At 70.6% G+C, this 57,671-nt stretch carries 51 protein-coding genes, 1 tRNA gene and 3 pseudogenes (2 of these 55 only partly in view); 18 read left to right on the forward strand and 37 right to left on the reverse strand.

What is annotated here, in order from left to right:
* From LX16_RS08630 to LX16_RS27915, 13 genes are all read right to left on the reverse strand, one after another.
* A protein-coding gene (locus tag LX16_RS08630) for a sugar kinase (RefSeq protein WP_147135713.1) crosses the window boundary here: on the reverse strand, positions 1–530 show its 5' portion. Its footprint begins 409 nt before the window's first position; the window shows 530 of its 939 coding nt (coding positions 1–530); it begins with the start codon at positions 528–530; its stop codon lies beyond the left edge, outside the window.
* Positions 531–620: 90 nt separating this feature from the next.
* The gene (hrpB, locus tag LX16_RS08635) at positions 621–3,119 is read right to left on the reverse strand and encodes an ATP-dependent helicase HrpB (protein WP_147135716.1); all 2,499 of its coding nucleotides are present in this window, start codon (positions 3,117–3,119) and stop codon (positions 621–623) included.
* The gene (locus LX16_RS08640) at positions 3,116–4,093 is read right to left on the reverse strand and encodes a DUF1648 domain-containing protein (RefSeq protein WP_147135719.1); all 978 of its coding nucleotides are present in this window, start codon (positions 4,091–4,093) and stop codon (positions 3,116–3,118) included. Before LX16_RS08640 ends, hrpB begins: the two co-directional genes overlap by 4 nt.
* Complete coding sequence (locus LX16_RS08645) at positions 4,090–4,437, reverse strand: GntR family transcriptional regulator (RefSeq protein ID WP_147137348.1); 348 nt, start codon at positions 4,435–4,437, stop codon at positions 4,090–4,092. Before LX16_RS08645 ends, LX16_RS08640 begins: the two co-directional genes overlap by 4 nt.
* Before the next feature lie 44 nt (positions 4,438–4,481).
* Entirely contained in the window at positions 4,482–5,405 is a 924-nt protein-coding gene (locus LX16_RS08650; RefSeq protein WP_211354349.1) for a glutaminase, read from the reverse strand.
* A 54-nt stretch (positions 5,406–5,459) separates the two neighbouring features.
* A complete protein-coding gene (locus LX16_RS08655; RefSeq protein ID WP_147135725.1) occupies positions 5,460–5,882 on the reverse strand; it encodes a hypothetical protein in 423 nt (140 codons plus the stop codon).
* A gap of 331 nt (positions 5,883–6,213) precedes the next feature.
* Complete coding sequence (locus LX16_RS08660; protein WP_147135728.1) at positions 6,214–8,361, reverse strand: copper-translocating P-type ATPase; 2,148 nt, start codon at positions 8,359–8,361, stop codon at positions 6,214–6,216.
* A 367-nt stretch (positions 8,362–8,728) separates the two neighbouring features.
* The gene (locus LX16_RS08665) at positions 8,729–10,285 is read right to left on the reverse strand and encodes an FAD-dependent monooxygenase (RefSeq protein ID WP_158645532.1); all 1,557 of its coding nucleotides are present in this window, start codon (positions 10,283–10,285) and stop codon (positions 8,729–8,731) included.
* On the reverse strand, positions 10,285–11,280 hold the full coding sequence (locus LX16_RS08670; RefSeq protein WP_147135736.1) for an aspartyl/asparaginyl beta-hydroxylase domain-containing protein: 996 nt from the start codon (positions 11,278–11,280) through the stop codon (positions 10,285–10,287). The genes LX16_RS08665 and LX16_RS08670 overlap by 1 nt, the downstream gene beginning before the upstream one ends.
* 282 nt (positions 11,281–11,562) lie before the next feature.
* Positions 11,563–12,342, reverse strand: coding sequence for an SAM-dependent methyltransferase (locus LX16_RS08675; RefSeq protein WP_147135739.1), 780 nt, complete (start codon positions 12,340–12,342; stop codon positions 11,563–11,565).
* On the reverse strand, positions 12,339–12,989 hold the full coding sequence (locus LX16_RS08680) for a sulfotransferase family protein (RefSeq protein WP_147135742.1): 651 nt from the start codon (positions 12,987–12,989) through the stop codon (positions 12,339–12,341). Before LX16_RS08680 ends, LX16_RS08675 begins: the two co-directional genes overlap by 4 nt.
* 28 nt (positions 12,990–13,017) lie before the next feature.
* Positions 13,018–14,187 carry a cytochrome P450 gene (locus LX16_RS08685; protein WP_147135745.1) on the reverse strand — a complete coding sequence of 390 codons (1,170 nt, stop codon included), beginning with the start codon at positions 14,185–14,187 and terminating at the stop codon, positions 13,018–13,020.
* Between the two features lie 209 nt (positions 14,188–14,396).
* Complete coding sequence (locus tag LX16_RS27915; protein WP_147135748.1) at positions 14,397–15,347, reverse strand: zinc-dependent alcohol dehydrogenase family protein; 951 nt, start codon at positions 15,345–15,347, stop codon at positions 14,397–14,399.
* Between the two features lie 313 nt (positions 15,348–15,660).
* Here LX16_RS27915 and LX16_RS08695 point away from each other — a divergent pair.
* Positions 15,661–15,735: transfer RNA gene (locus LX16_RS08695), tRNA-Val, on the forward strand.
* A 418-nt stretch (positions 15,736–16,153) separates the two neighbouring features.
* Here LX16_RS08695 and LX16_RS08700 read toward each other — a convergent pair.
* Entirely contained in the window at positions 16,154–16,975 is an 822-nt protein-coding gene (locus LX16_RS08700) for an alpha/beta fold hydrolase (RefSeq protein ID WP_147135751.1), read from the reverse strand.
* 402 nt (positions 16,976–17,377) lie between these two features.
* On the opposite strand from LX16_RS08700, the gene LX16_RS08705 reads away from it, so the two are divergent.
* Positions 17,378–18,190, forward strand: a complete 813-nt coding sequence (locus LX16_RS08705; RefSeq protein ID WP_147135754.1) for a GIY-YIG nuclease family protein — start codon at positions 17,378–17,380, stop codon at positions 18,188–18,190.
* Positions 18,191–18,436: 246 nt separating this feature from the next.
* Here LX16_RS08705 and LX16_RS08710 read toward each other — a convergent pair whose 3' ends face one another.
* Both LX16_RS08710 and LX16_RS08715 read right to left on the reverse strand, forming a co-directional pair.
* A complete protein-coding gene (locus LX16_RS08710) occupies positions 18,437–18,721 on the reverse strand; it encodes a hypothetical protein (RefSeq protein WP_147135757.1) in 285 nt (94 codons plus the stop codon).
* Between the two features lie 140 nt (positions 18,722–18,861).
* Positions 18,862–19,494: a DUF7019 family protein gene (locus LX16_RS08715; RefSeq protein WP_147135761.1), complete on the reverse strand. Its 633-nt coding sequence runs from the start codon at positions 19,492–19,494 to the stop codon at positions 18,862–18,864.
* A 529-nt stretch (positions 19,495–20,023) separates the two neighbouring features.
* On the opposite strand from LX16_RS08715, the gene LX16_RS08720 reads away from it, so the two are divergent.
* Positions 20,024–20,563: a GNAT family N-acetyltransferase gene (locus tag LX16_RS08720; protein WP_147135765.1), complete on the forward strand. Its 540-nt coding sequence runs from the start codon at positions 20,024–20,026 to the stop codon at positions 20,561–20,563.
* Positions 20,564–20,572: 9 nt separating this feature from the next.
* On the opposite strand, the gene LX16_RS08725 is transcribed toward LX16_RS08720, so the two are convergent.
* A complete protein-coding gene (locus LX16_RS08725) occupies positions 20,573–21,136 on the reverse strand; it encodes an ArsR/SmtB family transcription factor (RefSeq protein WP_147135768.1) in 564 nt (187 codons plus the stop codon).
* Between the two features lie 65 nt (positions 21,137–21,201).
* Between LX16_RS08725 and LX16_RS08730 the strand changes: the two genes are divergently transcribed.
* Positions 21,202–21,777, forward strand: a complete 576-nt coding sequence (locus tag LX16_RS08730) for a dienelactone hydrolase family protein (RefSeq protein ID WP_147137351.1) — start codon at positions 21,202–21,204, stop codon at positions 21,775–21,777.
* 261 nt (positions 21,778–22,038) lie between these two features.
* Here LX16_RS08730 and LX16_RS08735 read toward each other — a convergent pair whose 3' ends face one another.
* From LX16_RS08735 to LX16_RS08755, 5 genes are all read right to left on the reverse strand, one after another.
* On the reverse strand, positions 22,039–25,110 hold the full coding sequence (locus LX16_RS08735; RefSeq protein WP_158645533.1) for an AfsR/SARP family transcriptional regulator: 3,072 nt from the start codon (positions 25,108–25,110) through the stop codon (positions 22,039–22,041).
* 67 nt (positions 25,111–25,177) lie between these two features.
* Positions 25,178–26,383 (reverse strand): DUF2201 family putative metallopeptidase, encoded by a 1,206-nt coding sequence (locus tag LX16_RS08740; protein ID WP_147137353.1) that lies wholly within the window; start codon positions 26,381–26,383, stop codon positions 25,178–25,180.
* A gap of 71 nt (positions 26,384–26,454) precedes the next feature.
* Positions 26,455–27,681 (reverse strand): AAA family ATPase, encoded by a 1,227-nt coding sequence (locus tag LX16_RS08745; protein WP_147135776.1) that lies wholly within the window; start codon positions 27,679–27,681, stop codon positions 26,455–26,457.
* Between the two features lie 92 nt (positions 27,682–27,773).
* Complete coding sequence (locus tag LX16_RS08750; protein ID WP_147135779.1) at positions 27,774–29,219, reverse strand: hypothetical protein; 1,446 nt, start codon at positions 29,217–29,219, stop codon at positions 27,774–27,776.
* Positions 29,220–29,354: 135 nt separating this feature from the next.
* Positions 29,355–29,738, reverse strand: a complete 384-nt coding sequence (locus LX16_RS08755; protein WP_147135783.1) for a VOC family protein — start codon at positions 29,736–29,738, stop codon at positions 29,355–29,357.
* A 173-nt stretch (positions 29,739–29,911) separates the two neighbouring features.
* On the opposite strand from LX16_RS08755, the pseudogene LX16_RS08760 reads away from it, so the two are divergent.
* Positions 29,912–30,610, forward strand: a pseudogene (locus LX16_RS08760) (TioE family transcriptional regulator); the annotation flags it as partial.
* Positions 30,611–30,697: 87 nt separating this feature from the next.
* On the opposite strand, the gene LX16_RS08765 reads toward LX16_RS08760, so the two are convergent.
* Complete coding sequence (locus LX16_RS08765) at positions 30,698–31,570, reverse strand: alpha/beta fold hydrolase (protein ID WP_147135787.1); 873 nt, start codon at positions 31,568–31,570, stop codon at positions 30,698–30,700.
* 262 nt (positions 31,571–31,832) lie between these two features.
* On the opposite strand from LX16_RS08765, the gene LX16_RS08770 reads away from it, so the two are divergent.
* From LX16_RS08770 to LX16_RS27500, 4 genes and pseudogenes are all read left to right on the forward strand, one after another.
* On the forward strand, positions 31,833–33,041 hold the full coding sequence (locus LX16_RS08770) for a cation:proton antiporter (RefSeq protein ID WP_211354351.1): 1,209 nt from the start codon (positions 31,833–31,835) through the stop codon (positions 33,039–33,041).
* Between the two features lie 84 nt (positions 33,042–33,125).
* Complete coding sequence (locus LX16_RS27920) at positions 33,126–33,779, forward strand: TetR/AcrR family transcriptional regulator (protein ID WP_147135795.1); 654 nt, start codon at positions 33,126–33,128, stop codon at positions 33,777–33,779.
* Between the two features lie 193 nt (positions 33,780–33,972).
* Positions 33,973–34,107, forward strand: a pseudogene (locus LX16_RS28355) (class I SAM-dependent methyltransferase); the annotation flags it as partial.
* A 58-nt stretch (positions 34,108–34,165) separates the two neighbouring features.
* Complete coding sequence (locus tag LX16_RS27500) at positions 34,166–34,618, forward strand: hypothetical protein (RefSeq protein WP_244615731.1); 453 nt, start codon at positions 34,166–34,168, stop codon at positions 34,616–34,618.
* A gap of 42 nt (positions 34,619–34,660) precedes the next feature.
* Here LX16_RS27500 and LX16_RS08785 read toward each other — a convergent pair whose 3' ends face one another.
* Positions 34,661–35,233, reverse strand: a complete 573-nt coding sequence (locus tag LX16_RS08785; RefSeq protein ID WP_147135801.1) for a hypothetical protein — start codon at positions 35,231–35,233, stop codon at positions 34,661–34,663.
* Positions 35,230–35,817, reverse strand: coding sequence for a hypothetical protein (locus tag LX16_RS08790; protein ID WP_147135803.1), 588 nt, complete (start codon positions 35,815–35,817; stop codon positions 35,230–35,232). Before LX16_RS08790 ends, LX16_RS08785 begins: the two co-directional genes overlap by 4 nt.
* A 212-nt stretch (positions 35,818–36,029) precedes the next feature.
* Between LX16_RS08790 and LX16_RS08795 the strand changes: the two genes are divergently transcribed.
* Entirely contained in the window at positions 36,030–36,461 is a 432-nt protein-coding gene (locus LX16_RS08795) for a cytidine deaminase family protein (protein ID WP_147135807.1), read from the forward strand.
* A 76-nt stretch (positions 36,462–36,537) separates the two neighbouring features.
* Positions 36,538–37,212: a hypothetical protein gene (locus tag LX16_RS08800; RefSeq protein ID WP_147135810.1), complete on the forward strand. Its 675-nt coding sequence runs from the start codon at positions 36,538–36,540 to the stop codon at positions 37,210–37,212.
* A gap of 29 nt (positions 37,213–37,241) precedes the next feature.
* Here the strand turns inward: LX16_RS08800 and LX16_RS08805 are convergent, their stop codons facing one another.
* The gene (locus tag LX16_RS08805; protein WP_147135813.1) at positions 37,242–37,526 is read right to left on the reverse strand and encodes a hypothetical protein; all 285 of its coding nucleotides are present in this window, start codon (positions 37,524–37,526) and stop codon (positions 37,242–37,244) included.
* Positions 37,527–37,779: 253 nt separating this feature from the next.
* Here LX16_RS08805 and LX16_RS08810 point away from each other — a divergent pair, with 253 nt between their 5' ends.
* Together LX16_RS08810 and secA2 are read left to right on the forward strand one after the other, a co-directional pair.
* A complete protein-coding gene (locus LX16_RS08810) occupies positions 37,780–38,478 on the forward strand; it encodes a nucleoside/nucleotide kinase family protein (RefSeq protein WP_147135816.1) in 699 nt (232 codons plus the stop codon).
* Positions 38,479–38,545: 67 nt separating this feature from the next.
* Positions 38,546–40,903 (forward strand): accessory Sec system translocase SecA2, encoded by a 2,358-nt coding sequence (secA2, locus tag LX16_RS08815; protein WP_147135819.1) that lies wholly within the window; start codon positions 38,546–38,548, stop codon positions 40,901–40,903.
* A gap of 141 nt (positions 40,904–41,044) precedes the next feature.
* Here the strand turns inward: secA2 and LX16_RS08820 are convergent, their stop codons facing one another.
* The 3 genes from LX16_RS08820 to LX16_RS08830 form a co-directional block, all read right to left on the reverse strand.
* On the reverse strand, positions 41,045–42,025 hold the full coding sequence (locus tag LX16_RS08820) for a D-alanine--D-alanine ligase family protein (RefSeq protein WP_147135822.1): 981 nt from the start codon (positions 42,023–42,025) through the stop codon (positions 41,045–41,047).
* A gap of 14 nt (positions 42,026–42,039) precedes the next feature.
* Positions 42,040–43,656 carry a tyrosine 2,3-aminomutase gene (gene cmdF, locus LX16_RS08825; protein WP_345740689.1) on the reverse strand — a complete coding sequence of 539 codons (1,617 nt, stop codon included), beginning with the start codon at positions 43,654–43,656 and terminating at the stop codon, positions 42,040–42,042.
* A gap of 243 nt (positions 43,657–43,899) precedes the next feature.
* Positions 43,900–46,671: an ATP-binding protein gene (locus tag LX16_RS08830; protein ID WP_211354354.1), complete on the reverse strand. Its 2,772-nt coding sequence runs from the start codon at positions 46,669–46,671 to the stop codon at positions 43,900–43,902.
* A gap of 139 nt (positions 46,672–46,810) precedes the next feature.
* Here LX16_RS08830 and LX16_RS08835 point away from each other — a divergent pair, with 139 nt between their 5' ends.
* The 4 genes and pseudogenes from LX16_RS08835 (at position 46,811) to LX16_RS08850 (ending at position 49,667) form a co-directional block, all read left to right on the forward strand.
* Positions 46,811–47,167, forward strand: a complete 357-nt coding sequence (locus LX16_RS08835) for a VOC family protein (RefSeq protein WP_147135826.1) — start codon at positions 46,811–46,813, stop codon at positions 47,165–47,167.
* A gap of 76 nt (positions 47,168–47,243) precedes the next feature.
* Positions 47,244–47,837: pseudogene (locus LX16_RS08840) on the forward strand (VOC family protein); the annotation flags it as partial.
* A 251-nt stretch (positions 47,838–48,088) separates the two neighbouring features.
* The gene (locus LX16_RS08845; protein ID WP_147135829.1) at positions 48,089–48,874 is read left to right on the forward strand and encodes an SAM-dependent methyltransferase; all 786 of its coding nucleotides are present in this window, start codon (positions 48,089–48,091) and stop codon (positions 48,872–48,874) included.
* Positions 48,875–49,025: 151 nt separating this feature from the next.
* Positions 49,026–49,667 carry a hypothetical protein gene (locus tag LX16_RS08850; protein ID WP_147135832.1) on the forward strand — a complete coding sequence of 214 codons (642 nt, stop codon included), beginning with the start codon at positions 49,026–49,028 and terminating at the stop codon, positions 49,665–49,667.
* Positions 49,668–49,737: 70 nt separating this feature from the next.
* Here the strand turns inward: LX16_RS08850 and LX16_RS08855 are convergent, their stop codons facing one another.
* Entirely contained in the window at positions 49,738–50,949 is a 1,212-nt protein-coding gene (locus LX16_RS08855) for a glycosyltransferase (protein WP_147135835.1), read from the reverse strand.
* 182 nt (positions 50,950–51,131) lie between these two features.
* Between LX16_RS08855 and LX16_RS08860 the strand changes: the two genes are divergently transcribed.
* The gene (locus LX16_RS08860; RefSeq protein ID WP_147135837.1) at positions 51,132–51,704 is read left to right on the forward strand and encodes a YdeI/OmpD-associated family protein; all 573 of its coding nucleotides are present in this window, start codon (positions 51,132–51,134) and stop codon (positions 51,702–51,704) included.
* Positions 51,705–51,735: 31 nt separating this feature from the next.
* On the opposite strand, the gene LX16_RS08865 is transcribed toward LX16_RS08860, so the two are convergent.
* From LX16_RS08865 to LX16_RS08895, 7 genes are all read right to left on the reverse strand, one after another.
* The gene (locus LX16_RS08865; protein ID WP_147135839.1) at positions 51,736–52,341 is read right to left on the reverse strand and encodes an SMI1/KNR4 family protein; all 606 of its coding nucleotides are present in this window, start codon (positions 52,339–52,341) and stop codon (positions 51,736–51,738) included.
* Positions 52,338–52,619: a hypothetical protein gene (locus LX16_RS08870; protein WP_147135842.1), complete on the reverse strand. Its 282-nt coding sequence runs from the start codon at positions 52,617–52,619 to the stop codon at positions 52,338–52,340. Before LX16_RS08870 ends, LX16_RS08865 begins: the two co-directional genes overlap by 4 nt.
* A gap of 62 nt (positions 52,620–52,681) precedes the next feature.
* The gene (locus LX16_RS08875) at positions 52,682–53,188 is read right to left on the reverse strand and encodes a hypothetical protein (protein ID WP_147135845.1); all 507 of its coding nucleotides are present in this window, start codon (positions 53,186–53,188) and stop codon (positions 52,682–52,684) included.
* 105 nt (positions 53,189–53,293) lie between these two features.
* Positions 53,294–53,752 carry a hypothetical protein gene (locus LX16_RS08880; protein WP_147135848.1) on the reverse strand — a complete coding sequence of 153 codons (459 nt, stop codon included), beginning with the start codon at positions 53,750–53,752 and terminating at the stop codon, positions 53,294–53,296.
* Between the two features lie 64 nt (positions 53,753–53,816).
* Positions 53,817–54,872: a Dyp-type peroxidase gene (locus LX16_RS08885; protein WP_158645535.1), complete on the reverse strand. Its 1,056-nt coding sequence runs from the start codon at positions 54,870–54,872 to the stop codon at positions 53,817–53,819.
* 214 nt (positions 54,873–55,086) lie between these two features.
* A complete protein-coding gene (locus tag LX16_RS08890; RefSeq protein ID WP_147135854.1) occupies positions 55,087–55,590 on the reverse strand; it encodes a hypothetical protein in 504 nt (167 codons plus the stop codon).
* 175 nt (positions 55,591–55,765) lie between these two features.
* Positions 55,766–57,671: the end of an RHS repeat-associated core domain-containing protein gene (locus LX16_RS08895; protein WP_147135857.1), read on the reverse strand. Its footprint extends 6,803 nt past the window's final position; 1,906 of the gene's 8,709 nt are visible here — the last part of the coding sequence; its start codon lies beyond the right edge, outside the window; the stop codon is at positions 55,766–55,768.

Raw genomic sequence — 57,671 nt, forward strand, 5'->3', positions numbered from 1 at the left:
TCGTCCGCCGACGGCCACAGTTTCGCGCGGTGGTTGACGTCGAAGCTGAGCAGTCCCGGGTGCGGCCGGTCGGTGACCAGGTGGGAGACGAGGGCGCCGCAGGTCTCCGACAGCGCCGGGGTGATGCCGGACAGGTGGAGGATCCGGCCGTCCGGGAGTCCCGCGGCGAACCCGGGGGTCATCGCGGCGGCGGCGGAACCGCGCCGGTAGTAGTGGACCGTCGCGCCGTGCGGGTCCTTGAAGTAGACGCCGGTGGGCAGCGACCCGTCGACCTGGACACCCGGCACCGACACCCCCGCACCGGTGAGCCGGTCGACGATCATGGTGCCGAACGGGTCGGCACCGACCCTGCCGTGCCATGCGACGCGGGCACCCAGGCCCGCCAGGTTCACCGCCACGTTGGACTCGGCGCCCGCGACGGTCAACCGCAGCGGTGTGCCCTCGCACAACGGACCGGGTACGTCCGGTGACACGAGCGCCATGGACTCACCGAGGCAGACCACGTCGATCGCTGTGGTGGGTGACGCCATCTCGGTTCCATCCTGTCGTGCCCGGGGTGGTCGTCACTGTAGCCGCCCGTTCGGCTCCCGGCCCCGGGCGTCGGGTGTGGGAGGGCGGGATCACCTGGCACGCCGGTTGGTGCGGGCCGTCGCCACGGCGGTCGTGGGGTCCTCGGGCCACGGATGCCGTGGGTAGCGGCCCCGCAGTTCCGCGCGGACCTGGCGGTATGCCCCCCGCCAGAACGACGGGAGGTCCGCGGTCACCGCGACGGGGCGACCCGCCGGGGACAGCAGGTGCAGCACCACGGGGACCCGGCCGTCCGCCACGGTGGGAGTGACCGTGGCGCCGAAGAACTCCTGGAGTTTGGCGCTGACGGTGGGGGCCGCCGGGTCGGAGTAGTCGATGCGCCGGCGGCCGCCGCTGGGTATCTCGACGGTGACCGGCGCGAGCCGGTCGAGGTCGGCGGCCTGCCGCCAGTCGAGTAGCCGGCGCAGCGCCGCGGACACGTCGATGCGGGCGAGATCGCGACGGTTACGGCATCGGGCCAGATCCGGCGCGAGCCACTGTGGGGCGTCGCGGGCGAGCCGATCCGGCGACACGTCGGGCCAGTCGTCGCCGAGGGCGTGCCGGCAGAACGCGATGCGGCGGCGGAGGTCGTCGGCGGCGCCGTCGAAGCGCAGCAGCGCCAGCCCCTCCGCCGCCAGTCCGTCGGCAAGCGCCGCGGCGACCCGGTCGGCGGGCGGATCGCCGATGCGGGCGCGACGCAGTTCCACGGCCCCGAACCGGTCCACCCGGTCGGCGGTGACGTCGCCGTCCCGCCAGACGACCTCGTCGGTGGTCGTCCACTGTGATGGATCGATGAGGCGGGCGGTGTCGGCGTCGGTGGCCGCGCCGAGCCGCACGGTGGCGGTGGACTCGCCGGGGCGGCGGGACGCGTCGGCCACCGCGATCCACTCCGCGCCGGACAGCGCCGAGCCCGGTGCCAGCGCCACGGCGGTTCCGGACGCCAACAGGTAGTCGCCACCACCGGCGCGGCGCCACCGTCCCTGCCAACGTGGATAGGCGAGTCCGATGACGATCGCGGCCGCCCGGTCGCCGCGCACTGGCGGCGTCGGGCCCGATTCGCCCAGCGCCCGCCGCAGCCGCGCGGTCTCGGCGCGCCACTCGGCGCCCCGCCCGCCCCGGTCGTCGGCGAGCCGTCGCCGGAGGCGGGCCAGGTCGTCACCGTCCCGGTGGTCGCCGGAGAGCACCGCGACGAGTTCTGCGGCGGTACGGGCCCCGACGTGCTCGGCGCCGTCGATGAGGGCCCGCGCCAGCCTGGGGTGGACGCCCACGGCGGCGATGCGTTCGCCGCGCCGGGTGACCCGACCGTCCTCCTCGACCGCCCCGAGGGACGACAGGACGGCGGTCGCGGCGGCGACCGGCCCGGCCGGAGGCGGTGCGACCATCCGGAGCCCCCTCCCCAGCGGGGTTCCCCACCCCGCCAACTGGAGCAGGAACCCGGTGAGGTCGGCGGTGTCGATCTCCGGTGCCGAGTGCTGTGGCAGCCGTTCGTGTTCTGCCTCGGACCAGCACCGGTACACGGTGCCCGGTCCCGTGCGTGCCGCGCGGCCGGCGCGCTGCACGGCGGCGTCGCGGGCGGCGCGCACGGTCACGAGGGAGCCCATGCCGCGGGCGTGGTCGAGCCGGGGTTGCCGCGCCAGTCCGGAGTCCACGACGACCTCGACGCCGGGGACGGTGAGACTGGACTCGGCGACGGCGGTGGACAGCACGATCCGGCGGCGGGTCCCGGGGCGCAGTGCGGCGTCCTGGCGTTCCGCGCCCTGGCGACCGTGGAGGGTCAGGACGTCGGCGCCGGAGACGCCGTTGAGCAGCCGCGCCACCGTGTCGATCTCGCCGACGCCGGGCAGGAAGACCAGTACGTCGCCGGTGCGTTCGGTGACGGCCCGGCGCACCGTGGTGGCGACGTGCGCCAGGAAGTCCCGATGGACGCCGAGGTTCGCGGATATGGCGGGCCGCCCCGCCGGACACCACACGACCTCCAGCGGATGGACCGGGGCGGTGGCGGTCAGGACCGGTGCCGGTTCCGGCCCGCCCAGTACGTCGGCCAGCCGGTCGGCCTGGGCGGTCGCGGACGTCGCGAGCAGCCACAGGTCGGGGCGGAGGCCGTCGCGCACGTCGGTCAGGAAGGCGACCGCCAGGTCGGTGTCGAGGTGGCGTTCGTGGCACTCGTCTATGACGACGGCGGACACGCCGGCCAGCTCGGGGTCGTGTTGCAGCCGCCGTACCAGGACTCCGGTGGTGACGACCTCGATCCGGGTGTCGGCGGATACGGCGCGGTCACCCCTGACGGTGTAGCCGACGAACTCACCGAGCCGGGTCCCGGTGAGTTCGGCCATGCGGCGGGCCGCCGCCCGGGTGGCGATCCGGCGCGGCTCGGCGACCAGTACCCGCCCGGGAACGGCCTCCGCCAGTGCGAGCGGCACGAGGCTCGTCTTACCGGTGCCCGGCGGTGCCACCAGTACGGCGGCACCGCCGGTGCGGAGTGTCCCGACCAGTGCCGGAAGTACACCGTGGACCGGCAGGTCGGATCCGGGAACCGTGGACGAGGACGTCATCCGGCGGTGGCGCGGTCGGCGTGGAGCAGGCCGTTTATCACGCCCGCGGCGGTGTCGGCGTCGGGGACGCTCACGTAGACGTCCTTCCTTCCCCTGCGGGTCAGGCGCAGGCAGGTGCCGGAGCGGAGCATCACGGCGGTGGCGCGGGGTGTCGACCGGAATCCCCAACCGCCGACCTCCAGGGCGTGCCGCTCGACCTCCGCGGCCTCCTCGATGTCGGCGAGGCGGATCCGCCACACCGGCCACCCGAAGGGTCCGAAGCGGAGTGTGACGCCCCGCTGCCCGGCCGACACCGTGACCGACGTGAGCGGCACGCCGGCGAGGGCGACCAGCAGCAGCGTCGCGGGCACCGGCCAGGGAACGTCTCCGAGTCCGGCGATGTACAGCGCCAGGGTCAGCGCGGCGAGGCAGGCGATCACGACGGACATGACGGTCATCCACGTCGCGTGCACCCGGGTCGCCCACATCAGTCGTTGGCCGGGGGCGACGTCGATGCGGCCGGGAGCGGCCTGTGGTTCGCGGACCTCGTCGGCCCGCCCGGCGACGAGCACTCCGAGCAGTCCGCCGGCGGCGGCGGGCAGCAGCATCAGGACCACCGCCTCCACGCCGAGGTCGGCCTGCCGCCAGTCACCGACGTCGAGGTTCGCCAGCAGGATCTGGATGTGCACCCCGGCGAGCATTCCGCCGAGGCCGAACAGCCCGCCGAGTAGGAACCCGCGGTTGAGGCGCGGTGCCAGGGCTCCGCGTGCGGCGGCGACGACGCCGAGTGCGGCGCCGAGCCACGCCACGGCGGTGAACGCGACGAGGATCGTCGTGGCCCCGGCCGTCCGGTCGGGGTCCCCGCCGGGTCCCCAGTGGGTCGCGAGGGTGGCGGGGAGCCGGTCGGATAGGGCGAGTTGGGTCGCGACGAGTCCGGCCGTCAGCACGGCCGTCCACACGACGATGGTCGTGATGAGTGGCAGGCGGCGGGTCATGGGGCTTCCTCGATCATCGTGATGAGCTCCTGTCTGGTGTATCCGTGGTGTGCGGCCAGGGCGATGAGTCCGTGTACCGCCTCCTTGACCGCCGCCGCGCCCGGGGATCGGGGTGCGACCGTCACTCCTCTGCCGCGCCGGAACTCCAGCAGCTGCTCGTCTCGCAGTTGCCGGAACGCCCGCAGCACGGTGTTCGGGTTGACGTCGAGTTGTTCGGCCAGGTCCCTGGCCGGGGGGAGCCGGTCGCCGGGGCGCCAGTGCCCGTCCGCGACCGCGCGCCGGATCCCCGCGGCGAGCTGTTCGTGCAGGGGCCGGCTGTCCGCTGATTCCAACCGCAACAACATGATGCTATTGAGCATAGCACCATCTACTCCATCGCCCCGGTGATTCAGAACACCGAGCAGCCCGTCTCCGTCGTGAACCGGTCGAGCGCGTCCATGCCCGCCACCGAGTTGCCCCGCCGGTCGAGCCCGGGACTCCACACGCACAGGGTGTAACGCCCCGGTACGACCGCCATGATGCCGCCGCTCACCCCGCTCTTGCCCGGCAGACCGACCCGGAACGCGAACTCCCCCGCCGCGTCGTACGCGCCGCAGGTCAACATGATGGCGTTGACCCGCTTGGCGTCCCCCCGCGACAGCAACCGACTCCCGTCCGCCCGCAGGCCGTGCCGGGTCACCACACCGCCGGCGCGCGCGACCTCCTCACAGGACATCTCCACGGCACACTGCCGCACGTAGTGGTGCAGCACCTGCGGAACCGGGTGCCGCAGGTTCCCGTAGTCGGCCATCAGGTGACCGAGCGCGGCATTGCGGTCGATGTGGGCGGCCTCGGAGTCCGCGACCCGCTGGTCGAAGTCGAGATCGGGCGCCCCGGACTCCTCACGCAGGAAGTCCCGCATCAGTTCGCAGGGCTGGTCGGTGTGGTCCAACAACTCGTCGGTCACGGCGAGCGCGCCCGCGTTGATGAACGGATTGCGCGGTATCCCCTGCTCGTACTCCAACTGCACCAGGGAGTTGAACGGGTTACCGGACGGCTCCCGCCCCACCCGCGTCCACAGGTGCTCACCCCGGTGGGCCAGCGCCAACACCAGGGCGAACACCTTTGAGATGCTCTGGATCGAGAACCGGTGACGCCACTCCCCGACGCCGATGGTCTCGCCGTCCGGGAACGCCAAGGCCATGCCGAACCGGGCCGGGTCGGCCTCGGCCAGTACCGGGATGTAATGCGCCACCCGGCCGGCCGGTTCGGCCCGCCCCACCGTCTCGGCGATGCGTCGCAGGGTTCCGTAGAGCGCGGCCGTGTCGTTCATGGGCATGACCGTAACGCCGCCCGGCGGGTGAGGGCGCGGTTCGGGGCGACACGGTCAGGACGGCGACGTCGCGCGAACGCCGGGCCAACACCGCAACAGATAGGCCGCCATGACACCGATCGCCGCGTACACCACGGTCACCGGCACCAGTACGGCCGGCCATGCCGGCAACAGCATCGCCGGCGCCACCGCGCACGCCGCGGGGATCAACACGACTCCCATCGGCCGCCACACCGACGACAGCAGGGACGACACCGTCACCGACACGAACAACGCGACCCCCTGGTAGAACAGCGACACCCACAGCGTCGCGCAGAGCACCGCGAAGAACCGTGAGACCGTCGTGGCCTCCCATGCCGCCGCCGTCAACGGGGGCCACATGAGCTGGAGCGACAACACCGTCACCAGTACGGCGCCGACCCGGTCGCGACGTGACAGCGGTGCGCGTCCGACCGCGGTCCTGCCCACCGTCACCACGCGCCCTTCCGTACCGGATGCGGCGACGACGAGAAGGCCGGCGCGACATCGATCCGGATGCGGTGGGGATCCGTCACGTAGACGGCGGAACAGGACTGTACAGGCGTCATCGCGACCCTCCGGTCTGGAGCGGGTGCCCGTCCTCCGCAATTCGACCACGGTGGGGTGTCCACATGCCATGCTTCGTCGCCGAGGTCACACCGGAGCGGCCCCGTGCCGTGACGGGGCACGGCGGGAGACTTCCGGCGGTCCGGAACCCGCCCACGTCCTCTCTCAGTGGACCGTCGGCGTCGAACGGCGGGCCGATGACTCCACCGGCCCGCCGTCGCACTCAGTCCTCGGGCGTGAGCCTGACCCGGCGCAACAACTGCGCGTTCACCGCGACCACGATGGTCGACACCGACATCAGCACCGCACCGACGGCCGGGCTGAGCACGATCCCGGCCCAGGCCAACGCACCGGCGGCCAACGGGATCGCCACCACGTTGTATCCGGCCGCCCACGCCAGGTTCTCGCGCATCTTGCGGTACGAGGCCGCCGAGAGCCGCCGGACACCCGTGACACCACGCGGATCCGAGGACGCCAGTACGACACCCGCCGACTCCATGGCCACATCGGTCCCCGCGCCGATGGCGATTCCGACGTCGGCCCGGGCCAGCGCCGGTGCGTCGTTCACGCCGTCGCCGACCATCGCGACCACCAGGCCCCGGGATTGCAACTCGGCCACCGCACGGTCCTTGTCGGCGGGCAACACCTCGGCGAACACCTCGTCCTGCGCGGTGAATCCGAGGTCGGCGGCGACCGCCTCGGCCACCGGGCGGGCGTCTCCGGTGATCATCACGATCTTGCCGACACCCTGCTCACGCAACTGACGGATCGCCTCCCGGGCCTCGGGCCTGACCTCGTCCTCCAGGGCGATGGCCCCCAGGGCGGTCGGCCGGTCACCCGTCAACCGCCACAGGTACAACACCGCCGCGCCTCGGCCCGACCACTCGGCCGCGTGGGCGGCGAGCTCCTCGGGAGCGGCCACACCGAGTTCCCGCAGCAACGCCGGTCCACCGACCGCGTAACGGACACCGTCCACGGTGGCCTCGACACCACGCCCGGTCAGCGAACCGAACTCGGTGGCGACCGGACGGTCCTGTGGGGCGGCGGCGACGATCGCCCGCGCCAACGGGTGTTCGCTGTCGGATTCGACCGCCGCGGCGATCGCCAGGACCTCGTCCCGGTCCCTGCCACTCACCGCCGCCACCCCGCTGACGGTGTGGCTTCCCTTGGTGAGGGTGCCGGTCTTGTCGAACAACACCGCGTCGACGGTGCGCATCCGCTCCAGCGCGAGCCGGTCCTTGACGAGGATCCCCGCCTTGGCGGCGACGGCCGTCGACAGTGCGATCACCAGCGGAATGGCGAGCCCGAGGGCGTGGGGGCACGCGATCACGAGGACGGTCACGGTCCGGACCACGGACTCCGACAGGCTTCCCGCCAACGCCCACGCCACGAAGGTGACCACCGCCGCGGCCACCGCGATGTAGAACAGCAGTGCGGCGAACCGGTCGGCGAGCACCTGGACCCGGCCACCGGAACTCTGCGCCTGCGCGACCATGCGCTGGATCCCTGCCAGCGCCGTGTCACCTCCGACGGCCTCGATCCTGACGCGGATCGCCGAGTCGGTCGCCACGGTCCCGGCGACCACCTTGTCACCCGGTTCTCGGCGGACCGGCCGGGACTCCCCGGTGATCATCGATTCGTCGAGTTCGGCCTGCCCCTCGGTGATCACGCCGTCGGCGGGGATCCGGCCGCCCGACCTCACCAGGACGACGTCGCCCAGGGCCAACGCGGACACCGGCACCGTCTCCACTCCCGATCCGGTCACCCGCTCCGCGTCGTCGGGAAGCAGCGCCGCAAGTGCGGCCAGTGCGCCCTGCGCCTGCCCGATCGCCTTCATCTCCTGCCAATGTCCCAGCAGCATGATGGTGACCAGCGCGGCCAGTTCCCACCAGAAGTCCAGCCCGAACAGGCCCAGACTCGTCGCCAGCGAGGCCAGGAACGCCACGGTGATCGCCAGGCTGATCAACAGCATCATCCCGGGCGCGCGGTCGCGGGCCTCCTGCCAGGCACCGACGAGGAAGGGCCAACCACCGTAGAGGAACACGGCCGTTCCCAACACCGGCCCGACGAGTTCCACCCCGGGGAAGTCGATCCGGTATCCGAACCACTCCATGATCATGTGGCTGGTGATCACGATGGGGACGGTGAGGACCAGGCTGAGCCAGAACTTGCGGCGGAAGACGTCCGGATCGTGACCGGCGTGCTTGTCATGGCCGCCGTGGGCGTCGTGGCCGGAGGCACCGCCGTGGGCGTCGTGCGTGGCGTGGCCGGAGGCACCGCCGTGGGCGTCGTGGCCGGAGTGAGCCTCCCGTACAGCGGGTGGCGGCTCGGCGCCCGTGCCGTGCTCTCCGTGCTGTGGGTGCTGCGTCATCGTGACCTTCCCTCCGGACTCGACCTGTGCCGACCATAGGTGACCGTGCGCCGCCGTCGAGCCGTTTGCGGCGGTCGCGGTCTCGGCGGTCGTCCCGCCACCGCATTTATACCCCCTGGGGGTATAGATCGACCAGTCCGCCACTGTGATTTCCGCTATACCCCTCCCCCGTATCTGCATGAGTGTCCGGTCCGGATCGCCGCCGCGCATCGCGGGCGAATCCGCCGGGAGGCGTACGTCCCACCCGTGACGACCGCAGCGGACGGCAGGGGACACCACTCGGCCGGATCCAGGCGGAACCGCCGACTCCGCGGTAACGGTCCGAACGGGACGGTCTCCTCACCGCGGTGAACCGGGTGTCCACCCGTCACGGTGAGGAGACCGGGGCCGGGAGGCTCAACACCCGCGCCAGGACGGCCGAGAAGACCTCCGGTTCCGGACGATCCCCCCGCCAGGCGACCACGCCGTCGGGACGCACCAACACCCCCTCCGAAGACCCCAACCGGTAGACCCCGGCCACCTCGCCACCGCAGCCGTGCACGTCCACGGGTACCGGCGCGCGGCGTGTCACCCGCCGCCAGCCCAGCGCGTCGCCGGCCGTCAGGAGCACGAAGCGGTCACCGAACAGGTCCACGGTGGATCTGCCGTCGGCCAGCCACACGTGCGGTGCCCGGGTTCCCGGTCGGCCGGTGAGAGAGGCCGCCGGCGACACCACCGGCGGCGGCCGTCCCGTGACCACCGCGTTCGAGCGGTATCCGAAACCCAGCAGTACGTCGTTCCGGTCCACGATGGGTTCGGTGGCGCCGCCGCCGGAACCGAACCGGTGCCCGGCACGTGCCGTCGCCTGCGCCAACGCCGCCGTCGCGGCGGGACGCCGCTCGGCCTCGTAACTGTCGAGCAGGCCGTCGCCCGCCCGGCCGAGCGCCACCGTCGCCAGTTTCCACGCCAGGTTCCGGGCGTCCTCCACACCGGTGGAACCCCCGAATCCGCCGGTGGGCGGCATGACGTGTGCCGCGTCACCGGCGAGGAACACTCTTCCCACCCGGTACCGGTCGGCAACCGACGCGCCGACCCGGAACCGCATGACCCTTCGGTCGCTCCCCGGAAGCTGGGGCAACAACGTGACCGGCAGGTCGGGCACACCTACCGCCTGCCGCACCAGGGTCACGCAGGTACCGACGTCGTCTCCCGCCTCGTCCACGGTGCCGAACACCCAACGGTGCGCGTCGCGTCCCAGCGACATGAGGAAGGTGCCCGGTCTCGGACGGGACAGGTAGGCCATGTCCACCGTGCGCCCCGCCAGCGCGGGCCGCAGGTCGGCGGCGACCAACGCGGTCAGCATGCGACGTTCTCCGCCCGAATCGGTCGACGCCACACCCAGCGCGTGGCGGATGGGGCTGTCCGCCCCGTCCGCGGCGACCAGATAGTCGCACTCGACGGGCTCGGGTTCCGCTCCGGCGACACGTAGGACGCCCGACACGTGATGGCGGTCCTGCCGCAGATCCGTCAGTTCGACACCGAACCTCACCCGCGCACCCAGTTCGACCGCGCGGCGGCACAGCAGCCGCTCCACCCGGTCCTGGTCGATGGGCAGGCCGGCGCAGGGACTCAGGTCCGCCCCCGCGGCGACGTCGACGTGGAGCGCGACCGCCTCGTGCCGGCCCGCGAGGCTGTCCGCCCGGACCGACACGTAGTCGGCGGGACCCGGCAGGTGCAGCCGATCCGCCAGCAACGCCGGTTCCAGACCGACCTGCCGGTACGACTCCATGCTGCGTATCGAGAGGCTGCGCTGCCGAGGATGGCTGAGCAGGCCGGCGTGCCGCTCGACGAGTACACAGCGGACACCGTGCCAGGCCAGGAAGACCGCGCACGACAACCCCACCAGTCCCCCACCGACGACCAGCACCCTCGGCCCGCCGGACATCACGGACCGCCGGTCACGGGTTCGGCCGCGCACTTCGTCACCGCCGCGTCGCGTCCACATCGTGTCGTCGTGCGGACGCGCATGCCGTCACGCCCGGGATCGACCGTCAGGACCCGCTCCTCGGTCCAGCCGGCGAGACGGAGGTCTCCGCCGCCGAGGTGTACCAGACCGAATCGTGGCGTGCCCTCCACCACCAGGACGGGGCCGTCCGGCGTGACGACGATCTCGGCGGGCACGGTCGCGTCGGCCGGCGCCACGGGTTCCTCTTCGGACCACTCGAGGAATCGTCGCGGTAGGGGGAAACGACACCGCAACGCGTCGCGTTCACCCGGGGTGAGCGGCACCGGTGCGCGGGCCAGGACCACGTCCTCCACGGCGATCCCGCCGAGGTATCCGGACGGGAACAGGTCGAGCAGTTCCTTGCCGACCAGGCAGTCCAACACGAGGTGGACCCGTGCCGTGGTGCCGGTGTTGGCCACGAGGTGTGGACGGTCGAAGTCCCCGAACCAGAGCCGTCCGGCCTCCCAGTGGAACGACCGGCCGTCTATGACGACGGTCGCCCCCGGGTTGGTGACCACCGGGACGTGCAACCGCACCACGCCCCAGGGCATGCCGCACTTGGCGTCGCGGTGTTCGGCCACCTCCACGCCGGGCCCCAGGGCCATGAGACGGACGGCGAGCAGACCGGCCGGGAACTCCCGGATCAACCGGCGCAGCGCCGGTGCGCCGTCGAGGTGAGGGGTCTCGGCGTGCTCGACCAGTCCGGCGCCACCGGCGTCGGTGCGCAACGGGTCGCCGCCGGGACTCCGCAACGGCAGGATGGTCCAGTCGATGTCGGACTGCCGCCGCATCCCGTCCTGTCCGATGGCGCGTTGCGCCCGCCAGGGGCGGCGTCGCAGCTCGGCCACCTCGGCGGCCAGTTCGGCGGCGTCGTAACGGCGGGCGAGCCGGACCGCCGGGGGAAGCGCCCGCCAGTCCGTGGGGTGGTCGATCATGGTTCCTCCGGGGATGGTTCGGCGAGGTGATGCCGTGGCCCGGCGGCCGTGCCGGGCCACGGTCATGACAGCTGCCGGATCGCCGTCCGGCCCACGTGCTCGATGTCGTCGTCCGAGGCGCACCGATGCCGGGCCGGGCGGACGGCAGTTCAGGGCATGTCGGTCACCGGCACGCACGCCGGCACCGACCGCCGTCCTCAGTACCAGTAACGCATGGCACACCTCCTTTCAGGACCGTGTGGCGTTCACACTCCTCCGGTTCGCCGTCGGCGCCCGGAAGCCTCAGCGGTCGTGGGCGAGTCGGGCGACCAGCGTGCCCTTGTCGTCCAACGGCGTACCGCTCTTCTCGATCGCCGTGCCACCGACGGGGACGAGTCCCGCCGCGGCGAGGTCGGCCACGACTCCGGCGGGCCGGTGCATGTGGTGATCACGTTCCACGACGTGGCGGCCGATCTCCTCCCCCGCCGACCACGTCCGGTAGACGTGCCTGACCCTCGCGAGGTCGTCGGTGACCGGCCGCACCTCGGTGGACAACGTGTACCGGCATTCGCCCTGCACCGCCGCCCGCACCTCGTGCTCGTCCAGGTCGGGTATCACCTCGTCCTCGACCATGTCCATGGCCAGCACGCCGCCGGGCGCCAGATGCGCCGCCAGGGTCTCGAACAGGGCGGGCCGCGCGGTCGGCGGCACGTGTTCGTACACCGCCGACAGGTACACGTAGTCGAACCGGCGGCCCAGGTCGAATCCCGGTGCCGCGACATCCAGGACCGTGACCCGGTCGCGCAGCCCCGGATCGGCGGCGAGCTTGGTCAGCAGCACCGCCCGCATCGTCGGGGACCTCTCCAGGCACGTCACCGTGCCCGCCCGCCGCGCGACCGCCATGGTCATCCGTCCCGTGCCGGGGCCGATCTCCAGCGCGTCACCGCCCTCGGGCGCCATGTCGGCGAAGAACCCGACCAGCTCGGCGGAGCCGGGCCCCACGTGCAGCAGGTCGTAGAGTCCGGCGACGGCACCGTAGGGGTCGGTGTCGGCGGTGACGGTCAGGTCGGGAACGGGGGTCATGCGTCCTCCTGGTGACGGGGTGACGGCCGGCCGGGGAGTGCCCCGGCGGCGGCGGCACGGTCGAGGTACTGGCCGGTGGTGTTCACGTGTGGGAAAGGGGCGTCGGGTACGGCCACACCCAGGCCGGCGCACAGCGGCTCCCAGCCGCGGGCGGGATCGCACTCGACCAGCCGGTCCGGCGGCACCTCGGCGCGGACCTCCTCGTTGTGCCGCAGGTACACGGCGACGGCGTGGGACCGGTCGGCGAAGCGTCCGCCGAAGGTGCCCCGCCATACGATGTGTTCGATGGCGTGGTCGGCGGCGGTCCGTGGCCGCGCCGGGCGGGTGCGGTACAGGGTGGCGTGGACGCTGTCGTACCAGGTGTCGGGGTCCCTGACGGTCAGCAGCACCTTGGCGTCGGGGAACGCCGCGGCGAGGTCACGCCAGTAGCGGCTGCCGGGCCAGGCCACACTGGACCGGTAGCCCGCGAGCAGCCCGGCGGCCGTGACGCCCGGCTCGCCGGACGCCAGGGCGGACCAGCCACGGGCGTGAACCGGATCGACGGCCAGCATCCGCATGTAGTGCACCGGGCCGAGTCCCAGCGTCTCCAGTGCGGTCCGGACCGAGGAGGTTCCGGTGCGGCCGAACGCGGCGCCGACGACCCTCATGACCGGCCGCCTCGCGGTCGTGGAGCGGTCATCGCAGCGCCGTCTCGAAACGGGCGGGACTGCGCAGCGTCAGGTTCGGGTGGTACTCGGGCGCGTTCACGGCGTGGGTGTCGGGATACCGTTCGGCCAACAGGTCGAGCACGGCGCGGATCAGCACCACGCTGAACGGCGACCCCAGGCACGACTTCGGGCCGCGACCGAACCCCAGGTGCGGATTCGGATGCCGGTCCAGGAGCATCCGGTCCGGTTCGGGGAACCTGTCGGGATCCCGGTTCGCCGCGCCCAGCAGCAGGGTCACCGCCTGCCCCGCCTTCACCTCGGTGTCGCCGACGCGGGTGTCGTGGACGCAGGCACGAGCGACCGCGTGGATGGGTGAGCAGTACCTGACCACCTCGTCGATCGCCCGAGCCGGGTCGGCGGCCCGGAATCCGTCGAGGGTGGCCGCCTTGTGGTGGAACAGGGCGATCGCCAACAGGGACAGCAGTTTGCTGCCCGAGCTGTATCCGCTGAACAGCAGTCCGCGCACCGTGTTCGACAGCACCATCGGATCGATCCCGGAGTCGGCGACGTGGGAGACGACCGCGCCGAGCACACCTCGGCTCGGCGGGTCGGCGAGCCAGCCGTCCACGAGGGTGCCGAGTTCACGCTGCGCCTGCTGGACGGGAGCGGCACGTTCGGGCCACAGTCCGGCGTCCATTCCGGCCCCCACGACGCGGCCGACTCCGCTGAGCCAGCCACCGTCCGGCTCGGGGACTCCGAGGTAACCGCAGATGGTGGCCAACGACAGGGGTTCGGCGAGGTCGGCGACGAAGTCGAAGGAGGGACGGCCGGCGAGGCGTGTCAGCAACGCCTCGGTGTGGTGCCGCACCATCCCGTCCAGCCCGGCGGCCGGCTGTTCGCGCAGTGCGGCCATGAACGGTCGCCGTACGGCGGTGTGTTCGGGCGGGTCGAGGGTCAGCATGTTGACGGCGCGGGGTGGCATCTCCTCGCCCACCCTGCGCCAGTCGGCGGCGAAGTTCGCAGTGTCGCGCAGGACGTCGACGCAGTCGGCGTGGCGGGTGAACATCCACGAGTGGAGACGTGGATAGAAGAAGACCGGCCGTTCGGCCCTGAGGCGGGCGTACGCGGCGTGAGGATCGACGAGCGCCTCCGGACTGGCGATCGACAGGATCGGGTCGTCGGCAACCGGTTCCGGCATTCGCGTGCTCCCTTCGCCAACACCGCCGGCGAGCGGCTCGTTACAGACTAGGGGTCACGACATGATCACACCACAGAGTCGTCCATAAGTCATCCATAATGGATCGAGTACGGGTTCGCTTCAACACCAACGCTTCTCATCGATTCTAATGTGTCTGTACAACACCCGGCGATCCGGAGTGGACCGATGCCGGTGGGTTTAGGCAGCGCTCAAGGACGCAGCAGGATCTTGCCTCCGACCGCCGGTCGCAACGCATGCCGCAGCGCCACCGGCCACGCGGTGAGCCGGTACTCCGCCGCGATGGAGGTCCGGAACACCCCGCGCCGCAACAGGTCGAACACCTCGTCGAAGGCGCTCCGCAGCGCACCCCGCTCCATCCGGTGGACCCGGTCCCGCAGCCGGAAGAACTCGACCGTCACGTCCGGGCGAGACACGACCGACCGCGGCAGGGGTTCACCTGACAACAGTCCGTAGTGGAACAGAACACCGCCGGGCCGCAACCGCGCGGCCAGCCGGGCACCGTCGCGCCCGCCCACACAGTCGAACACCGCGTCACACCGGGGCAGTCGATCGACCGCGTCCGGATCGGCGGAGACGTCCACGAAACGATGGAATCCGGCCCTCGGGGCTCCCGGCGACCGCCGGGCGACACCGATCACCTCCACTCCGCGCGCCGCCAACAGGGCCGCCACCATGCCGGCCGTCGCCGAACCCGCCGCGTTGACCGCGACGACCTCGGGGCGGTGGAGTGCGAGCGATTCGACCATGGAGACCGCCGTCAACGGATTGACGTAGGAGGTGGCGGCCACCCGGTCGTCGAGGTCGTCGGGGACCGGTACACACCAGTCGGCGTCGGTCGTCTTGACGGTCTGCCATCCACCGGCCGACCCGATCGGGATGACCCGCCGCCCGACCGGCAGGCCCGGGGCACGACTCCCGACGACCCGGCCGACCCCCTCGAATCCGGGCACGAAGGGCAGGACAGTCCGGGTGGCGTACGCGCCGGTGACCGGTATGAGGTCGGACGGGTTGACCGGTGACATCGACATCGCGACCCGCACCTGACCGGGACGCAGGGGCGGCGGGAGCACCGGCACCAGGCGCAACACGTCGGCCGGACGACCGAACCGGGCGGCGCTGAGCGCGACCGGGCGACTCACGCGGCCGCCTCACTGCCGAGTCGGCGGCACGGAGCGGCCACCACGCTGCCGACCGGGCGGCACCGTGTCGGCGCCTCACACCGGTACCGCAGGGCGGCGCGCCGATCCGCCGCGCTCACGGGGGTGTTCCCGCACGGGCACGTCCGCCCGAACGCGGATCGGCGGCGCGACGTCCCACAGGCCATGGCGTGATCATCCCAAGCCGCCGCAGCCGGATCGGCTCCCCCACCCGGCCGGAATCGGACACGTCTCGACTCACCCCACCCCTGTGACGGTCCGGCGAAGGACTCGGGTACAGTTGTCGACGTCCCACGGTCGATTAGCTCAGCGGGAGAGCGCTCCGTTCACACCGGAGAGGTCACTGGTTCAATCCCAGTATCGACCACCACGAAATGCCAGGTCAGAGCACTCGATGCGAGTGCCTGTTCCCGAATGGTTCCTGAGTTCGTTGCCGGACTGAACCCACCAACGCGACACAAGCCCCACCTAATGACTGGCCGGACTTCGCCCATCGGCCTATCGTCGGGCCAGAGACCCTTGAACATGCCATGTATTGACGTCCACCGGCGGCGCGGCACCCCGGCCGGCACCCCGGCCAGGATCGAAACCCCCAACGCCGGGTTCCGGCAAGCCACCTCTGTACTCTCGATACCACATCGGCGACGCAGCTCACGCAATGGTTCGGCTTCGGCATCCTCATGCCGCCTTGCCGGCCTTCGTTGCGGTCCGTTACATCGTTGCGTCACACGCATCGGCATACGGTTCCCCGGTCCACCACACGCCGACGACTAGAAGGGGAGCCCGGCTCATCGGGACGGCCTTCGCATCACCCTGTCGCCGAACTCGCCGACGATCTCGGCCACCTTGCCCGGGGCGAGGCTGTTCGCCGCATGACCTTGCCTGCGCATTCGCACACGTTCGGTCTCCGGTATGGCGCGTTCCAGCGCATCCAGCCGTTCGCCCAGGTGGGCCGGACTGCGTTCACCGCCGAGCAGGACGACGGGCACACCGATTCTCGCGTACGCATCGAGCCGAAGACCGAGTCCGTCGATGGCCTCGCAGTCGTCGAGTTGGTGCGGAGCGAGGCGAGCCAGTTGGGGAAACACAGGAACACAGACGCCCGTCATCCATGCCGTCCATGCGGGCGCCCGCACGATGTCACGCAGAAAGACGGCCAGCGCCCTACCCGGCCTTCCGGCGGCCATGGCGGCCTGCGCCCGCGTCAACGCCTCCCCACCGAGCGGCGGTCCGACCACACAGGGCGGTTCGTACAGCACGGCGCCCGCGAACGCCTCGGGCAACGCCACGAGCGCCTCCAACGCCAGCACCGCGCCGGACGAGTGCCCCACGATGAGCATCGGCTCGTCGATCGACTCCACGAGTGCACGCACATGCGCGACCTCCTCGGCCATCGTGCACGCTTCACGTGCCTTGAGGTCCCGCCGATACTGTCGGCGATGCAGGCGCAGCACCCTGAATCGCGACGCGAGTCGAGCGGCGACCTTCTTCCAGGACGCACCCTCGTCCATGCCGCCGTGGAGAAACAGGATCACCGGGCCACGGCCCTCGTCGAACGCACGCACACCTGTGCCGTCGAGTGCCGTGGCCGTGATCAATTCGGAACCCATCAGCAGACCTCCAGGGTGATCGCACGTCTCGGCGTATCGAACAGGATGTCAGATTGTGAACTAACGGATCCGGCTCGCCGCCCGGCGTCGACAACCGGCACGCCCGGGGATGGTCCCTTGCCGGTCCAGCGGCGAACAGCGTCACGTGCTGCTCCCCGCACGCTCGGAGGGAGCAGTGGGTTGAAAGCGGAGAACTCGCCATGGACCATCCGAGAAACGATGTGTCTCAAGGGAGGGATACCGTTGTTACTCACCTGAGCGGGGCGGTTCCGCATGTGGGTGACCGCGGCCGGCCCCACGCAGGGCCGTGGAAGTCCCTCCGCGACGTGGCCGTGCACAACCAAGAGGCGTCCGGCAGGCTCACCGCGCTCGGACCGGCGAGAACGAGAGCAGAGACCTCCGATGACACTGACACTCGGCGCCGTCCTCGGCAGCGCAGGCATCGAACCAGCGGGATGCCTGGTGATCCGCCACGCGTACGTCCAGGAACACGCCGACACAGGACTGCGGGGCGTCCACGCCGACTCGACCGATGAGGAGATCCTCGCCTACACGAGTCGGCAGTCGGCGAAGCCTCGGAAATTTCCCCCGGTCCCGCCCCGCCTCTGGGTCGTGTTCATGCCCGAAGGTGGGAACCGGGCGCGCCTGTGGTCCGTCATAGACAACCGGGGCGAGGTCTCAGACGACGGCTCCCTGCGCACGTTCGACCTCGTAGAGACCGATCACCTGGCAGACCTGAGGAACCGGCTCGTAATCGGATGGAGATCACCGCGGACATGGCGGCTCAACGGGCCCACGGCGGCCGGGTACCCGGTGGTGGAGATCGCCGACGCTCAGCCGGAACCGTTCCCCGGCTTCGACCGACTCGTCCTCAGTCATGCGAAGCTCCACGCGGTGATGCGCGAACACCGATACGCGGCGTGGCGGACGGCGCTGTCCTCTGTGGTGGGCGTCTATCTCATCACCGATACCCGTGACGGCCGCCAGTACGTGGGCAAGGCCGACGGCGCGGAGAGCATCAGGCAACGGTGGAGCGCCTACACGTCCAACGGACATGGCGGGAACATCGAACTGCGCAGGATCGATCCCACGAGCTTCCGCTTCTCCTTGCTCCGAGTCTTCGACCCCTCGACACCGACGAAGGTGATCGATGAAGCCGAGAGCCACTTCAAGTTCGCCCTGGACACACGGAAACACGGCCTCAACCGGAACTGAGCAGGAGAGGAGGAATCTTCCGGTGATGGTGCCGACGCCTCGCGATACGTTCCCGGTCTTCAACTGGAGTACGCCTTCGTCCGGTGTAGTGCTGCCATCCGGGTGCATGCGCACTCCCACTTCCAGGTCAGGCGGAATTCCGACCCGGCGACTTCGCTCGCTCGCGCGAACCGACGGAGCCGCACCGGAAGCGCGATCGGCCATCAGGGCGTCTAGTCGTGATGCCTCATACTCGCGACGGCATGTCTAACTCAGCAGCCGCTCCAACACATCGAGGGTCTCCTGGATGTCCAGTTCGTCCTGGCGAGGCAGTTCGTGAAGATAGCCCCGATCAAGTGCGACAGCATAGATCTGCTCAAGTTCCCACCACTGTGAGCGAAGCTCCTCGCCATATGGAAGTTCCTCGAGTTCCAAAAAAATCGAGCTTAGGTCATTGACCAGACTCCGGAGTGTGATCTTGCCGGCACGGTACTTCTGAATCGACTGACATGCGCCTTCGCGCAACCACTGTTCACCAGAACTCTCACTCATTGATCGATCCTTCCCTGATCACCGGCCAACCTCACATCGGGACCGGTCTGTTGCTCGTTCCGTAGAAACGCGAATGCCTCGCCCTGCCGGATCTGATTTCCTGCACAGTGGCCCAGGGCTTGAAATGCGATACGACCACGTCAGTCGAGGAGCGCCACGTAGACCGGGGTCGCCAGAATCGTGTCGGAGTCTCGGGCCAGTACCTTCGCCACGAATTCGACTCGCTGTTCCGGTCCGGACATCCGCGAGACCGCGGACCGCACGGTGGAGAAGACGTCGAGTTGGGGAGAGCTCTCGTGCGTGACGGCTTGGAGCAACTGCGCGTCCTCCGCCGGCGAGGCGACTTCGATCCCCTCCATGAGCGCAGGCGCGTTCGATCCAGATGCGCCTGCGTCGGCTGGCTGCCAGCCTATGAGGTGGCGACTCGACCCGCTCAGCACCACCGTCGTCGCATCGGGACGCCCCCCGAACAGTGCGATACGACCGCCTGTCTCGGTGTGAACGATGTCCCAGCGCATCGGCATCGTGGCCCAGAAGAAGGCGTTCCCCTCATCGATGGTGCCGAGCAGTTCCCCGTCCTGAAGATGACGGAGCACGCGTTCGAGTCGTGCGATCCGACCTCCGCCGGTGGTCGTCCTCGCCCGCCTGACACTGAGCACCTCCAGGTCGAACGCGATCTCGGTCTGACTCTCCCCGATCGGCCGGGAGTCGAACTGCGGCAGGATCATGTCCACCTTGGAGTCCGATATGTAGAGGAAGTAGCTGAACGACAAGGAGATCCTTTTCGGACTGAACTGGACGGGTTCGGTGTGCGAAACCGAGAGTACAGTCCGGCCGTAGCCGACTCGGTCGCGAAGGCGCGTAGGCTGGATGCCACGTCGCCGTTCGGTCCGGCCGGATCGAGCGACCTCCCTGGAGTGCAGACGGCGATGCGGGATGCACTGATCCTGTTCGTTCAGGTGGCCGAGTCGGATCGCCGCTTCATCGACGAGGTGCTCATGTGTCAACGAGAGTGGCGGCGGCTGCGGCGAGTCCTGCTACGCCTGTCGCCTCGCGTTCCTCATTCTCCGGCCATGCCGACGCTCGGATGACCGGCACCCGTCGATCCGGTGAGTGACCGACGGGTGCTCATTCCGGAGAAGACGACGGCGGCTCGGTGTGAACGCGCGTCGGGCCATACCGTCGGAAACGCGTCCGCACCACTGCCGTGAGGTGCCGGGCACGGTGGCGGCGCCGGTGGTGTCGTGCGCGGTTCCGGCTTAGGATGAGGTCGGTCGTCGATGTCTTCGGAAGGGGATTCCGATGCTGCGTGAGGCGGTGGAGTCGGACGTGCCGGCGATCGGCGCGCTCATGCGGAGATCGGTGCGGGAGGTCTTCCCGCTGTTCCACGACGACCGCGAAACGGCGGCGGCCGCCCGGTACCTGACCGAGCCCGACACCGTGCTGATCGAGGACCGCACCTACTACGTCCACGAGGCCGGCGGGCAGATCGTCGCCTGTGGCGGCTGGAGCAGACGGGACAAGCTCTACACCGGTTCGGGTGCGGCGCCCACCGACGACCGGATGCTCGATCCGGCGACGGAGCCCGCGCGGGTACGCGCGATGTTCGTACGCGGCGACTGGACCCGCCGTGGGCTGGGACGGGCGATCCTCGCGAGGTGTGAGCAGGCCGCCCGGGCCGAGGGGTTCGGGGCGCTGGTCCTCATGGCCACACTGCCCGGCGTACCGCTGTACCGGTCCTTCGGCTTCCGTGAGCTGCGATCCACCCGTATTCCACTGCCGAACGGCGTGTTCCTGGACGGCGTGTCGATGGAGTATCCCCTCTCGACGGCGGCGGGGTAGCCCGCCGGGTCATTCCGGCGCCGGAAGCGTCGGGTGGTCGGTGGGGTAGATGCCGATCGCGAAGCCGTACATCGTCTCACCGGATCGCGGCAGCCGGTCGTACTCGGCGACCAGTTCGGCCATCCTCTCCCAGAACCGGGACGCCTGCTCCTCCGAAATGCGTGCGTGCCGGATGAAGCCCCAGAGTCTCCCCTGCCCGAAGGCCGCGGCGGATTCGCGTGCCGCCACCTCGAAGTCGTTGAAGTCGCCGGACTCCTCCCCACCTGCCGGTGAAGGCTCGGCCGCCACATGGAACATGCGCGCGGTGCGCCCGTAGAAGCGCTCTTCGATCGCGCGGACTCTGCGCGTACGCACCACCTGGAGGAGGCCGTTGCGGGTGAGCACGTCCACGTGGTGGGCGACGGTGCTCTTAGGTCGTTCGACGGCCGCCGCCAGTTCGGTCACGGTCGCGGCGCGTTCGTGGAGCAGCTGCAGGATCGTGGTGCGGAGTGGGTGGCCGATGGCCTTCACCTGGGCGGCGGTGGTCAACGCCATCCGATCGGCCAGTTCGTAGTCCGGGGGGTTGTCGACCATGGTTGAACAGACTACCATCACGGAACGTTCCAATAATGTCGATCATTGAACGGGAGAACGCCGACATGGCAGAAGTGCTGCTGTACCACCACATTCAGGGCCTGACCGACGGAGTGCGGGCCTTCGCCGAGGAACTGCGGCGGGCCGGGCACACCGTGCACACCCCCGACCTGTTCGACGGCCGGACGTTCGCCACTCTCGACGAGGGCTTCGGATTCGCGCGCGACACCGGCTTCGACGTGATCCGGGAACGCGGAGCCGCCGCGGCAGAACCGCTCGGCACCGACCTGGTGTACGCGGGGTTCTCCTTCGGTGTCACCATCGCGCAACGACTCGCGCAGACGCGGCCGGGTGCCCGTGGGGCACTGCTCATGTACTCCTGCATCCCGGTCACGGAGTTCGGGGAGGCGTGGCCGAAGGGCGTGCCGGTACAGATCCACGGCAAGGAGGGCGACGAGTTCTTCGACGAGGACCTGCCGGCGGCGCGCGAACTGGCCGGTTCCACTGCGGACGCCGAACTGTTCGTCTACCCCGGTGACCAGCACCTCTTCGCCGACTCCTCGCTTCCCGACTACGATCCGGAGGCGGCCGCGCTGCTGTCGAAGCGGGTACTGGCGTTCCTCGCCGCCGGAACGGGATGAATCCGGTGAATCCGTGTCCCGGCGGCTGCCGTCCCGTGGGATCCACCGGCGACGGGTGGCGCAGAACGAGTCCGTGAGGCATCATGGAGGTCGCCTCCCGGTGCGCAGTCCACGGTTACTTCCTCTCCAGAAACGACACCGTGGGCGCCCCGATCTCGGGAGGCGACCTCCACACCGGACGGCACGGTGCGGCCGAGAGGCGGTCGGCGACGGATCCCGTCGCATCCCACCTCGGCATGGCGGGGCCGCGCACCGTGGAGATCACGCTCGGCCGGTCGGCCTCGGGGAGGTGCCGACGGTCTCGGACAGCGAATCGGCCAGCGCCTGGATCTTCGCCGCCTTGGCCTGACCGATGTCGCGATAGAGTCCGGCGGCGGTGGTCAGATGCGATCGCGCCGCGGCCGTGTCACCGACGGCGGACAGCGCGCGGCCGAGGCCCTCATGGGCGAGGGCCTCGCCGGCGGGATACGGAACGTCGGCGAACCGGCGTAGGACCTCACGGAACCGCGCGATTGCGGCGCCGTGGGCACCGGCGTCGTGGTCCAGTTCGGCCAGGCCGATGTCGGCGAAGCACACTCCGATGTCGTTGCCGAGCTCGGCGCACAGCGTCCGCGTCTCGGTGTATCCGTCGCGCGCCATCCGGTGTTCCCCGGCGGCGTGGGCGGCACGGCCCAGCGACACGAGTGACACCGCCAGTTCGTAGGAGTCCTCGTTGCGCCGTTGCAGTTCCACCGCCTGCCGACAGTGCCGCAGGGCGTCCCGGTACTCCCCGGCGTCCCGGCAGATCTCCCCGAGCAGCCCGTGGGTCTGGGCCACGCCCTGCAGGTCGCCGAGCTCCTCGTGCAGCCGCAGCGACGCCTTCGCGTGGAGTTTGGCCTCGGGCAGTCTGCCCGCCAGTCGTTCGGCCATTCCGAGATACTGCCGGGCGTTGGCCTCGGTGGAACGGTCACCCACCTCACGCGCCAGGCGTGCGCCCAGAGTGGCGTACTCGATCAGGGTCTCGTACTCGCTGGTTCCGGAGTACCCGAGCGCCATCGCGGTGAGCACCTCCGCCTCGGCTCGCCGGTCCCCCACCTGCCGCGCCAGCTCCAGCGCCTCCTGGTTGAGCGCGGTGTTCCGCGCCATGTCACCGACCGCGACCGCGTTCTCGGCCTCGATCCGCAGGGTGACGATGACGTCGTCGAGCGCACCGAGGGAGCGGAACCCGGCGATGGCCTGCGAGGCGTGGTCGCGGTCGTCGCCGAAGAGCGGCGCGACCCGCGCCAGACCGGCGGCTGCGCGGAACCACGTGAGGCCGCCCGGTTCGGCGTGCTGTCGGGCGGCCAGATAGGCCGTGTGGGATTCTCGGAAGCAGGCCAGGTCCGCGAGCTGCTTCCCCAGCCGCACCGCGTAGTCGCCGATGGCGGTGTCGGCGGGGAATCCCAGGCACGCCAGCAGGGCGGCGAGTTCGGCGCGTATCCACTGCGGAGACGCGGCGTCGATCCGCTCGGTGTAGTGACGCAGCAGGCGCCGGCGGGCCGCCGGCAGGTCGACGTCCAGGTCGCGGGCGAGCGTGAGGGCGTGTTCCCGCAACAGGTCGTGCATGCCGAACCGCCCGGGACCGGACTCCGCGCACAGGCTCACGGAGCCGAACGCCCGCAGGAGACGCCGCGCCTCCGGTTCCGAGGTCTCCAGCAGGGCGGCGGCAGCCGCCGTGTCCATACGCGGTCCCGGGTGGACCGCCACCAGGCACAGCCGCCGCGCGTCCTCTTCCGACAGCCGGGAGGTCGACCAGGAGAGCACCGACGCCACGGCGGTGGCGTCGTCTCCTCCGGCGGCGAGCGCGGCCAGCCGGTCGGTCTCCAGCTCCGCGATGTACTGCGTGAGGGTCGTGTCGGGGTGGGCGGCCTGGAATCCGGCGGCGGCCACCAGTAGCGCCAGCGGCAACCGGGCGCACAGCTCCACCATTCGTCGTACCGCCTGCGGTTCGGCGGCCACGACGGCGCCGCCGACGAGTTGCCGTACCAGGGTCTCCGATTCGGACTGCGGCAGTTCGTCCAGGAAGATCCGCCGGGCGCGTTCTCGTGCCGCCAGGCCGTCCATCCGGTCTCGGCTGGTGATGACCGTGAGGCAACCGGCGACCGGGGTGAGTACGGGCCTCACCTGTGCGGCGTCGAAGGCGTCGTCGAGCAGGATGAGGTACCTGCCGCGCTCCAGGCGTTCTCGCAGCAGCGCGCGGGCCTCCTCGGCGTCGTTGGGGAGTCGTTGACCGTCCACTCCCAGTTGCCGCAGCAACTGCCGCAGCGCGTCGGCGGCGGTGACCGGGGATCCGCCGAACCCCTGCAGGTCGACGTGCAGGCCGCCGTCGGGAAACGCGCGCCGGGTCGACGCCCGGTGCGCCCAGTGCACCGCCAGGCCGGTCTTGCCCACGCCGCCGGTTCCGGCCAGCAACACCGGTGGGGCCGCGGTGTCGTGGGCCGCGTAGGCGAAGGTGTCCAGCGTGGCGAGGTGTTCGCGTCGCCCGACGAAGCCGTGGACGTCGGCGGGCAACTGGTCGCGGACGGGTGGCCGTCCGCCGGCCGCGCCCGGTGTGGCCGGCGGCTCGGTGGAGTCGCGGCCGCCCGGGGTCGCCTCCTGCCGGAGGATGCGCAGATGCAGTCGGCGCAGCGCCTCGTCGGGGTCGGTGCCCAACTCCTCGGCGAGCCGGATCCGCATGTCCTCGTACACCCGAAGCGCCTCCGGCGCCCGCCCGGCCAGGCACAGCGCCTCCATCAACAGTCCGGTGGCGCGTTGCAGGTAGGGGTTCTCCTCCAGCAGCCGTCGCGCCTCGCCGAGCACCCTGCCGTACTGCCCGAGGGCCAACTCGGTCGCCAGCCGGTCCTCTACGACGGCGAGTCGCTGTTCCTCCAGGTGGGCCGCCATCGTGGTGAGGACACTCCCCGGCAGGTCCGCCAGGGCCGGGCCGCGCCACAGGTCGAGCGCCGCGCACAGGTCGGCGTGGGCGTCGCCGTGACGGCCGGACGCCAGATGTTCCCTGCCGCGCCGGGCCAGATCGTGGAACCGGTCGACGTCCACATCGGCTCCGACGATGCGGTAACCGTCGCCGACCGACTCGATCGGATCGTGGCCGGCGTCGGACAGGATGCGACGCAACGCCGCCACGGAGTTCTGGACCTGCCGTTTCGCGGTGTCGGGAGGTCGTTCCCACAACGCCTCGACGAGCCGGTACATCGGGATCTGCGCTCCGGAGCCGAGCAACAGCATCGCGAGGATCTTGGGACGGTGCCGCCCGGTCACCGCCACCGGTTCACCGTCGCGACGGACGTCGAGCGGCCCCAGGATCCGGAACTCCATCGCACCTCCTGTGACGTCCGGGTTCGGCGAGAGAAAACATACCCGCCGCGCCGGACACCTCCGGTGTTCAGCCGATGTCGACGACATGCGCCCACGCCGGCGGCACGTCCGGCTCGTAGTCGGGGTCGGTCTCGTCGACGGCCCGTGGGGGCCGGGGGAAGAGCCCGACGATGGTCCGGCACGGCGGCGGGGCGGACGGCCACGGGGTCTGACCGTCGGTCAACGCGACTATCACGTCCGGGCGGGGCCGGGCGGCGACCGCCCGCGCGAAACCGGAACGCAGGTCCGTACCACCGCCGCCGGTGAGTGTGACGCCCTCCGCCCGGCAGAGCGGGACGGCGATCCCGGCCGCCGCGTCGCACGAGATCACCGAGACCAGGTCGCGTCGGCCCGCCAGGGCGCGGGAGATCGCGGTGACCTCCAGGAGGGCGGCACCGAGTTCGGCGTCGCTCACCGACGCGGAGGTGTCGATCACGACGCAGACACGCGGCGGTGTGCGTCGCAGGCTGGGTAGCACGACGCCCGGGAGGCTCGCCGCGCGGCGGGAGGGGCGCCGGTAGCTGTGGTTCTCTCCGGCTCCCGGCGCCCCCACGGCGGAACGGATGGCGGCGCCCAGGAGTTGCCGCCACGGCTGCGGCGGGTGGAACGCCTCGTCGGCCCAGCGACGCCACCCCTTCGGGGCGTTCCCCGGGCGGCCCTTGAGCGCCTCCGCGACCCGAAACCGCACCCTGTCGCGTTCCTGCCTGCTCAGGCCCTCGGCGCCTTCGGCTCCCAGTTCCCACGGGCGTTCGTGCCCGTCGGCGCCGCTTCCGCAGTCGAGCCACGCCAGGTCGGCGGCGAGCCCGGACATCGACGACATGTGGAGGTACTCCTCCATCAACAGGCCGTTCGGCAGGTTCAGCATCGACGGGAGTGCCACCCCGGTCGGCTGTGGCAGGCCGTCCCCGTAGATGTCGTCGTTGATCTCGAAGTCGGCGGCGATGTTGCGCCGCAGTCGCTCGCCGGGGCCGTGCTCGCCGTGTGCGTTCGCGTGGCGTTCACCGCGTCGGTGGTGGTCGCGGAGCAGGTGGGAGACCTCGTGCACCCACACGCCGGCGAGTTCGTCCACCGGCATCCGCGCCACGAACGCCGGTGAGACGTAGCAGCGCCAGTAGGCGTCGACGGCCATCGTGGGCACCGACGGGTCCTCGATCACGTGCAGCGCGAACAGCGCGTCGGCCAGGTAGGGACGTACCTTCACGGCGTGGAGTCGCGCGGCCAGCAGCTTCTCCATGTCCAGCCGCGGGCCGTGTTCCCCCGCGTGCCGCGCCGGTGAAGCCGGGCCGGGGTGCGTGGTCGTCTCGGTCATCGGCTCGCCCCCGCCACCGACAGATCCGCCCGCCGGGCGAGTCCCACGACTCCGGCCAACCGGTCGATCGACTCGGGGACCTCCCAGTCGTCGCGCCGGAGTTCGGCGAGGGCAGACGCCGGAGCCACCAGCAGGTCGGGGGTGCCGGTCTCCAACGCCCGCACCAGTACCGCCCACGCCGCGTCCCAGCGTTCCCGCTGCGGCCGCGAGGCGACGGCGGCGACGACGGCGTCCAGCGCCGCCTGGCGCAGATCACCCCGTGTCGGCAGGTCGGCCACGGCGGGATCGGCGAGCAACGACTCGGGGTCCGGCAGGTCCATGCGGTCCAGGTGGGCGAGCAGTTCGAGACCGGGGCCGTCACCCACGGCGCCTCGGATCAGCAGGGCCAGGACGTCCCGGGAGACCGAGGCCGCCGTGGCGAACGCGAGCAGGGTCAACGCCGTCTCCCAGCTGCGAGGGGACGGCCAGGCGCCGCCTCGCCGGGTCTCGGTGTTGGGTAGCCGGTGTATCAACTTCGGACGGAGGGTGAGGAAGCCGCAGACGGCGCGACGCGCGAACTCCACCGCCTCCGGCAACCGTTCCGGCGCCAACCGGGGAAGTTCCGCCCGTGGCCAGACCCCACCCAGGCCGCGGACCACGACTTCGCGGTCGTGGACCCAGTGCAGGTGCACGAAGCGGTTCGCCAACGGAGGGCTCAGTTCCCAGCCGTCGGCCGCCGAGGCGCGCGGGTTGGCGGCGGCCACGATCCGCACACCCGGCGGTAGTCGCAGCGCGCCCACGCGGCGTTCCAGGACGACCCGGAGCAGCGCCGCCTGGACGGCGGGCGTGGCCGTCGACAGTTCGTCGAGGAACAGCAGGCCGCGGCCCGCGCGGACCAGTTCCACCGCCCACCGGGGTGGGGCCATGGGTACCCCCCTCACCTCGGGGTCGTCGCCGACGATGGGCAGGCCGGAGAAGTCGGAGGGTTCGTGGACGCTGGCGATGACGGTCGTCAACGGCAGCTCGAGGGACTCGGCGAGCCGGGTGAGGGCGGCGGTCTTGCCGATGCCCGGTTCACCCCACAGCAGTACGGGGAGGTCGGCGGCGACGGCGAGGGTGAGTGCTTCGAGTTGCTCGTCTGCGCGTGGCTCGGTCGTGGTGGTGCGCAACATGGTCAGGAGGTCGTCGGCGAGCCCGAGTCGGGTGCCGGTCAAGGTTGTCGCGTGCGGGGTATCGGTGTTCATCGGCATCACCTCGTGTGTCAGGACGGGACGGCCCGTCGGAATGTCGTGCGGTGGTGGGCGCCGGTCGTCGCGGCGGACTGCGGGGTCCCGGATCAGCGGGACTGAGCGGTGCGGCTTCTGCCACGGCTGTCGCGTTTGCGGCGCACCGCCGGAGGTGTGCGCCGGGTGATCCGGGGGCGGTGGTCGCCGCCGGGTCGTCCTCGTTCGGTTCCGCTTCTCGGGTCGTCGATGCCGGAGCGCTGGAGTGGCTCGGCGAGACCGGACCGGAACAGTCCGTGTGCGACGCGTCCGGCGACCGCCGCTTCGAGTTCGTCCCGGAGCGGTCCGGGCCGCAGTGTCGCGGCGGGACCGAGCAGCCGCTCGAGCACGGCGAAGGCTCCCGTGAAGTCGCCGTGGCGGAGTCGTTCCCGGATCGCCGGCAGGTCCTCGGGGTTGCGATGTACCGTGTCGATCGCCCGGAGGCAGGGCAGGCCGGGGCCGCCGAGCGCCATCAGCAGTTCTTCGCGGCGCAGTTGCTCCGGGTGGTGGTCGATCGCGGCGAGCACTCCGTCCCGCAACGCGATCCGGTGGCTCTGCCCTCGGCACTCCACCCGTTGAGGTCCGTCCGGTTCGGCGGCGGGCGGCGGGGTGGCGGAGCCGCCGGGTGTCAACGCCTCCGCGACGAGTGGATGCAACCGCTCCACCGTGATCAGTCCCCGACGGAGCAGTTCCAGGTCCGGAGGGACCCGGGCCGCCGCCTCCGGTAGCAGCGGGAGCGCCGCCACGTCGAGGTGGGTCGAGGATCCCCGTGCCACCCGGAGGGTCGGGACATGGCCGTCGTCTGGGGCGACGATCTCGTACACGCCGTGGTCCTGCACGCCGAGACGCACCGTGAACAGCCGCTCGGTACAGGAGTCGGCCCGCAACAGGATCTCGGCCTCGGCGGCCCACCGGGACACCGCCCACGGCATGTCGCGTTCGGGATCCGGATCCGATGGGTCCCCGCCTGCCGGTGCGATCCCGCCGCCGCGTCGTGCCAGGTCACCGCTGCGCGTGGCGTCCCAGAGGTGCCGGTGCAGGTCGAGCCGGAACCGCCGGTGGGGGTGGGGATGCGGGTGGTGCCGGGGAGCGTCCTTCAGGGACCCGTCCCACAGTGCCAGGCTCATCCGCTGACCGGTGTCCGCCCAGGCCGGAGGAGTCCGTACCACCAGTGCGGGTGGTGTGACGCCGGGCAGGTGGTAACGGGCCAGCCGGACGGTGAGGCCGGGACGCAGCCGTCCATCCCCGACGATGCGGGGCATGTGCCATCGGAGCAGGTCCGGCGCCAGGCGGCGCAGGTCCGTCCGGAGCCGGGTGACGAGTTCGGTGCCGTACCGGTGGCGGGCGGTACGCAGATCGAGATCCACGTCGATCCGGGCGGCCGCGCAGGCCCCCGCCCAGTCACCGACGACACGGCGTGCGGTGGCGGTGTGGATCATGGACGCAGGGACGGCGTACTCGCGTACGTGTCGCCAGGTCGAGAGGTGGGGTGGAATCCCGTTCACGAGGTGGTGAGCCATCAGCACTCACCTTGCGCGAACGATTCCCCCAATCCGTATGAGGCGTGATTCATCATCGTGGCCATGGTAACCCGCCGATGCCAACCGGAGGGGATCACCGTCCACTGCGGCGTCGTGGACGGGTCTCCCGGGTGGTCACAGCGGTGTGAGTCGCGTGCGCAACAGGCAGAACTCGTTGCCCTCGGGGTCGGCCAGGACGTGCCACCGCTCGGTGCCCGTCTGGCCGACGTCGACCGGCCGGGCACCGAGTCCACGCAGTCGCTCCAGTTCCTCGTCCGCGTCGCGGTCGGTGGGGTTGACGTCGATGTGCAGCCGCAGCTTTCCGCGGCGCGGGTCCCGGCTGGGGCTGAGTACCAGGGTGGGTTGCGCCCCACCGAAACCGACACCGGGAGGGCCGATCTCGATGCTCCCGTCGGGGTCGCGGTCGAACTCGACGTACCCCAGGACCTCACTCCAGAACGCGGCGAGACGCTCGGGGTCGACGCAGTCCAGAACCAGCTCACTGATGCGGGAGGCCATGCCCGGCAGTATACGTGGATCGCCGTCGTGGCCCCTCTCGGCGAATGGGGCCGGCCCCGTCCCCGGACGGGTCGCACCCGGTTCGCCGTATCCGGTCCGGGACCGCGAATCGCCGGACGTCGGCTAGGCTGCACGACTCGTACCGGGTGGTGAGACGCGGAAAGGGGGTGGTCATGCGTCCCACGGACCTCGCGCGGGAACACGGTATCTCCACACAGGCCGTGCGCAACTACGAGCGCGACGGGTTCATCCCGCCCGCCGAACGCACCCGCAGCGGCTACCGGGTCTACACCGGACTGCACGCGGCGGCGTTGCGTACGTTCCGGGCCCTCTCGCAAGCCTACGGGCACGCGACCGCCGGTGAGATCATGCACGCGTTGCACGACGGCGCCCTCGACGACGTCTTCATGATCATCGATCGCGGTCACGAGCAACTGCTTCGCGACCGGGCCACACTGGAGGGTGTGAGGGCCGCGATCGGCCGGCTCACGGCCGAACCGGGCGACGCCTCCACCCGGAGGCCGGCGACGGCCTCCTACACGATCGGCGCGCTCGCGCGGCGGCTGCGCGTCACCCCGGCGACCCTGCGCAACTGGGAGGCGGCCGGGATCCTCGATCCGGTACGCGACAGGTCAACCGGGTACCGGCGCTACGACACCGGTGACGTGCGGGACGCCGAACTCGCCCATCTGCTGCGACGCGGCGGCCACCCGGTCGACCATGTCGCGACGGTGGTCCGGCGGGTCCGCGAGGCCGGCGACACCGAATCCCTCTCCGAGGCGCTGAACGGCTGGCACCGCAGGCTGTCCGCGCAGGGCCGCGCCATGCTCGACGCGGCCTCGCAGCTCAGCTGTTATCTGGACGCGCGCGAACGTCGGGACGCGGACGACCACCGCGCGGCGTTACGCCTCATCTCGCGGTCCACCGGTCGTCGTGTCGACTCCACACTCCAGGCCGGTTCAGCCCTCGTCGAGGACTTCACGCAGCTTCGCCGCGAACTCGTCGGGCTTACCGGTCTGGCCGTACTCGCCGCCCAGGAAGCCGCCGTGGCCGTCGGGGAAGATCACCGGTGCCACGCCGAGCCGTTCGGCGATCGCGACCGCTCCCCGGTACGCCAGTTCGCCTTCGGAGTCGGCACCGGCGGCCAACACCAGCCGCACGGGGGCCGTCTTGAGGGCCTCGAAGTCGTACCGGTGGTGGGTGCTGGAGACCATGTTCTGGCCGAGCAGCGCGTCGTCGCGGGAACCGTCGTCCTCGGTGGGGAGGCCGAAGGTGGCCGGGTCAGGGGCCGGCCGTGCGGCGTAGTCGGCGGGAACCGGACCGCGCAGGCTTATCAGTTCGATGAACTTGGCCATCCCGGCGCCCATGCCGTCCTTCAGGTAGATGTCGTGGATCGCCTGCGACGCGGCGAGCGCCTCGGTGCGGTCCGGTAGGACGTCGGCGGCGGGCGGCTCGTGCGCCACGACGGTGCGCAGCCGCTCGGTCGCTCCGCTCTCGACCAGTACCAGGGCGTTGACGGCGCCACCGCTGGAGGCGAAGACATCCACCGGTGCCAGCCCGACCACGTCGAGGATCCGGCGCAGGTCGTCGGCGTGTTCCTGCGGGGTCGTGCGCTCGGCGCCGTCGGTGCGGACGCTGCGTTCACTGCCGCGCGGGTCGTAGGTGATCACGGTCCTGTCGGTGAAGTGACCGGCGAGGATGTCGAACCCGGCGGCCCCCATGGGTGAGCCGATCGCCAGCAGTGCGGGGCGGTCACCGGATCGCGCTTCGCGGACGTCGTAGTGAAGTACCGCTCCGGGTACTTCGAGTGTGTGGGTTCGCCGTTCGGTCATGAATACCTCCTGGTGAGACTTGTACCGCACGGGTACGACAGTTCACATTGAACCTCACGTTCCGGGGCGTCCGGCGCCGCCGTGCCGGGCCACCGACCGCGGGCACCCCTGCCTGGTCGTGGCGTGGTCCTCGGAGGCCGGGCCGACGTGGAGACGGGGAGAAGGTCGCCCGGCCCCTTCCGCGCGGTGGACGGCGGCACGTATGGTGTGCGACGGAGTGCCGGGAAGTCTGGTCGGCGAAACGTCGACGAGAGGCCATACGGTGTCCCTTTTGCTGTGCTTTGCGCTCCTGCTGTTGGCGGCGGTCCTGCTGTCGTCACTGGCGCACCGGACGATCCTGTCCACCGCGGTGCTCTTCCTGGCCGCCGGTTTCGTCCTCGGTGACGGCATGACCGGCGTGATCTCCCTGACGCCCGACGACCCCACCGTGAAGCTGCTCGCCGAGCTGGCGTTGTTCGCCGTGCTGTTCACCGACGGCATGAAGGTGGGTTGGCCGCAGCTTCGTACCGCGTGGCGGCTGCCCGGGCGGGCGCTCGGCTGGGGGATGCCGTTGACGCTCGCGGTCACCGCCCTGGCGGCTCATTTCATCGTCGGACTGGACTGGCCGGAGTCCCTTCTCATCGGCGCGGTGCTCGCGCCCACCGATCCGGTGTTCGCGTCGGCCCTGGTCGGCAACGAGAAGGTGCCACCACGGCTGCGGCATCTCCTCAACGTCGAGTCCGGCGTCAACGACGGGATCGCGCTGCCGTTCGTCATGGTGTTCCTGGCGGTCAGCGCCGGATCCGACGACCTGCACCTGGGTGCGTTGGCGCTGGAACTGTTGGTCGGCCTCCTGATCGGCGTCGGTGTGCCGTGGTTGGCGCTGCGGCTGGAACGGTTGCGGTTCTTCGCCGCCTCCACGCAGTACGAACCGCTCAACGGACTGGCGATCGGCATGGTCGTGCTCGCGCTGTCGTACGCGCTGCACGGGAACCTGTTCATCGCCGCGTTCACGGCGGGCATCACCGTCGCGACCTTCGGGCCGCGGCAACGCCAGGCCTTCGAGCACTTCGGTGAACTCGGCGCGGAGCTGCTGAAGCTGGCGGCCCTGTTGGTGTTCGGTGTGCTCATCTCCCCCGCGTTCCTCGGTGAGATCTCCTGGACCGGTTGGCTCTTCGTGGCGGTGGCGATCTTCCTCGCGCGACCGGTCGCCCTGTGGTTCTCGTTCCTGGGGGCGGGTCTGAACCTGCGGGAGCAGGCGGCCGCCATGTGGTTCGGGCCCAAGGGCTTCGCCTCGGTCGTCTACGGCCTCATCGTGTTGAAGTCGGGAATCGCCGAAGCCGACCTGCTGTTCCACCTGATCGCGGGGGCGATCGTGGTGTCCATCCTGTTGCACTCCTCCACCGACGTCGTGGTGGCGCGGTGGTTCGACGACTCGGCCGAGACGCCCGCCTGGCATCGACGGGTCCGGCGGTTGACCGGGCGGCGTTGACGGCAGGTCAACCGACCGGTTCCGGTGACTCCGGCGGGATTCCCACGTCGCCATCTGACTGAACGCTTGTATAGTATGCAGTACATGCGTTCAGTTCCCGGGCACGAAGCGGCGTCTCCGCACGACATGACGGCGCGGGCGCGCATCCGCGACGCCGCCATCCGACAGTTCGCCGACAGGGGATTCGCCGGCGCGACCATGCGCGGGATCGCCGCCGCGGCGGGGGTGTCGGTCGGCCTCGTGCAGTACCACTTCTCGTCCAAACAGGAGTTGCGGCGCGCCTGCGACGACGCGGTGGTGGAACGCTTCGGCTCCCGGTTGTCACGGCAGGCCCACGAGGGGCTGCTCAGCGACCCCGACGTCATGGCGGCGGTGATCCACGCCGGTGAACCACTCGCCCGGTACCTGGCCCGCGCCCTGTCGGAGGAGTCCGAGGCCGGGAACCGGATGTTCGACCGCCTGGCGGAGGCCGCGGAGTCGTTCCTGTCCACGACGTGGCCACGGCGCTTCCCGCCCGGTTCACGGGACGCGGCCGACACCGCCGCCGTCATGGCGGCGATGCACGGCGGACTCGTCGTCCTCAACGGCCAGGTCGCCCGGCGCCTCGGCGTCGACCCACTCGCCCCGGACAACGCCGCCCGCATCGGCACCGCGATGAGCCGCCTCTACATCGCACTGGGCGGATTCGCCGAGTCCGCCCGGGCACCCGTACTCCCGGAGGACCTCGATGAACCGTGAACCGGTGGACCACCTCGACCCCGTGCAACGCAGCCTGCTCATCACCTTGAAGGGTCGCGCGGAGGACTTCCCGCCCGAGGCCCCCATCCTCGGCGACCCGATCGCCGCGCAGATCACCGAACGACTCGACGTCGACATGACGCGGGTCCGGCTCACCACCGGTGTGCCGCTGGCCATCGTCATCCGAAGCCGGATGCTCGACCGTCTCGTCACCGACTTCCTGCGCCGCAACCGGCGTGCCGTCGTGGTCGAACTGGGATGCGGCTTGGAGACCCGCCAGTGGCGCATCGACGTCCCCGACGGGACCGAGTGGTACAACGTGGACTTCGCGCCGGTGATGGAGTTGCGCGGCCGGGTGCTGCCGCCGCGCCGGGGGGGACCATCCGGTGGCCGCCGCGCTTCCCGACTGCGGCTGGCTGCGGGACGTCCCGGACGACCGGGCCGTGATCGTGGTCGCGGACGGCCTGTTCGGGTTCCTCGACCCCGACACGGTCGCCACGGTGTTGCGGGAGATCACCGGGCACTTCCCGCACGGCGAACTGGTGTTCAACGCCTACACACCGCTCGTCGCCCGGATGATCGCCAACACCACGACGCGGTCCGTGGGGCTCCCCAAGGGGTACCGGGGATTCGGTATCGCAGATCCCCGCGAGCTCACGGCCCGCTGCCCGGGTCTGCGGTTCGTCGAGGAGCAGACCGGTGTCACGGCTCCGGAGACCGCCCGCCTGCCATGGTTCACCCGGTTCGTCGCCCGGCTGTTCGCCCACTGGCCCGCGCAGGCACGGCGAGGGGTCTGGGTGCTCCGATACGCGTTCGGCGCGGAACCGGGACGGGTCTAGCGCCGGCGGGGGAACGGTGGACCCCGGTGGACGTGCCGACGCTCACCGGGGCACGAAGTAGACGGCGATGATCATGGTGGGTTCCATGTCGTCGTCGATCGGTACGTGACCCTGATAAGTCATGACTCGGAAGGACGACTGGATCGCGGTGTCCTCGGGGACGGTGACGGTCTCACCGGTGGGGGCGGCCGGCGCCACGCATTCGACGTCGAACACGTGGCGCTCGCCGTCGTGTTCGTACATGTCCAGCGTGCCGGAACCCTGATCGAACCCCTCCTCGACGAATCGGCACGAGGTCCACACCTCGTATCCACCCTCGGGAAGCAACGTGAGCGCCGTCTCGCCGCCCGAAGGAAGCACGAACATCTCGTCGGATACGGCGTCGGCGGTCACCTCCGTCACCACCTCGTCGAAGCCGTCACCCCCCAGCGGGTCGGCCATCGACAGTAGTTCGACCCAGGACTCGCCGGGCAACGGCGCCGGTCCCACCGGCACGTCGTCGGGCGTTCTCAGGTCGGCCGACACCAGACCTGCCAGACCGGCGACCAGACCCGTCACCACCACGAGGGTGGTACGCGGCCACGGACGGAACAGGCGTCGCAGCGGCGATGTCATCCGGCCTCCCGGCTGTCGAGTACCGCCAGCACCAACCAGCCACCGACGGCGACGTCCTGCATGGCCGTGATCGACACCACCAAATCCTCGGTGAAGACGAGCCGTTCTTCGATCCACAGCGGAGTCGAAGGGCAGGGGATCAGGAAGTCCCGGTAGACGTCGGACTGCATCCTCACGGTGATCTCGGGAGCGGATTCACGCTGTGTGGCCAGCACTCCGCACATGAGGCCGAGCCGGTAGTCACCTGCCGGAATTACCGTCATGGCGGACTCCGTGCTCTCCGTGGTGACCGGGATCAGCATCTCCGGCGGTCCACCGAGATCACGGTCGATCGCGTCCGTCATGGCGTCGCGGAGTTCGTCGACGTTACCCGGCGGGGCGGGCGGGTCCGGGAACGTCCGATGTCGCACGGCCAGGAAGGTCACCGATGCCGACAGGACCCCGGCGACGACCACGACGACGAGAAGGCGCCACCTCCGGCGCACCACGGCGGAGCGCGCCTCGCCGGTTCCGGGAACGACACCCGCCTCCCCCGCCGTCACGACGGGCTCCGACTCCCGTTGCGGCGTTTCGTTTTCAGACACACACCGATCGTGCCCCATCTCCGCCACGGTGCCGTCGTCCGATCGGAGGGGATCCGTCACGCCGCCGCTTCACCGCGCCGACACGCCGCCCCGCCGCGACGTGGCGCGGGCCGTGCCGCACACTCGTGGCGACGACGGTCGCCACGGTGGCGTTCCCGTCCCGGCCGCGGTGGCCTGTGCCGGCTCCGCAACCGACACGAGGGGAGAGAAGTATGGTCACCCGACTCCGGCCCACCGACCTGGAACTCGTCCAGGCGGCCGTCCACGTCGCCCGTACCCGCTGCCGCGGTGACAACCACACGGTCGCCGCCGCCGCCCGCGACCGTGACGGCCGCATCGTCACCGCGGTCAACGCCTACCACTTCACCGGCGGACCGTGTGCCGAGCTGGTCCTCATCGGCGCGGCGGCCTCGCAGGGCGTCTACACACTCGACACGATCGTCGCCGTCGGCGACCGGGAGCGGGGCGTGATCCCACCGTGCGGCCGATGCCGTCAAGTCCTGTTCGACTACTTCCCGGACATCGACGTCATCGTCGGCGGCGGCGACCGGATTCATACCGTGCCGGTCGCGGACCTGCTGCCGGAGACCTACGTGTGGACCGATCACCAACTCGACACCCCACCGGCACCACCCGAGCACTGACGGGCCGCGGCGGCCCCGACCCGGACGAGCGCGACATATGACGCGATTCGGGCGACGTGGGATCCATACTGAACGGGTGACTCAGACCACGATCGGTCCGCGACTGGACCTGCTGCTCGCGTTGATGATGGCCCTGGCGGCGGTCGGCACCGCGTGGGCGGGCTTCCAGAGCGCGAAATGGAGCAGAGTCCAGGCGAACACGTACGCGGCGGCCGGCGCCGCCCGGTCCGAGGCCGGGCGGGTCGCCACCGTGGCGGCGCAGCAGCGCACGATCGACGTCGTCACGTTCACGTCGTGGCTCAACGCGTTGAACGCCGAGATCGTGGCGGGTGACATCGAGACGCCTCGGGGCGGATACACCCCCGACCCGGAGTCGGTGTCGGGTTTCCTGTTCACACGGTTCGGGGAGGAGTTCCGGCCCGCGGTGGACGCCTGGTTGGAGACACGTCCCCTCATCGACCCACGAGCACCCGCCACGCCGTTCGACATGCCCGAGTACCGGCTGGCCGCCGAGCAGGCGGCGGCCGAGCGGGTGGGCGACGCCGACGAGCTGGCGGGGGTCGCGCGCACCGCCAACCAGCGTTCCGACAACTACGTGCTCACCGCCGTCGTGTTCGCGCTCGTCCTACTGTTCGCCGGGCTCGCCGGCAAGACGCCGCACTCCTTGGCGCGGCGGGTGCTCACCGTGGTGGGCGCCGTGGCGTTGGCGGGCTGTCTGGTGACGCTGCTGGTGTTCCCCGTCGAGCTGTGACACGGTGAAGCGGCTCCGCCGGGCGGGTGTCACGCCGGTGGTCGTGGCGTGGTCACCGAGCGCCGCAGCCAATGCGCGTCCTCGGCGGGATCGTCCCACACCAGGGCCACGAACCGTCCATCCACACTGTACTCCGGCACGATCGGCCACTCGTCCGCCCCCGCGACGTCCGGCGGCCGGATGCCGATCCGTTTCGCCAGGGCGGTCAGTTCCCGGGTATCCAGTTCCTCCACCCGGTTCAGCAGTTCGGCGAGGCTCTTCGGCGGACCGATGACCGGCCACTTCGCGTCGACGAGTGGCCACGGTTGAGTCATGTGAGACGTTCTCCGTTCGGTCGGATGGCACGACTGGCATTCGGCCGATCGCACCTGCGCATCTCTGTCCTCACAGGACGACACCGGTGGGATCGGCCTCCAGCCTGTCTCGGAGCTGCTAGGTATGAGTTAGGTCTTCCCAGGGGCACGGCCGTGGTGGCTCTCGCGGGTGGCGGTCTGCCGTGGCGGCCACGGTGACGGTGGAACGGGTAACGTCGGCGTGACCCGGAACCGACTCACCCGAGGTGCCGCCATGACCCGCTGGTCCACCGGCCGACTCGTCGCCGGGCTTCACGCGCTGATCGACCGGACCGAACCGGCCGACCGGCCGTCGGTCGTCGGCGTCACCGGGATCGACACCTCGGGGAAGTCGTGCCTCGCGGCCGCGCTCACGACCCGGCTACGCGCCGCCGGTCGCCGGGTGCAGCCGATCCACGTGGACGACTTCCACCGGCCCAGGGCCGAACGACACCACCCCGAACTGCCCGGACCCGAGGAGCTCTACCGGTTCGGCATCGACCACGACCGGCTCCGTCGTGAACTGCTGGAGCCGATACGGCACCGCGGCGGCGTGGACGCGCGGCTGATACTGCTCGACCACTACACCGACACGTGGGGCCTGGACCGGACCTACCACGTCGACGCCGCCACCGTCGTCCTCGTCGAGGGGATCTTCCTGCTGCGGCCCGAACTCCGGCCGTACATCGACCTGATGGTGTTCCTGCACGTCGACGAGGCCACCGCGCTGGAACGCGCCGCCGCCCGGGACGTGCCACTGCTGGGCGCCGAGGTACTGGAGAGATACCGCCGCAAGTACCTGCCGGGGCAGCGCGCGCACCTGGCGGCGCACCCGCCCGAGGACCACGCCGACGTCATCGTGGACAATCGCGATCACGCCTTCCCGAAGGTTCTCAAGTGGCCGGGCCGCCCACCCGACGACGTGCGGCCGTGACGGCGCCCGCCGGAGAGGACGACTCGGACGGAAACCCGGTGGGAGCCTGGCCCACCGTGCCGGTGGCATGGCAGGCTTGAGTCCGTCGCCTACCGGGAGTCGCCCCATGACGAAGAACAACCGCCTCGGCCGCTGGCTGTCGAACGGTGGAATCCGCACCGGCCGATACTCACGGGTGATCCAGCGCGCCGGAAGGGAGGCCGAGCGGTTCCGTGAGATGACCGACGCCGAGTTGACCCGGGCCGCCGAGTCGCTGCTGGGCGACCCGAGACGCGAACGGGACCGGCTGGTCGACTTCGTGGCGCTGGGACGTGAGGCCGCCGAACGCGCCGTCGGGCTCCGGCCGTTCGACGTGCAACTCACCGGCGCGCTGTGGATGATGGCCGGCACCGTCGTGGAGATGGACACCGGTGAGGGCAAGACCCTGGCGGGCGCGTTGGCGGCGTCCGGTTTCGCGCTGCGGGGCCGTTCGGTCCACGTGGTGTCCGTCAACGACTACCTGGCGCGGCGTGACGCCGAGTGGATGGGACCGCTGTACGAACTGCTGGGTGTGTCGGTCGGCTGGATCGGCGCCGAGTCCACTCCGGACGAACGACGCGAGGCGTACTCCCGCCGCGTCGTCTACGGTTCGGTGTCGGAGTTCGGTTTCGACGTGCTGCGGGACAACCTGTGCACCGATCCCGACGAACTCGTCACCGGTGACGTCGACGTCGCCCTCGTCGACGAGGCCGACTCCGTGCTGGTGGACGAGGCGCGCGTCCCGCTGATCCTGGCCGGGAGCGTGGAGACCGGCACCGCGCTGGAACGGGTCACCGAGGTCGTGTCCCGGCTGCGTCCCGGCAGGCACTACCGGGTCGACGAGGCCGGTCGCGACGTCCACCTGACCCGCGCGGGTGAACGCGCCGTCGAGAAGGCGTACGGCGGCATCGACCTGTACGACGCCGACCAGAACGGGGCCGTGCTCACCGAGGTCAACCTCGCCCTGCACGCGCGGGCCCTGCTGCGTCGCGACGTCGACTACATCGTGAGAGACGGCCGCGTCGAACTGGTCGACGCCTCACGGGGCCGGGTCGCGAAACTACAACGCTGGCCTGACGGGCTCCAGGCCGCCGTCGAGGCGAAGGAGGCGGTGGCCGCCACCGACAGCGGCGAGGTCCTGGACACCGTCTCGGTGCAGGGCCTGATCCAGCGCTACCCGATGCTGTGCGGCATGACCGGGACGGCGATGCCCGCCGAGGAACAGTTCCGCCGGTTCTACAACCTCAGCGTGGTCCCGTTGCCGCCGAACCGCCCGTGTGTGCGCGACGACGAACCGGACCGGTTCTATCAGACGGCGGAGGACCGCGACGAGGCCGTGGTCGCGCACATCGTCGAGCGACACGAGACGGGGCAGCCGATACTGATCGGCACCCTCGACGTGGCCGAGTCACAGCGGCTCGCCGACCGGCTCACCGAGGCCGGCGTGGGTTGCGTGGTCCTCAACGCCAAGAACGACGCCGACGAGGCCAAGGTGATCGCCTCGGCGGGGCGGCTCGGCGCGGTGACGGTCTCCACCCAGATCGCCGGACGCGGCACCGACATCCGGTTGGGCGGCCCGGACGGCACCGAACACGACGAGGTGGTCGCGCTGGGCGGCCTGCACGTGGTCGGCACCGGTCACCACAGCAGCAAACGCGTCGACGACCAGTTGCGTGGCAGGGCGGGCCGCCAGGGCGACCCGGGGAGTTCGGTCTTCTTCGCCAGCCTGGAGGACGACCTCATCACCCGTCACGTGCCCGGGTTGAGCGGGCCGGGTGACCTGGACGGCAGGATCACCAGTCCCCGTGTCGCCGTCAGGGCGGCACACGCGCAACGCATCGCCGAGGGACTCAACCTCGACCAGCACTCCCTCACCTGGCAGTACCACCGGTTGCTGGAACACCAGCGGACGCTCGTCGTCGAGGAACGCGACCGGCTGCTGCACACCGACGCCGCCGTCGATCGGTTCCGGGAGGCCGCCCCCGACGGGTTCGAGGAGTTGTCCGCGCAGGTCTCCGAGACGGAACTGGCCCGGGCCGCCCGACTGGTCTGGCTGCACCAGATCGACCGGCACTGGGTGGACCACCTGGCGGTCCTGGCGGATCTGCGGGAGACCATCCACCTGCGGGTACTGGGCCGGCAGCGCCCCGTCGACGAGTTCCACCGGGAGGCGATCCGGGCGTTCCAGCCGTTGATCTCCCGTGCCGAGGCCGCCGCGGTGGAGACGATGGAGTCGGTGACGGTGCGGGACGACCGGATCGACGTGGCCGCCGCCGGTGTGGCGCGCCCGTCGGCGACGTGGACGTACCTGGTGACCGACAATCCGTTCGGGACGGCTCTGGAACGCGACATGCGCGGTATGAGGTCCCGGTTCGGCGGCGGCAACGCCGACGACGCCGACGACTGACCGCCGCAACACCGTGGTGGCCGGTCGCGACCGGCCATGCGAGTCGCCGTGTGAATCGACCGGTTTCCGGGACCGGTGACCCGTGTGACCGGGGTTCACGGCCGGCTCCCCGGGACGGGCGCGCTCTCGGATGCGCCGGGACTACAGGGTGAGCTGGTGGCGGTGGGCCGCGGAGGTGATGATCGCGTCGGCGATGTTGCGCAGCCTGCCGTCACCGGGTACCTCCCGGGCCAGGTCCAGGGTCATGCCGGGCCGGCAGCCCGGGGCGGCGTTGACCTCCAGTAGCCGGATCCGCCCGTCGCCGGTCACCCGGAAGTCCACCCGCGCCACGTCCCGGCAGCCCAGCGCCCTCACCATGGTGAGCGTCGCGCGTCGCAACGCGTCGGCGACCCCGGGTGCGAGGTCGGCGCGGACCCGCCCGACCGGGTGCCGCGTCTTCAACTCCTCGTCCAGTACCGCCCGGTCGGCGGCGTCACCCCGGGGATAGATGTACTCGACGGGTTCCAGCACGCCGTGCATACCGGTGTCGGCCGCCTCCAGGTATCCGACGGTGACGTCTCGACCGGGGATGAACTCCTCGATCAGGACGCCGTCACCGAATCCCTCCAGTAGGTGTTTCGCCTGTTGGACGGCCTCGGTCGCGTTGCCGACGACGTTCGCGGCACTGATGCCGGTCGACCAGCCCTCGAAGTTGGGTTTGACGATCGCGGGCAGGACCAGTGCCCCGGTGTCGATGTCCTGGACGTCCCGCACGAACTGCCACCGCGGCGTGGGCAGGCCCGCCCGGTGCGCCACCAGTTTGGTGAGGTGCTTGTTGTCCGCGACGGTCAACACGTTGGCGGGCGAACCCGCGTGCGGTAGTCCCGCGTCCTCGAACAGCATCCGGTACAGCGACTGTCGCCAACCGTTCCGGGGTCCCTCGGCGATGTTCAACACCAGGTCGGCGCCGCTTCCGGCGACGCGCTCCAGGATGTCGCCGGCCGGGCCGGACACCTCCAGCGCGGACACCCGGTGCCCCAGGCGACCGACCGTGTCGACCACCGCCGCGAGATCGTCGTCGGGTGTGAACGCCGGGTCCACCGACCCGGCGGGCGGCGTGTTGTACACGACGGCGACGTGCATCCCGGCACCGCCGCTCACAGGATCGGCCCGTCCGCGGCGGCCGACGCGGCGGCCAGGACCTCACCGGCGGCCAGGGCCGCGGCCGCCACCTCGATGTCGTCGCTCATCCACCGGTCCCGGTCCACGAACGGCACCTTCTCCCGCACCGCGTCGTACACCGCCCTGCCGACGGGGCTGAGCCCCGCACGGCTGTCGGCGATGTCGGCCGCCTGCGCGGCGGCCAACAGCTCCACGGCGAGGATGCGGTTGTTGTTCTCCCATACCCGGCGGGCGTGGCGCGCCGCGATCAACCCCATGCTTACGACGTCCTGGTTGTCCCCGTTGGAGGGGATGCTCTGCGTGGAGGCGGGCCCGATGGTGCGGTTCTCGGCGACCAGCGCCGTCGCCGGGTACTGCGCTCCGGCGAATCCACTGTTGAGGCCGGGTTCGCCGGCCACCAGGAACTCGGGCAATCCGTCACTGAGGTGCCGGTTGAGCAGGCGATTGGTCTGCCGTTCCGACAGCACCCCCAGTTGGGTGAGGGCGATCGTGGCGTAGTCCATGACGAACGCGACCGGCTGGCCGTGGAAGTTGGCGCCGTGGAAGACCTCCTCGATGCCCTCGCCGCCGAAGAACAACGGGTTGTCGTTGGCGGAGTTCAGCTCGGTTTCGAGGGTGTCGTGGGTGTGGCGCAGCGTGTCCCGGACCGCGCCGAGGATCTGCGGGATCGCGCGCAGGGAGTACGCCTTCTGGATGTAGACGCCGGTACGGGTGACGGGACGTCCCTCCTTGCTGTCGGCGGCCTCACGTCGCAGGTCCGCGTGGGAACGCAGCAGGCCGCTTCCCCGCGTGAGGGTGCGCAGGTTGGCGGCGCAGGCGATCTGACCGGGATGCGGGCGGGCCAGATCGTGCCCCTCGGGCTGGAACGGACCCGCCGAGCAGCGCAGCAGTTCCACCACCAGACCGGTGATGATCTCGGCCTGCCTCACCTGATCCCAGGCCGCCGACATGGTCAGGCAGCCGAGCCCCGTCATGGCCGAGGTGCCGTTGATCAGGGCGAGCCCCTCCTTGAACCGCAACCGGAGCGGCGTGATGCCGAGGGAACGCAGGACCGTGCCGGTCTCCACCGGTTCGCCGTCCCGCAGCAGGTACCCCTCCCCCATGACCGTCGCGGCCATGTGCGCCAACGGCGCCAGGTCGCCGCTGGCCCCCAGTGACCCCATCTGCGGGATCGCCGGCGTCACCCCCTCGTTCAAGTACAGGGCGAGTCGTTCCAGCAGTTCGGGCCGCACAGCGGAGTACCCCTTGGCCAGCGAGTTGAGCCGGGCGGCGAGAATCGCGCGGGACTCCGGTTCGGTGAACAGCGGCCCCACCCCGGCGCTGTGGCTGCGCACCAGGTTGGTCTGGAGTTCCACCTCCTTGTCGGTGTCGACGAGCATGTAGATCATCTCGCCGTAGCCGGTGGTCACACCGTAGACCGGCGTACCACTGGTCACCGTGTCCTCGAACTGGCGGCGGCTGACCTGCGCGCGTTTCAGGGAGGCTTCGGCTATCTCGCAGCCCACCTCCTGCCGCGCGACGGCACACACGTCGTCCACGCGCAGATTCCCACCGTCGAACACGACGGTGGCGTCGGTGGCGGTGGCCGACAGGGCCGGTGCGGGACACATCATCGACAGTCTCCTCGTCGTCGCATCGTTGCACAGCGTAGCGACGGTCTCGGTGTCCGGATGGTCGTTGGCGGAAGTCACCGGTGGATCGGGGATATCCACCCGCCGACGTGGTCTCGTGAGGGGCGGCCGCGATCCCGTCCGGGACGAGTGGCCTGAGGCCCGCACGCCTGCCTTCGGACGGCTCCGAAGCCCCTCGTCGGGCGCCGAGCGGGGGCGGTCGGCTCAGACCGTCTTCATGGGCACCAGGCCCAGATCGGCCAGTGCCGCGGCGCCACGGGCGGCGTCGTCACCGCCCGCCAACACCAGGCTCCGGGCCGCCTGGTACGTGCAGCCGGCGGCCTCGAAGGCTGCGGCGGTGGCCGCGACCCGCGGCCGGTCGCCGCTCAGCAGCGCGTCCGCTCGTTCCACCAGCGCGGTGGCGACCGGGTTGCCCGCCACGATGCCGCGGGCCTCCGCGACGAGGCGGCCCGCGTCCACACTGCCCGCCGCCACGGCCGCCTCGACGCGCAACGCGACGTACCAGTGGAACCAGATCCACATGATCCGGCTCCGCACCTCCTCCGGTTCCGGCCGCATCCGCGCCAGGGCCTCGTCGGCGCGTCCGTGGTGTAGCAGCGAGATCCCGTCGAACACGGCCCCGTATCCGTGGGTCTGCCAGGGTGAGTCGTCCAACCGTTCCAGCATCGCCCGCCATTCGCGTCGCGCGTCGTCGTCACCCCGCAGGCCGTGCACCATCGCCACGGCCGCCACCGGTGGCCCCAGTCCCGCCCTGGCCGGGCTGCCCGAGCGCCGCCACGAGTCGAGGAAGCGGGCACCGTCGGTCACGACCTCGTCGACGCCGCCCGCCAACGCCTCCGCCACCAGCGACCAGCTCGTCGCGCGGTGCCCGACCTCGGCCAGCAGCGGATGCTCCGCCAGGCGGCGCGCCCACCGCAGCGCGTTCGGCAGGTCACCGGCACCCAGGGCGGCGGCCATCGAGGTCCCCAGCGCGTCGATGAGTTCGTGGGTGGTGGCGGGACCGTCGGGCGCCGTCTCCAGCAGCGAGAGACGCCGCCGGGCGATCTCGACGGTGGCGAGCGGGTCGCCCGCCCAGCTGCGTGTGACGGTGAGGGTGTCGAGTGCGGCGGATTCGGCGAGCGGATCACCGGTGACACCTGCCAGAGCGACAGCCCGTTCGGCGCGGCGGATCGTCGCCGAGACGACGGACTCCGACGAGTCGCCGGCCCCGAACGCCTCTACGAGGGTCCGGCCGGCCTCGGCCAGCGCGACCGCCGCCACCGCGGCGGGATCGTCGCCGGCGATCTCCCGTGCCCGCGTGATCAACGCCTCGGCCTCCTCCTGGGGAGGCGTCCGCGCGAACTTGGTGTCGAACCGGTACAGGGTGGTCGCGGCCGTCGCCAGGTCGGTCGCGGCCCCGGGAAGGTCACCCGCCCGCCCGGCGGCGTCCGCCGCGGCCCGGTGCAGGCGGTACATGTCCTCGCCGTTCATCCGGCACCCGGCCACGGCCGCCGCCCGTCGCAGGATCGCGGCGGCGGCCGCCGGGTCGTCGGCCAACACGGCCGCCTGTTCGTGTCGCTGCTGCGATTCACCGAGCAGGTTGCGGGCGAAGGCGAGCGTGGCGAGGTCGGTCGCCAGGCGGTGGGCATCCGGGCGCAGGTCCGGCCGGTCGGCGGCCCAGGACAGGGCGGTGCGGAACTCGTCGGCCACCGCGTCGAACCCGCCACGGTCGGGCGGTCCGGCGACCAGTCGTTCGGTCGTCGCCAGGCACCAGCGGAGGTGCGCGGCGCGGACGTCGGCGGTCTCGCCGGCTTCGCCGAGCCGTTCGACGCCGTATCGGCGGATGGTCTCCAGCGCCCGGTACTCGGTGCCGCGCGGGGAGGCGGTGACGGTGAGCAGGCTCTGTTCGGCGAGCCTGGCCAGTCCCTCCGCGGTGATGCCCGGTTCGCTCGCGGTCACCTCCGCCGCCTCCACGGCGGTGAACGGGCCGACGAACACCGACACGCGACGCAGGAGTGCCCGGTCGTCGGGTTCCAGGAGCGCGTGACTCCAGTCGAGGGCGGCCCGTACCGAGCGGTGGCGATCGTCGGCGCGGGATCCGCCGGCCAGCATCCGCAGCGGGTCGGACAGCCCGGCGTCGAGACCGTCAAGGCCCAGTGAGGGCCAGCGGGCGGCGGCCAGTTCGATCGCCAACGCCATCCCGTCCAGTCGTTCGCAGAACTCCGCGATCCGGTCCCGCAGGGCGTGGTTCGGAGGCCACCCGCCCGCCGCCGCGCGGTCCATGAACAGTGCGACCGCGTCGGACGCACCCGCGCCCTCCAGCGACAGGGGCGGCACCGGGTACACCCGTTCGAACGGCACCATCAGGCGGGCGCGGCTGGTCGCCAACACCGTCAACCGTGGGCATCCGGCCAGCAGTCGTTCGATGAGGCGTGCCGCGCCGTCGCGGACCTGTTCGCAGTTGTCGAGTACGAGCAGGGCGTGGCGGTCGGTCACCGCCGAGACCAGCGACTCGTCCAGGCCCGCCCCCGGCTGCTCACCGATGCCGAGCGCTCCGGCGACGGTGGCCGCGACCATGTCGGGATCGGTGGTGGACACCAGGTCCACGAACCAGACGCCGTCGGGGTGGGGGGCGTCGGAGGCCACCGCCAGCGCGAGCCGGGTCTTCCCCACTCCCCCGGGTCCCACGGCGGTCACCTGGCGATGGCGGCCGATCATGTCCGCGAGCGTGGAACGTTCTCGTTCCCGCCCGACGAACGACGTCAACGGTGCCGGCAGGGGTGGCCGCCGGTGTCCGGGTTCGGCGTCGCCGGCCCGGGCGGCGTACCGCGCCAGTACCCGCCGGTCCGAGGCTCCCAGTTTGCGGAGGAGCGAGGACACGTGGCTCTCCACGGTGCGCACCGAGATGAAGAGGCGTGCCGCTATCTCGGCGTTGCCGAGGTGTTCCCCCAGCAACGCCAGCACCTCCGCCTCCCGCGTGGAGACCTCCACCGTCACCGTGCGCTCCTCCGTGTCCGTGTCCGTGTCGTCGAGTCCGTGGCGGAGTCCGTGGTCGCCACGGATGTGGATCCGCCGTGCGACGGGGATCGTTGCCACCACACCGGGTCCCCGCGACCCACGATCACAGGGAGCGATCATGACCGATTCGACCACCATGGGGATCAAGACGGTCCTGCATCCGGTCACCGATCTGGCGAAGGCCAAGGACCTGTACGCCGCGCTGCTCGGAGGCCCACCGCAGACCGACGGGCCATACTACGTCGGCTTCGACGCCGGAGGCCAGCACGTCGGCCTGGTCCCCGGGGGAGGCCCGCAGGCCATGACGTCGCCGGTGGCCTACTGGCACGTCGCCGACATCGAGGCGAAGCTGGCGGAACTGACGGCGGCGGGCGCGACCGTACGCGAAGCCGCCCACGACGTCGGCGGCGGGCGTCTGGTGGCCGCCGTCACCGACCTGGACGGCAACGTACTCGGACTGATCCAGGACCGCTGAACACCGCACCGCACACCGGCGCGGACGGTACGGTCCGCGCCGGTATCCCCCTCCCTCCCACCCCGAAGGAACCGCGATGACATCCATCGACCACATCACCCTGCAGGTGCCCGACCCGGTGGCCGCCGGATCGTTCCCGGAGACGGCGTTCGGCCTCGGCGATCGGATCCGGGTCGGCGCCTCGCAGTCACCCACGACCGGCTTCCGCGGCTTCGCGTTGTCGTTGGTGGTCGCGCAGCCCGGCACCGTCGACGCTCTCGTCGCCTCGGCGCTGGACGCCGGCGCGACCACGCTCAAACCCGTCACCCGGAGCTTCTGGGGTTACGGCGGCGTCATCCGGGACCCGGGCGGCGCGATCTGGAAGATCGCCTCCTCCTCGAAGAAGGACACCGGTCCCGTGACGCGGGACATCGACGACGTCGTACTGCTGCTGGGCGTCGACGACGTCGCCGTGACGAGACGCTTCTACACCGAGCGTGGCCTCACGGTGGCGAAGAGCTTCGGCCGCAAATACGTGGAGTTCGCCACCTCACCGGTCAAGTTGGCCCTGTACGGGCGCCGCGCGGCGGCCAAGGACGCCGGGGTGCCGCCGGAGGGCACCGGATCCCACCGCATCGTCATCGGCGGCGCGGCGGCCTTCACCGACCCGGACGGGTTCGAGTGGGAGGCGGCGCGGACCGGCGCCGTGGCGCGGTTACGGGCACGGCCGGGCGGCCGCAACGGTGCCGTCCGGCCGTCCGCGTCCGGCGGCGGGGTTGAAGAATGCCGCCGGAGAATGAACAATGTGTGCGATCGCCGACGGCGCGATACGAAGTGCCGCGCCGCATCCGGTCTCACCGGCGCCCCGGGTGAGACGGCGGGACGCCGACCGGCGAGGCGACGACCCGGCGCAACGACCGTGACCCCCGGAGGAGCTTCCGAATGCTCGACGATGACGTGGACCCCGCCCTCGCCGCCGAAAAACTGATCCACCCCCAGTTCCCCCGCGCCGCGCGGTACGACCCGGTGTGGCAGGGCAGGTACGGCATCGGACCGAATCCGCTGTGGTTCGCCGAATCGCTGTCGGAACTGCTCGAACTGACACCGGGGATGCGTGTCCTCGACCTCGGTTGCGGGCATGCCATCAGCGCGATCTTCCTGGCTAAGGAGTTCGGTGTGGAGGTCGTGGCTGTCGACCTGACGGTGGACCCGGATGAGAACCGGGCGCTCATCGCCGAAGCGGGGGTGGAGTCGCTGGTGACGGCGGTACAGGGCGACGCGCACGACCTGGGATTCGACGCGGAGTCCTTCGACGCCATCGTCAGCCTGGACGCCTACCAGTACTTCGGCACGGAGGAGTCGTTCCTGCCCGGTCTTCTGCGGGTGCTCAAACCGGGCGGCCGGCTCGGCGCCGTGGTGTTGGGTCTCACGGCGGAGTTCGACGACGGCATCCCCGAACACCTCACGCAGGGCAGCACGCCGGACCTCAGCGAGTTCCACAGTCCGCAGTGGTGGAGCGATCTGTGGAAGCGTTCCGGCATGGTCGACATCGAGTACGCCGACATGCTGCCCGACGGATGGCGCCATTGGGTCCGGTGGTTCGAGCTGGCCGGCGGCTCCGGGCACGAACGGTGGCGCGAGTACTGCGCGCGGTGGGCACAACGCCTCGAGGTGGACGCCGGACGGACGCTCGGGTTCCCCAGGATCGTGGCACGTAAGACCGGCTGACTCCCGGCCGGATGCGCCACGCCCTCCACCGGTCGGTGCCCGGTTCCCACGTGGACGGATACCGGTCGGTCGCCCCCGGCTTTCCCCGTTTCCGCGACCGGCCCCTTCCGGCCGGGGTTAGCTGGAGGCGCACGTTCACACGGGAGGGTAAATGAGAACCATGGGAAGGAGTGCCGCGCTGTCGAGTCTGGCGGTGTTGTGCACATTGGGCGTCGCCTCCGCGGCGGCGGCCACACCGGCGGAGACACCGACCGGTACGCAGACCTGTCAGGTGGCTCCGCACTCGGGTGCCCTGTTCGACGCCGCGCAGGCGGTGGTCGACATCGGTGCCCACCTGTCGTGCGGCGGGTTGACCGTCGACCTGGACGCCTACGCTGCCGCGACCGACTGCGGTCCGGCGGTCAGTGGCAGCACGACGGATCCGGCGACGGGCGCCTTCGTCCACACCAGCACGATCCGATGCCAGGTGACCGGTGCCGGACTCATCCGGATGGGCTCGGACGTGACGGCCGTCAACGGCCACGGCGGCACCGTGAACTCCAGTCGGAGTACGACCACGACGGGGATGGCGGGACAGACGCTGATCGTCACGGCCGCCGTCACCGTCCAACCGTTCTACGACCGGGCCGGTCGGCCGCCGTCCGTGCGGACCTCGGTCGGTGCGGCGCAACCCGGTCGGCCGGAGGTCACGTTGACCACCGGTGGGTCGGACACCGTCGCGGACCGGCGGACGGATCCGCCGCTGCGGGTGCCGACCGTTCCCGGTCGCGCCATGCCGCAGCAGGCGATCTGACCGGCGGCTCCCCGGACATCCGGCATTTCCGGGGAGCCGTACCGCCCATCCCCCTCGCACGGGAGACCACTCACCCCGCGAGGCGTCGCAGCCGGGCGCGCAACGGCTCCGTCCCGTCCTCGTGCGCCATCGCGTCCCGGATGGCCGACGCCCGCTCCCGCAGCCGGGGTTCGGTAACGGCCGCCGTCACGGCGCCGGCCAGGGCGGCGGCGGTCACCCTCTGCATCGGTACGGGCGTGGTGGCGGCGCCGAGCGCGTGCAGCCGTCGGGCCCAGAAGTGCTGGTCGGTGTGTTCGGGCAGTGGGATGGAGGGGACACCCGCGCGCAACGCGGCCGAGGCCATTCCGGCACCGGCGTGATGGACGACGGCCGCCGTCTCCGGTAGCAGCCGGTCGTGGGGCAGGTGGCCCACATGGACGACCTGCGAGTCGTCGAACTCGGCGGCGACGTCGCGAAGGTCGCCGCCCTGCAGGATCGCGCGTGTCCTCGTGGCCCGTAGGGCCTCGGTGAGTGCCCGCCCGACCGTCGCGTCCGTCGGCAGACTGCCCAATGAGACCACGATCGGTGGCGGACCCGCGCCGAGGAAGGCGGCCAGACGCGCGGGCGGGTTCCACTCGGGTTCGGGACGCCACCAGAACCCGTCGAGCGACAGGTGCGGCGGCCAGTCGCCGGGCCTGGGCAGGACGACCGGGCTGATCCCGTGGTGGACGGGCACGCCCGTCCGGCGGCGTCGCCGTTGCCCGGCCCGGCGGCTACGGGGCGGTAGTCCCAGCACGGCGCGGACCCGGTCGCAGGCGGGGTCGTACGGCGTGGGCACCCCTGCGGCGAGGAAACCCGCCCACCGGTTCCCCCACGGGCCGAGGTCTCGCACTCCGGCGATCATCGGCGGGTACGCGCGACTGGGATGCCACGGTTGCAGGAAGGCGTCGAACGAGGGGATTCCCAGTGACTCGGCGATGTCGTGTCCGTACGGTGAGATGACGTTGGCGATCACCACGTCGGTTCCGGGTGCGGCGGCAAGTGCCGCGTCGGCCGCGGTGTCCATGTAGGCGCGGAGTGCCGCCAGGTGCCCGCGGATCCCCCGAGGCGGCGGCGTGTCGGGGCCGGGGACGAGCGAGGCGTCGAACGGTGCCGGTGTGCAACCGGCGGCGGAGACGACGGAGGCGTACTCCCTCCCGGCGACCACCGTGACCTCGTGTCCGTCTGCGACCAGGCCCGCACCGAGGGCCGCCGCGGGAACGACGTCACCCCTGGTTCCCGGACTCAGCATCAACACCCGCATGTGACCTCCCTTTAACGAACGCCGTTCGCGAACGACGTTCTCAAACGTAGCCGTCGAGGCCCCCCGCCGCAACACGGCCGGTCGAGGCCCACGTCACGTGCCCACGCGGTCGCGAGTGGCGGCGATGTCGGTCGTCACGGTTACACTGCCGGTCCCGATGGGCGGACGAAGGCGGTGGGCAGATGGGCGACGTTCCCGAGATCCTGGTGGTCGCGGACACGGCGGCGTGGCGCGCGTGGTTGGACGCCAACGAGGAGACCTCCGACGGCGTGTGGCTACTGCTGGCCAAGAAGGGAACGACCTCCCCCACGTCGCTGACCTACGCGCAGGCACTCGAAGAGGCACTGTGCAGCGGGTGGATCGACGGGCAGAGCAAGCGGGAGGACGATCACACGTACCGGCAGAGGTTCACACCGCGGCGCAAGGCGTCGCTGTGGTCGCAACGCAACATCGGCATCGTGGCGGGACTCATCGAGTCCGGACGCATGCGTCCCCGCGGCCACGCCGAGATAGAGCGCGCCAAGGCCGACGGCCGCTGGGACCGCGCCTACGCGGGCCAGGCGACCGCGGAGGTTCCCGAAGACCTGGCGGCGGCGCTGGCGGCCTCGCCGGAGGCCGCCGCGTCGTTCGACGCGTTGAGCCGCCAGGGCAGGTACTCGGTGCTGCATCGGGTCCTGACGGCCGCGAAGCCGGAGACGCGGGCGAGGCGCATCGCCACCATCGTCACACGCCTCGCCGCAGGCGAGACCCCCTGACACATCGAGAACCCGAACCGCCCGCGTTTCCTCAACCCGCGCCCGAGCGGACATCACCGTCGCCCCGAACGCGCCGTCGGGTATCCGAATCGGGTGCCCGGTCGTCCCGTGTAGCGCTTTCACGGGCATCCCAGTACCCCACCGCCTCCAGCACGCCGGACAGCACATACGCCCCGTAATCGGTCGCCAGCGGTGCGGCCTCCGCCGCGGTCTCCATCGTGGGATTCCAGTGGACGACGGGACACTCCCCCGACGAGTCGACGACGGAGGTGCAGAGGGCCGCCATGCCCTCCGGTTCGTCCAGCGAGACCACGACCAGTGAGCCGGGCATCCCGATGCTCCGTGCGAACTCGGTCTCGGACACCACGTCGAATCGGCCCGCCTCCGTCCCCGAGATTCCCAGGAACTCCCTACCTGCGATGTCGAAGCCCGCAGCCGATCTCATGAGCATCCGAAACGAAGGCGGGAGCCGGACGTTCAGCCGGGACTCGGTACGGGAGATCGCACGGTCGTCACAACCTTCAGTGGCATGGGCGAACCCGGAATACCGCCGCAGCAAGGACGAGACCCGATGTACGGCCTCAATGGGATTCACGACGGATGACGCCCCTTCTACCTGCCACACTTCGCACGTCACCGCACCTCGATGATCTCGGGTAGCGACCGGACAGCGGCCACCTCGAACGTGAGAAAGGGGAGGTCACGCGGTGCGCACACCCGGGAGAACCTGATGCCGCGCAGGCAGTCCCCGCACCAGAGAGTCGCCCAACCGATCCGGGTGGCCCCGTCGCCGACGAAGAGGACGTCGAGCCGACGATACCCGCAGCTCGGGCACGCCGAGGCGTCGAGGGCCGCCGGATCACCGATGACCACCGCCATCAGCGCCACCCACGCCGACCTTCCTGTCGCGCTCATACCGCGCCGCCTCCGAATCGCCACTCGGGCCGTGGCCCACCAAGGATCCGATCGTAATCCGGTCACTCACCACGGCTCCAGTCGCGAAGGATCCAGCCGTTCCCGGAATCGTCGGCGACCCATTGCTCATAGGCGCCCGGCCCGCTCAGATGCAGACCGAAGAACCAGCTCGGATCGACGAACAACCTCCACCGCCGCTCGAACTCGAACTCCATACAGCCGACGAGGTGGCCGGGCGGGTCCGACTCCTCGTTCTCGGCCCACCGCAGCGCAGTGATTCGGTAGGAGTTGTACGCCTGGTGGAGAAACAGGTGACCAAGCGACGTGACCGCCAACGTCTCGTCCTCGCCCTCCCACTCGATCGGAGGTGTCACCTCCGGCACGACCTCCAGGCGCACCTGCGCGGTGCTCCCTTCCGCATGGGCTCGTAGCAGACCGCCGTCGGCGAACTCCAGATACGCCGTCCAGGTCCACGGCTCCACCTTGATCGGCTCGCCCTCCGCCACCCAACCGGGAACCAGGACGTCCGCGACGCGGGCGTCGGCGAGCCGCCGCACGAGGGATTCCATTCCGGCTCCTGTCACGTTCTGTCATCGACGCCTTGTCGGCGACCGCGTGAAGCGTCCATCACGAGTCGACTCCACTCCGGCCCATGCGTCGGGCCGGCGTTCCCGTCAGGGGTGGAAGAACGCCTGTTCCACGGTGGCGGTGGTCGCGTCAGGACGAAGCCGGATGGACACGCCACGAGCGAGTTCTCCCGCGTCGAGTATCGCGTACCCGTGACGCGCGACGCATTCGAGCAACCAGCGCTCCGAATCGGACAGCGAGTCGCCCGGGGTCAACAGCACCGCCTGACCGAACCCGTCACGACCGTATGCGGTGGTGGTCGCGAAAGGCCCGGCCATCGACACCTTCACGGCGATGAAGCGATCCGCTGGGACCATATAGGTGAAACACACCTCGCAATCCGGATCGGTGTCCTCCCGGGTTCCGGGGAATCGGCGGTGAATCGCCTCGTACAGGTCACCTGTGGTGTTCGCCCGCAACGCGCGCGTGACGAAGTGCCAGGTGGGTGCGGCCAGATCGCCGTAGGCATCCGCCAGGTGGCCCTCATAGTCGCCCCGCGCCGTCATGGTGATACTCCCTCCCCTATGGATCTTCACCGGACCTGCGGTCGCCCGGTACGACGCCCGGACCTCATTCTCGTAGCAACGTGCGTCCGGGGTGGTCGTCGGGGTCGTCGAAATGGGTTCCGGGGAGGGTGTAGTAGTAGCCGCCGCCGAAGGTGAGGACGTACCTGCCGAGTGCTTCACCTGTGAGGCGTTGTTGGATGGTGGTGAAGCCGCGTTCGAGGTCTTGCTGGTAGGCGATGAAGATCATCCCGGTGTCGGGGTGACCGGTGTGGTCGGTGCCGTTGTCGTAGGTGTAGCCGCGTCGCAGGATCCGGTTCTGCGCGGTCTCGGGGGTCCTGGGGTCGGCCAACCGGATGTGGGCGTCCAGGGCGATGCGTTCACCATGCGGGTCGGACCCGTAACCGGGGTCGGCCATGGGATCGCCGGTACCCAGGGGTGCGCCGGTGTCCTTGTCGCGGCCGAAGACGCGTTCCTGTTCCTCGACCAGGTCGGCGTCCCACAACTCCATCGCGAACCGGATCAACCGCACCACCAGATAACTGCCACCGGTCGCCCACGCCGGTTCACCACCACCGGGCTGCACCCACACCAGGGAGTCCATCTCGGCGGCGTCACCCACGTCGGGATTCCCCAGTCCCTCGGTGAACCCGAACCGGTTCACCGCCGTCGCCCGGCCGCCGGCCGCCACGCCCGGCCGGTCACGGAAACCCGCCATCCGCCACCTCGGCGACAACCCCGGCAACGCCTCGACCCGTTCGAGCACCGACGCCACCCGATCCGGATCGTCGGCCGACACCTGGATCAACAGGTCACCGTGACACATCCCCGGATCCAACACGTCCCCGGGAAACTCCGGCATCACCCCCAACCGCACCGGCCGCCGATCACTCAACCCGAACCGGTCGTCGAACAGACCACCACCCACCGACACCGTCACCTCCACACCCGACGACAGCCCCGCCGCGTGCACCCCCGCAAGCAACTCGGCCACACCGGCCCGATCACCCACCACCACGTCACCCGCGAACAACACCGTGTGCACCGGCGGCACCGACACCACACCCGGCTGACGCGAAGGCGTCACCTTCTCCGGGGCGCCCTCGGCAGCCGGAGCAGCCACAACGCCACAACCCGCCCCCAATGAAGCGACACCAAGCGCCACCGGCACACCCAGCAACCGACGACGGGTGAGTGGCACGCTCATGCGCGTGGCCGGCGCAGGACCGGCTCTGAGACCCGGTGGGGGGTATCGTTCACCTTCACTCCATAGACGCTTGTCATCGTTGAGTCTTGACGGCATTTCCGGCCGGATTCCATCACCACCGGCGCGGATCTCACTCGGAGCCACTTGATTCTCGGCGTTCTCTTGTAAGGAAGAGTTTCAGGGAATCGATATAGGGATTTCGGCCCGCATTCGGAAAGGACTCATGGATGCGGTCGAGGGCGCTTTGAGCGAAGTCGAGCATTTCCACCGCCACCCGCCGCCGGTATTCCGTGCCACGTCCCCAGTCCACTCCATAGCTTGGCGCCACATGTACCTTCTCGACGTCAACGGTGAATCGGATTTCCAGCGGATGCTCGGTGAAGGTGATCGTGATGTCCTTCCCTCGGCGCATCCTGCCCGCAACGCCGATTGCAGAGTGGACGATATCGAGCAACGGTTCAACCGTCCGGAAGATCGTGACACCGTCGATGATCAACGACACCTCCGCAACGAAGAAGTCATACCTGAGCAACCATTCGGAAACCTCCTCAACCGGTTCCACGCCCCCGAACTTCGACCAGGTCCTATGACGTGTGGTATCGACGTCCGGAACCGTGAACTTGAAGCTGATCATGGCGGTTTCACCTCGCCGTCCGAAAGGAACGGGCTGTCGCTTTTCGGGACGTCTTCTCCGAGCGCCATACGGGTACCTCCACCGGCGATCACCAGCTGGCCGGCAGTCGACCATACGCTGCCGGAACGAACGGTTCCCCGATCCGTCTTCGCTCTTCTCACACTCGCACCCGGGTTCACGGAGAGAAATACTCCCTTCCCTTGGGATGGGCGTGCAGCTTCCCGGACGCGTCGATGTGAACCCGCACCTTGGTCATCCACCCTCCATTGGGTCCCGTTCCGATCGGCTTGTTGAACTCGAAGTCCCTGATGTTCGGACGACCGGCTACCGGTGTGCCGTTCTTCCACGCGAACCACGCATACGCGTCCGCCTCGGCACGTGTCTTGAACGCCGACGTCGGCGTGCCCAGTCGCAGCCGCTGGGCGTACTCGGCCGTCCCGACGACGTGCTGGTCCTGCTTCTGCCGGGATATCCCGCTCGGTGTGCATGGAAAGTTCGGAGTCGTGTTGTGTACGAGGATGTCGGTGTCGCCGGCGGCGACGTGGTAGGTGTGGAGGTCGTCGACGGTGAGGTTGTGGACGCGGGTGGTGTGGGTGCGGTGGTCGACGGCGGTGACCTGAACCCAGGTGCCGGCGGCGGTGCGCAGCATGTCGCCGGGGGTGAGGTCTTCGGCGTCGCGCCACTGCCCGTCGTCGGCGACCCAGAAGGGGTGGCCGTCGGTGGCGGTAATGGACGCGTCGCCGGTTCCGTCGTCGTCGGTGTCGACGGTGACGTCGACAAGGTTCTTCTCGCCGGTGCCCTCGATGAGTCCGGTGACCTCGCGGGCGCCGGTCTCCCCGGTTTCGGGGTCGGTGGCGACGACCTCGTCGCCCAGTTCGACGTCCTCGATGGGTTTATGTGTCCCGTCGGCCATCAGCACCGGGGTATCGGGGGTGAAACTGTTGCTCAGGCAGGAGTTGCCGCGTCCGCCGGACTGGCCGGGTTTGGTGCCCATCGGGTCGATCAGGGCGGTGGGCTGGTTGAGGACGTAGGCGTGCAGGTTGGTGTCGCCGGAGGAGAAACCGATGGGGTCTTCGCTGATGAACCTCTGCAGGCCGGGGCTGTAGTACCTGGCGCGGTACTGGTAGAGGCCGGTGCCGTCGTCCTCGCGGCCGGTGAACCGGTACGGGTTGGCGCCGTCGTCGCCTTCGGTGGTGGTCTCGCCGAAGGGCTCGTAGGCGTACTCACCGGTGACGGCACCGGACTGGTCGGCCACGGCGATGGTGGATCCGAGCATGTCGGTCAGGTACGACAACTGTGTCGCACCGGTGTCGCGCAGTAGGTGCTGGTCGAGTCCAGCGGAGACCTGGGTGGCGATGACGTCGCCTCCGCTGGTCTCGCGCAACGGGTTGAGTCCGTCGTACAGGTACTCCACGGTGGTGCCGTTGACGGTGCGGCTGGAGCGTTGGCCGTCCGCGCCGTATCCGAAGCTGGCGACCATACCCGGTGCGGTCAGGCCGACCAGTTGGCCGCGGGCGTCCCACTCGTAGGTGGTGGTGCCGTCGGCGGTGAGGTTGCCGTCGGCGTCGTAGCCGATGGTGGTGCCGTCGATGCCGGTGAGCCGGTTGGCCGCGTCGTAGGTGGCCGGGCCGAATGCGTCCGGGATGGTCGCCGTCGCCAGGGAACCGGCCACCGACACCGGGCGCCCCGCGGCGTCGGTGACGTACGTCAACTCGCCCAGTGCGCTGCCGCCGGCGGTGTAGGTGATGCCGGTGACGTCGCCGACCGCGTCGTAGTCGTAGTCCTGGGTGGTGGCGCCGGTGGTCACGACGTCCTGCCGGCCGAGCGCGTCACGGGTGATCGAGGCGACGGTGGCGCCGCCGCGTTCGGCCGAGACGAACGCCCCGTCGGCGTCGTAGTGGTAGGTGACCACCGGTAGCCCGTCGACGCTGACCGCGCGCCACTGCGAGTCGGTCCCGTACTCGTATCCGACCGTGCCCTGCGGCGTGGCGGACACCGTGGTGCGGTCGAGCCCGTCGTACTGGAACGTACTGTCACCGTCGATGGAGTCCGTGGTGGAGGTGAGCCGGTTCCCGGCGTCG

This window comes from Stackebrandtia albiflava (assembly GCF_007994225.1).
Lineage (GTDB): Bacteria > Actinomycetota > Actinomycetes > Mycobacteriales > Micromonosporaceae > Stackebrandtia > Stackebrandtia albiflava.

Coding starts and splice junctions, on each gene's coding strand:
- LX16_RS08705 (WP_147135754.1), top strand. CDS start 17,378: ATGACACTGACACTCGGCGCCGTCCTCGGCAGCGCAGGCATCGAACCA.
- secA2 (WP_147135819.1), top strand. CDS start 38,546: ATGGCAGGCTTGAGTCCGTCGCCTACCGGGAGTCGCCCCATGACGAAG.
- LX16_RS08785 (WP_147135801.1), bottom strand. CDS start 35,233: ATGACATCGCCGCTGCGACGCCTGTTCCGTCCGTGGCCGCGTACCACC.
- hrpB (WP_147135716.1), bottom strand. CDS start 3,119: ATGACGTCCTCGTCCACGGTTCCCGGATCCGACCTGCCGGTCCACGGT.
- LX16_RS08740 (WP_147137353.1), bottom strand. CDS start 26,383: ATGGAGAAGCTGCTGGCCGCGCGACTCCACGCCGTGAAGGTACGTCCC.
- LX16_RS08765 (WP_147135787.1), bottom strand. CDS start 31,570: ATGACCGAACGGCGAACCCACACACTCGAAGTACCCGGAGCGGTACTT.
- LX16_RS08745 (WP_147135776.1), bottom strand. CDS start 27,681: ATGAACACCGATACCCCGCACGCGACAACCTTGACCGGCACCCGACTC.
- LX16_RS08640 (WP_147135719.1), bottom strand. CDS start 4,093: ATGACCCGCCGCCTGCCACTCATCACGACCATCGTCGTGTGGACGGCC.
- LX16_RS08875 (WP_147135845.1), bottom strand. CDS start 53,188: ATGGAATCCCTCGTGCGGCGGCTCGCCGACGCCCGCGTCGCGGACGTC.
- LX16_RS27920 (WP_147135795.1), top strand. CDS start 33,126: ATGCGTTCAGTTCCCGGGCACGAAGCGGCGTCTCCGCACGACATGACG.
- LX16_RS08755 (WP_147135783.1), bottom strand. CDS start 29,738: ATGGCCTCCCGCATCAGTGAGCTGGTTCTGGACTGCGTCGACCCCGAG.
- LX16_RS08750 (WP_147135779.1), bottom strand. CDS start 29,219: ATGGCTCACCACCTCGTGAACGGGATTCCACCCCACCTCTCGACCTGG.
- LX16_RS08805 (WP_147135813.1), bottom strand. CDS start 37,526: ATGACTCAACCGTGGCCACTCGTCGACGCGAAGTGGCCGGTCATCGGT.
- LX16_RS08860 (WP_147135837.1), top strand. CDS start 51,132: ATGGGCGACGTTCCCGAGATCCTGGTGGTCGCGGACACGGCGGCGTGG.
- LX16_RS08730 (WP_147137351.1), top strand. CDS start 21,202: ATGGCAGAAGTGCTGCTGTACCACCACATTCAGGGCCTGACCGACGGA.
- LX16_RS08880 (WP_147135848.1), bottom strand. CDS start 53,752: ATGACGGCGCGGGGCGACTATGAGGGCCACCTGGCGGATGCCTACGGC.
- LX16_RS08710 (WP_147135757.1), bottom strand. CDS start 18,721: ATGAGTGAGAGTTCTGGTGAACAGTGGTTGCGCGAAGGCGCATGTCAG.
- LX16_RS08685 (WP_147135745.1), bottom strand. CDS start 14,187: ATGCCGGAACCGGTTGCCGACGACCCGATCCTGTCGATCGCCAGTCCG.
- LX16_RS08720 (WP_147135765.1), top strand. CDS start 20,024: ATGCTGCGTGAGGCGGTGGAGTCGGACGTGCCGGCGATCGGCGCGCTC.
- LX16_RS08795 (WP_147135807.1), top strand. CDS start 36,030: ATGGTCACCCGACTCCGGCCCACCGACCTGGAACTCGTCCAGGCGGCC.
- LX16_RS08810 (WP_147135816.1), top strand. CDS start 37,780: ATGACCCGCTGGTCCACCGGCCGACTCGTCGCCGGGCTTCACGCGCTG.
- LX16_RS08855 (WP_147135835.1), bottom strand. CDS start 50,949: ATGCGGGTGTTGATGCTGAGTCCGGGAACCAGGGGTGACGTCGTTCCC.
- LX16_RS08890 (WP_147135854.1), bottom strand. CDS start 55,590: ATGATCAGCTTCAAGTTCACGGTTCCGGACGTCGATACCACACGTCAT.
- LX16_RS08650 (WP_211354349.1), bottom strand. CDS start 5,405: ATGAACGACACGGCCGCGCTCTACGGAACCCTGCGACGCATCGCCGAG.
- LX16_RS08680 (WP_147135742.1), bottom strand. CDS start 12,989: ATGAGGGTCGTCGGCGCCGCGTTCGGCCGCACCGGAACCTCCTCGGTC.
- LX16_RS08700 (WP_147135751.1), bottom strand. CDS start 16,975: ATGGGTTCCGAATTGATCACGGCCACGGCACTCGACGGCACAGGTGTG.
- LX16_RS08675 (WP_147135739.1), bottom strand. CDS start 12,342: ATGACCCCCGTTCCCGACCTGACCGTCACCGCCGACACCGACCCCTAC.
- LX16_RS08820 (WP_147135822.1), bottom strand. CDS start 42,025: ATGCACGTCGCCGTCGTGTACAACACGCCGCCCGCCGGGTCGGTGGAC.
- LX16_RS08850 (WP_147135832.1), top strand. CDS start 49,026: ATGAGAACCATGGGAAGGAGTGCCGCGCTGTCGAGTCTGGCGGTGTTG.
- LX16_RS08870 (WP_147135842.1), bottom strand. CDS start 52,619: ATGAGCGCGACAGGAAGGTCGGCGTGGGTGGCGCTGATGGCGGTGGTC.
- LX16_RS08725 (WP_147135768.1), bottom strand. CDS start 21,136: ATGGTCGACAACCCCCCGGACTACGAACTGGCCGATCGGATGGCGTTG.
- LX16_RS08665 (WP_158645532.1), bottom strand. CDS start 10,285: ATGTCCGGCGGGCCGAGGGTGCTGGTCGTCGGTGGGGGACTGGTGGGG.
- LX16_RS08645 (WP_147137348.1), bottom strand. CDS start 4,437: ATGTTGTTGCGGTTGGAATCAGCGGACAGCCGGCCCCTGCACGAACAG.
- LX16_RS08735 (WP_158645533.1), bottom strand. CDS start 25,110: ATGGAGTTCCGGATCCTGGGGCCGCTCGACGTCCGTCGCGACGGTGAA.
- LX16_RS08835 (WP_147135826.1), top strand. CDS start 46,811: ATGACCGATTCGACCACCATGGGGATCAAGACGGTCCTGCATCCGGTC.
- LX16_RS08670 (WP_147135736.1), bottom strand. CDS start 11,280: ATGATCGACCACCCCACGGACTGGCGGGCGCTTCCCCCGGCGGTCCGG.
- LX16_RS08660 (WP_147135728.1), bottom strand. CDS start 8,361: ATGACGCAGCACCCACAGCACGGAGAGCACGGCACGGGCGCCGAGCCG.
- LX16_RS08845 (WP_147135829.1), top strand. CDS start 48,089: ATGCTCGACGATGACGTGGACCCCGCCCTCGCCGCCGAAAAACTGATC.